The 57,671-nt window shown below is 34.6% G+C and carries 44 protein-coding genes and 1 tRNA gene (2 of these 45 running past the window's edge); 7 read left to right on the top strand and 38 right to left on the bottom strand.

What is annotated here, in order from left to right; genetic code table 11:
* From FNW52_RS00955 to FNW52_RS00945, 3 genes are all read left to right on the top strand, one after another.
* On the top strand, positions 1–767 hold the 3' portion of the coding sequence (locus FNW52_RS00955; RefSeq protein WP_143375535.1) for a NifU family protein. 127 nt of this gene lie to the left of the window's left edge; the window shows 767 of its 894 coding nt (coding positions 128–894); its start codon lies beyond the left edge, outside the window; it ends in the stop codon at positions 765–767.
* Positions 768–994: 227 nt separating this feature from the next.
* Positions 995–1,492: a YtxH domain-containing protein gene (locus tag FNW52_RS00950; protein WP_143375534.1), complete on the top strand. Its 498-nt coding sequence runs from the start codon at positions 995–997 to the stop codon at positions 1,490–1,492.
* Positions 1,493–1,606: 114 nt separating this feature from the next.
* A complete protein-coding gene (locus FNW52_RS00945; protein ID WP_143375533.1) occupies positions 1,607–2,434 on the top strand; it encodes a mechanosensitive ion channel family protein in 828 nt (275 codons plus the stop codon).
* Positions 2,435–2,520: 86 nt separating this feature from the next.
* Here FNW52_RS00945 and tsaB read toward each other — a convergent pair whose 3' ends face one another.
* From tsaB to FNW52_RS00910, 7 genes are all read right to left on the bottom strand, one after another.
* Complete coding sequence (tsaB, locus tag FNW52_RS00940) at positions 2,521–3,192, bottom strand: tRNA (adenosine(37)-N6)-threonylcarbamoyltransferase complex dimerization subunit type 1 TsaB (RefSeq protein ID WP_143375532.1); 672 nt, start codon at positions 3,190–3,192, stop codon at positions 2,521–2,523.
* Positions 3,193–3,649: 457 nt separating this feature from the next.
* A complete protein-coding gene (locus FNW52_RS00935) occupies positions 3,650–4,942 on the bottom strand; it encodes an efflux RND transporter periplasmic adaptor subunit (protein ID WP_143375531.1) in 1,293 nt (430 codons plus the stop codon).
* Between the two features lie 6 nt (positions 4,943–4,948).
* Positions 4,949–6,385 (bottom strand): TolC family protein, encoded by a 1,437-nt coding sequence (locus FNW52_RS00930; RefSeq protein ID WP_143375530.1) that lies wholly within the window; start codon positions 6,383–6,385, stop codon positions 4,949–4,951.
* Positions 6,386–6,719: 334 nt separating this feature from the next.
* On the bottom strand, positions 6,720–7,838 hold the full coding sequence (locus FNW52_RS00925) for an efflux RND transporter periplasmic adaptor subunit (protein ID WP_143375529.1): 1,119 nt from the start codon (positions 7,836–7,838) through the stop codon (positions 6,720–6,722).
* 46 nt (positions 7,839–7,884) lie between these two features.
* Positions 7,885–9,150, bottom strand: coding sequence for an ABC transporter permease (locus tag FNW52_RS00920; protein WP_143375528.1), 1,266 nt, complete (start codon positions 9,148–9,150; stop codon positions 7,885–7,887).
* A 2-nt stretch (positions 9,151–9,152) separates the two neighbouring features.
* Positions 9,153–10,397 (bottom strand): ABC transporter permease, encoded by a 1,245-nt coding sequence (locus FNW52_RS00915; protein WP_143375527.1) that lies wholly within the window; start codon positions 10,395–10,397, stop codon positions 9,153–9,155.
* On the bottom strand, positions 10,390–11,148 hold the full coding sequence (locus tag FNW52_RS00910) for an ABC transporter ATP-binding protein (RefSeq protein WP_221933377.1): 759 nt from the start codon (positions 11,146–11,148) through the stop codon (positions 10,390–10,392). The genes FNW52_RS00915 and FNW52_RS00910 overlap by 8 nt, the downstream gene beginning before the upstream one ends.
* Before the next feature lie 175 nt (positions 11,149–11,323).
* On the opposite strand from FNW52_RS00910, the gene FNW52_RS00905 reads away from it, so the two are divergent.
* On the top strand, positions 11,324–12,736 hold the full coding sequence (locus tag FNW52_RS00905; protein ID WP_143375526.1) for a DUF4403 family protein: 1,413 nt from the start codon (positions 11,324–11,326) through the stop codon (positions 12,734–12,736).
* A gap of 148 nt (positions 12,737–12,884) precedes the next feature.
* On the opposite strand, the gene FNW52_RS00900 is transcribed toward FNW52_RS00905, so the two are convergent.
* From FNW52_RS00900 to FNW52_RS00775, 26 genes are all read right to left on the bottom strand, one after another.
* Positions 12,885–13,148, bottom strand: coding sequence for a hypothetical protein (locus FNW52_RS00900; protein ID WP_143375525.1), 264 nt, complete (start codon positions 13,146–13,148; stop codon positions 12,885–12,887).
* Complete coding sequence (locus FNW52_RS00895) at positions 13,141–13,680, bottom strand: DUF420 domain-containing protein (protein WP_143375524.1); 540 nt, start codon at positions 13,678–13,680, stop codon at positions 13,141–13,143. The genes FNW52_RS00900 and FNW52_RS00895 overlap by 8 nt, the downstream gene beginning before the upstream one ends.
* A 49-nt stretch (positions 13,681–13,729) precedes the next feature.
* On the bottom strand, positions 13,730–14,416 hold the full coding sequence (locus tag FNW52_RS00890; protein ID WP_143375523.1) for an SCO family protein: 687 nt from the start codon (positions 14,414–14,416) through the stop codon (positions 13,730–13,732).
* A 4-nt stretch (positions 14,417–14,420) separates the two neighbouring features.
* Entirely contained in the window at positions 14,421–15,062 is a 642-nt protein-coding gene (locus tag FNW52_RS00885; protein WP_143375522.1) for a hypothetical protein, read from the bottom strand.
* A gap of 78 nt (positions 15,063–15,140) precedes the next feature.
* The gene (locus FNW52_RS00880; RefSeq protein ID WP_143375521.1) at positions 15,141–15,491 is read right to left on the bottom strand and encodes a cytochrome C oxidase subunit IV family protein; all 351 of its coding nucleotides are present in this window, start codon (positions 15,489–15,491) and stop codon (positions 15,141–15,143) included.
* Positions 15,492–15,509: 18 nt separating this feature from the next.
* Complete coding sequence (locus tag FNW52_RS00875) at positions 15,510–16,484, bottom strand: cytochrome c oxidase subunit 3 (RefSeq protein ID WP_143375520.1); 975 nt, start codon at positions 16,482–16,484, stop codon at positions 15,510–15,512.
* Positions 16,485–16,526: 42 nt separating this feature from the next.
* Complete coding sequence (locus tag FNW52_RS00870; protein WP_143375519.1) at positions 16,527–17,114, bottom strand: cytochrome c oxidase subunit 3; 588 nt, start codon at positions 17,112–17,114, stop codon at positions 16,527–16,529.
* Positions 17,115–17,116: 2 nt separating this feature from the next.
* Positions 17,117–18,019 (bottom strand): heme o synthase, encoded by a 903-nt coding sequence (gene cyoE, locus FNW52_RS00865; protein WP_255515432.1) that lies wholly within the window; start codon positions 18,017–18,019, stop codon positions 17,117–17,119.
* A gap of 155 nt (positions 18,020–18,174) precedes the next feature.
* Positions 18,175–20,289, bottom strand: a complete 2,115-nt coding sequence (locus FNW52_RS00860; RefSeq protein WP_143375518.1) for a gliding motility protein RemB — start codon at positions 20,287–20,289, stop codon at positions 18,175–18,177.
* Between the two features lie 18 nt (positions 20,290–20,307).
* Positions 20,308–21,051, bottom strand: coding sequence for a deoxyribose-phosphate aldolase (gene deoC / locus FNW52_RS00855; protein ID WP_143375517.1), 744 nt, complete (start codon positions 21,049–21,051; stop codon positions 20,308–20,310).
* A 189-nt stretch (positions 21,052–21,240) separates the two neighbouring features.
* On the bottom strand, positions 21,241–21,633 hold the full coding sequence (locus FNW52_RS00850) for a VanZ family protein (RefSeq protein WP_143375516.1): 393 nt from the start codon (positions 21,631–21,633) through the stop codon (positions 21,241–21,243).
* On the bottom strand, positions 21,626–22,006 hold the full coding sequence (gene gcvH, locus FNW52_RS00845; protein ID WP_143375515.1) for a glycine cleavage system protein GcvH: 381 nt from the start codon (positions 22,004–22,006) through the stop codon (positions 21,626–21,628). Before gcvH ends, FNW52_RS00850 begins: the two co-directional genes overlap by 8 nt.
* Before the next feature lie 82 nt (positions 22,007–22,088).
* A complete protein-coding gene (gene sprA, locus FNW52_RS00840) occupies positions 22,089–29,282 on the bottom strand; it encodes a cell surface protein SprA (protein WP_143375514.1) in 7,194 nt (2,397 codons plus the stop codon).
* Positions 29,283–29,304: 22 nt separating this feature from the next.
* Positions 29,305–29,886 (bottom strand): Holliday junction branch migration protein RuvA, encoded by a 582-nt coding sequence (gene ruvA, locus FNW52_RS00835; protein WP_143375513.1) that lies wholly within the window; start codon positions 29,884–29,886, stop codon positions 29,305–29,307.
* A 326-nt stretch (positions 29,887–30,212) separates the two neighbouring features.
* Entirely contained in the window at positions 30,213–32,492 is a 2,280-nt protein-coding gene (locus FNW52_RS00830) for an NADP-dependent malic enzyme (protein WP_143375512.1), read from the bottom strand.
* A gap of 142 nt (positions 32,493–32,634) precedes the next feature.
* Complete coding sequence (locus FNW52_RS00825; protein WP_143375511.1) at positions 32,635–33,069, bottom strand: CBS domain-containing protein; 435 nt, start codon at positions 33,067–33,069, stop codon at positions 32,635–32,637.
* Positions 33,070–33,412: 343 nt separating this feature from the next.
* A complete protein-coding gene (gene queG / locus FNW52_RS00820; RefSeq protein ID WP_143375510.1) occupies positions 33,413–34,351 on the bottom strand; it encodes a tRNA epoxyqueuosine(34) reductase QueG in 939 nt (312 codons plus the stop codon).
* Positions 34,352–34,475: 124 nt separating this feature from the next.
* Positions 34,476–35,498, bottom strand: a complete 1,023-nt coding sequence (ruvB, locus tag FNW52_RS00815; RefSeq protein ID WP_143375509.1) for a Holliday junction branch migration DNA helicase RuvB — start codon at positions 35,496–35,498, stop codon at positions 34,476–34,478.
* A gap of 81 nt (positions 35,499–35,579) precedes the next feature.
* Positions 35,580–37,376 carry a cbb3-type cytochrome c oxidase subunit I gene (locus tag FNW52_RS00810; protein WP_143375508.1) on the bottom strand — a complete coding sequence of 599 codons (1,797 nt, stop codon included), beginning with the start codon at positions 37,374–37,376 and terminating at the stop codon, positions 35,580–35,582.
* 28 nt (positions 37,377–37,404) lie between these two features.
* Positions 37,405–38,562 carry a cytochrome c oxidase subunit II gene (locus tag FNW52_RS00805; RefSeq protein ID WP_143375507.1) on the bottom strand — a complete coding sequence of 386 codons (1,158 nt, stop codon included), beginning with the start codon at positions 38,560–38,562 and terminating at the stop codon, positions 37,405–37,407.
* A 19-nt stretch (positions 38,563–38,581) separates the two neighbouring features.
* A complete protein-coding gene (locus FNW52_RS00800; RefSeq protein WP_143375506.1) occupies positions 38,582–39,904 on the bottom strand; it encodes a quinol:cytochrome C oxidoreductase in 1,323 nt (440 codons plus the stop codon).
* 30 nt (positions 39,905–39,934) lie between these two features.
* On the bottom strand, positions 39,935–40,483 hold the full coding sequence (locus FNW52_RS00795; RefSeq protein ID WP_143375505.1) for a cytochrome c: 549 nt from the start codon (positions 40,481–40,483) through the stop codon (positions 39,935–39,937).
* Between the two features lie 8 nt (positions 40,484–40,491).
* A complete protein-coding gene (locus tag FNW52_RS00790; RefSeq protein WP_143375504.1) occupies positions 40,492–41,016 on the bottom strand; it encodes a DUF3341 domain-containing protein in 525 nt (174 codons plus the stop codon).
* Positions 41,009–42,412, bottom strand: coding sequence for an NrfD/PsrC family molybdoenzyme membrane anchor subunit (nrfD, locus tag FNW52_RS00785; RefSeq protein WP_116761437.1), 1,404 nt, complete (start codon positions 42,410–42,412; stop codon positions 41,009–41,011). The genes FNW52_RS00790 and nrfD overlap by 8 nt, the downstream gene beginning before the upstream one ends.
* 36 nt (positions 42,413–42,448) lie before the next feature.
* Positions 42,449–45,502: a TAT-variant-translocated molybdopterin oxidoreductase gene (locus tag FNW52_RS00780; RefSeq protein ID WP_143375503.1), complete on the bottom strand. Its 3,054-nt coding sequence runs from the start codon at positions 45,500–45,502 to the stop codon at positions 42,449–42,451.
* A gap of 109 nt (positions 45,503–45,611) precedes the next feature.
* The gene (locus tag FNW52_RS00775) at positions 45,612–46,946 is read right to left on the bottom strand and encodes a c-type cytochrome (protein ID WP_143375502.1); all 1,335 of its coding nucleotides are present in this window, start codon (positions 46,944–46,946) and stop codon (positions 45,612–45,614) included.
* A 219-nt stretch (positions 46,947–47,165) separates the two neighbouring features.
* Between FNW52_RS00775 and FNW52_RS00770 the strand changes: the two genes are divergently transcribed.
* A complete protein-coding gene (locus FNW52_RS00770; protein ID WP_143375501.1) occupies positions 47,166–47,555 on the top strand; it encodes an SPOR domain-containing protein in 390 nt (129 codons plus the stop codon).
* Between the two features lie 202 nt (positions 47,556–47,757).
* Here FNW52_RS00770 and FNW52_RS00765 read toward each other — a convergent pair whose 3' ends face one another.
* From FNW52_RS00765 to rimP, 4 genes are all read right to left on the bottom strand, one after another.
* A complete protein-coding gene (locus FNW52_RS00765; protein WP_143375500.1) occupies positions 47,758–48,516 on the bottom strand; it encodes a 5'-methylthioadenosine/adenosylhomocysteine nucleosidase in 759 nt (252 codons plus the stop codon).
* Positions 48,517–48,659: 143 nt separating this feature from the next.
* Positions 48,660–51,605 (bottom strand): translation initiation factor IF-2, encoded by a 2,946-nt coding sequence (gene infB / locus FNW52_RS00760; protein WP_143375499.1) that lies wholly within the window; start codon positions 51,603–51,605, stop codon positions 48,660–48,662.
* Between the two features lie 112 nt (positions 51,606–51,717).
* Positions 51,718–52,971, bottom strand: coding sequence for a transcription termination factor NusA (gene nusA / locus FNW52_RS00755; protein WP_116761449.1), 1,254 nt, complete (start codon positions 52,969–52,971; stop codon positions 51,718–51,720).
* A gap of 13 nt (positions 52,972–52,984) precedes the next feature.
* Complete coding sequence (gene rimP / locus FNW52_RS00750) at positions 52,985–53,449, bottom strand: ribosome assembly cofactor RimP (RefSeq protein ID WP_143375498.1); 465 nt, start codon at positions 53,447–53,449, stop codon at positions 52,985–52,987.
* Positions 53,450–53,624: 175 nt separating this feature from the next.
* On the opposite strand from rimP, the gene FNW52_RS00745 reads away from it, so the two are divergent.
* Positions 53,625–54,449 (top strand): universal stress protein, encoded by an 825-nt coding sequence (locus FNW52_RS00745; RefSeq protein WP_143375497.1) that lies wholly within the window; start codon positions 53,625–53,627, stop codon positions 54,447–54,449.
* Between the two features lie 160 nt (positions 54,450–54,609).
* Here FNW52_RS00745 and FNW52_RS00740 read toward each other — a convergent pair.
* Positions 54,610–54,680: transfer RNA gene (locus tag FNW52_RS00740), tRNA-Gln, on the bottom strand.
* A 272-nt stretch (positions 54,681–54,952) separates the two neighbouring features.
* Between FNW52_RS00740 and FNW52_RS00735 the strand changes: the two genes are divergently transcribed.
* On the top strand, positions 54,953–57,671 hold the 5' portion of the coding sequence (locus tag FNW52_RS00735) for a DUF2723 domain-containing protein (protein ID WP_143375496.1). Its footprint extends 557 nt past the window's final position; the window shows 2,719 of its 3,276 coding nt (coding positions 1–2,719); the start codon lies at positions 54,953–54,955; its stop codon lies beyond the right edge, outside the window.

The following is a 57,671-nucleotide window of genomic DNA, read 5'->3' as shown; positions in this document are numbered from 1 at the left end:
CACAACAACTATTTTATTTACCCTTTGTAAAAACTGTTTACATTTCGGGTAATTTTATTGCTATCGAAAGGTTTAGCATTGTAGAATGGGATGATGTAAAAGAAGCCGTCGCAGAACAAATTGAAGCTTTTGTCGACAAAGGCGGAATTATAATTACGGTTGATGAAAACAAAACCAAGAAACAACCTATTACGGTTTATGGGGAGTCAACACCAAATCCTGCTGCCTTAAAATTTGTGGTCAGTAGAATGTTGACAAAAAACGCCATCGAATTTAAAAATATCGATCAAACCGCTCCGTCTCCTTTGGCAAAAGAGTTGTTTAAATTCCCGTATGTGAAAGAGATTTTTATAGATGAAAATTACATTTCTGTTACCAAATATGACATTAATGAATGGCAAGACATCACCCTTGAAATAAGAAGTTTCATCAAACAATATATCGAAAACGGAGGAACAGTTTTAGACGAAAGTCTAATTGAAGCCATTGTTGCGGACGAAAAAACGAAAGACGAATCTTTTGATGCACTAGACGAAACTTCACAAAAAATCATCAACATTTTAGAAGAATACGTAAAACCCGCTGTAGCTGCAGATGGTGGTAATATCCTTTTTGACTCCTACGATGAAACATCAAAAACGGTAAAAGTAATTATGCAAGGGGCTTGTAATGGTTGCCCATCCTCTACTTTTACGTTGAAAAGCGGTATCGAAAATATGCTAAAAAGTATGCTAAATGACGAAGGCATAAAAGTAGAAGCTGTTTAAAAAAAAACAATCTGATATCTGTTTTTCTAAGAATACAATCCCAGATTGACAATCTTAAATTTCTAAAAAAGCGTTTCTACTGAAACGCTTTTTTTTTAAACCTAAAAACTAATTACAACCATTTTACAAATTCAAAAATAACTGATTTTCAATAAATTATACGTTTTTAAATTCTGAAATAATTAAAAAAAAGTTTACATTTGATATCTAAACTAAACATAAAAAACATGGGAGTATCATCATTTTTCAAGAACTTATTTGGCACAGCCAAAGAAGCAGCGCATGAAACCGTAGAACAAGCAGAAACTGTTGTAGAAGAAGCCAAAATAGCTGCCAAACCTTATGTGGACAAGGCGGAAGATTTTATTGAAGAAACCGTAACAAAAGCAAAAGAAACTGTAACTCCATACCTAGAAAAAGCAGAAGCACTTGTCGAAGAAACGGTAACAAAAGCAAAAGAAACTGCAACTCCATACCTAGAAAAAGCAGAAGCAATTGTCGAAGAAACGGTAGCAAAAGTAACCGAAACTGCAACTCCATATATAGAAAAAGCACAAACAGTTGTTGAGGAAACAATCGAAAAGGCAAAAGGAGCGGTAACACCACTTACAGAAAAGACTGAAAAGCTTATAGAAGAAACCAAAGTCTCTGAAACTGAAACAATAGACACATTAAAAGAAAAACCGAGTCCTCTTACAAAAGATCCAGAGGAAGGAAATATTTAAACAACAAATAGAATTGAAGAAGATGCTGATTAGCTTTTAAAGAAAATAAATAATTAGTATTTTTGCATTTCAAACTACAACCTTCTCCATTGGGAAGGTTTTTTTATTTAAATTATGATACTAGATTCTGAATACATTACCATTACAAGTTATGCCAGCACTTTTTTAAAAGTTCTGATAGATTATTCTCCAAAGGTAATTTCTGCCTTTATCATTTTATTTGTTGGGCTTTACGCCATCCGAATTATCAATAGAATTATTCGAAAAATAATGATCAAAAGAGAATTGGATCCAACATTGACCAAATTTCTAGCCGATATCTTATTGTGGGTATTAAGAGTATTATTATTTGTTTCTTTTATTTCAAAATTAGGAATTGAAACCTCATCATTTGTAGCCATTCTTGGAGCGATGGGACTTGCGGTTGGTTTATCATTACAGGGATCCCTATCTAATTTTGCTGGCGGAATGCTTATCATACTTTTCAAGCCCTTTAAAGTGGGAGATACTATTGAGGCGCAAGGGGTAATCGCAACCGTTAGAGAAATTCAAATTTTTGTTACCAAATTAATTACCTCCAACAATCAAACTATTTTCGTACCCAATGGTGCCTTATCTAACGGCACTATTATCAACTATTCTATGGAAGGATACAGAAGAGTCGATTTGACCATTGCCATTTCGTACGACACCGATATCAAAAAGGCCAAAGAAATCATAACAACGATCTTAAAAAACAATCCAAAAGTGTTATTAACACCTGCCGCAGAGGTTTCTGTAAAGAATCTTACCGATAATTCAATTCAGCTAGCGGTTAGACCGTGGGCAAATAACGAAGATTTTGGAGCCGTTTTCTCGGATACTTTAGAAAACTGCAAATTAGCTTTTGATGCTGCCGAAATTACTTTTCAACCTTATGTTGCGGAGTTTTCCAAGCGCTAGGAGAATTGAGTTTTCTCACGATAGGATAGATATCGGGACAGTTTTCAGTCGTGGAGTCACTGTGACTGAAAACTGAGACTGTTTTACTATTTCTTTTTCGGAGTCGTGATCAAGAAATCTTTCAAATAATAGGGTTCAAAATAGGCGACATCTACAGTGTCGCTTTTTTTGTATTTATCAAAACTCAATGCACTCATTTCATTGGCAGAAGGATACTTAATGGTATCCAAAAACACAAAATTATCTTTTGTCAAAACCGTTTTGCATTTCTCATTACAATCGCCTACAAAATATACTTTTTCAGACACCTTTTCAAAAGAATTTTCTGTGATTATCTCTGCCAGAATTTCTCTTTTTTTCTCTAAAGCTGATGAGAATATAGCGCTGTACACTTCCATTCTACGAGCATCTATCATGGGAACAATCAAACCATCCGTTACTGTTACTTGAGAAGCTAGTATCTGCAAAGTATCTACCGCAATCAACGGAATGTCTAATGCGTAACACAGCCCTTTGGCCGCCGAAACACCAATACGCAATCCCGTATAAGAACCAGGACCTTGACTTACTGCAATAGCCGCTAAGTCTTTCAATTCAATCCCCGCTTCTTTGATGATTTCTTCGATAAAAACATGCAAGCGTTCAGCATGGGAATACCCTTCTTCGGCAATTTCTTTACACACTATTGTTTTTCCTTCTTTTGCTAAAGCAACAGAACAATTTTTGGTGGCGGTTTCTATGTTGAGGATGTAGGACACTTTTTAACGATTTTAGAGTTTAGATTGTAGAATGTAGATTTTAGATTTCGGTAGCTGAGCGAAGCCGAAGCTTAGATTGCAGATTGAACAGATCTAAAAACCTTAAACAGATTGATACGACTGCAAATTTACACCGAATTTTGAAAAATCCTTTATAAAAACAAAAACACGTCAAGAAAGTTCAAGACGTGTTTTTGTTTTGGTTGGCTATATTCCAAATTAAACAGCAATTAATTTTAACCATATAAGAAAAACAAGGTCATATAAGCTGCATGAAAAAAACTTACATTTTCTTATATTACTTATATGGTTAGTCTTTTTATTTCAATCCTTACGTTTTATGAGTCGGATGTGTTTTTTTTTTAAGAAATATAAGTTAAAACGATTTATTATGAATTAAGCGTTTTGTTTTAACAAGAGAACTGAAACTAATTAAAAGCAGTTTCATAAATTAAAACTATTTCTTCTTAACATCCGATTCAATAAATACTTTGTCCCCTGAATTCAAATCTTTAGAAACCGTAGTGTAAGGCCCTGTAATTACAACATCTCCTTTTTTGAGACCAGACAATACTTCAATATTAGTATCGTCTTGAATACCCGTTTTTATAATCCTGATTTTGGCTTTATCCCCTACTTTTACAAAAACACATTCTAGTTTCTTATCGCTTTTAGGAGCTGGTTTCTTTTTGTCAGATTCTGGATCTTCAATTTTCATTGCTGACACAGCAGTAGTATCTGATTTCACCACTACAGCACTAATAGGAACGCTAACTACATTTGCTCGTGTTTTGGTAATAATATCTACCGTAGCGGTCATTCCTGGTCGAAATGGAGAGTACGAAAGTGGTTTTCCTACCATCAAATCTTTATAGGATTCCTTTAGAATTCTAACCTTCACTTTAAAATTAGTTACTTGATCTGCCGTTAATGCAGTGCTAGCCGAATTAGAAATGCTGGTAACGACACCTTTGAATTGCTTTTTCAAATAAGCATCAACCTCAACATTGGCAAGGTCACCCACTTTAATTTTTACAATATCATTTTCATTTACGTCTACCTCAACTTCCATATTATTCAAGTTGGCGACTCTCAAAATTTCGGTTCCAGCCATTTGTTGTGTCCCTAAAACTCTTTCGCCAAGTTCTACATTAAGCACAGAAATAGTACCATCTGCAGGAGCGTAAATGGTTGTTCTCCCCAAATTATCTTTGGCTTCATTTACGGTTGCTGATGCACTTTGCACATTGTAATAAGCCGACTGTTTGTTCGCTTTGGCCACTTCGAAAGAAGCTACGGATTTATCCCAATCTGATTTGGAGATAATTCCTTTTTCAAATAATGATTTATTTCTTTCGTAATTTGCTTTGGCTTCATTATAAGAAGCATCAGACTGGCTTAAACCCGCTTTGGTTCCAGACAAATTAGAAACCGAACGATTGTATCCCGATGTGTATAAATCTGGATTAATCTTAACCAATAAATCCCCTTTTTTGACTACTTGACCTTCTTTTACATTTAGTGAAATAATTTCTCCAGAAACTTCCGAAGAGATTTTTACTTCAATTTCAGGTTGAATTTTCCCTGTTGCCGAAACGGTTTCGACAATAGTTCCAGTACTGACATTGGCTATTTCGATTGCTTTTCCTTTATCTTTATTTCCTATTACTCCCGCTTTTGAAAGTCCCACTAATAATCCAATAATAACTACAGCAGAACCTATTAAAATATAAATTGCTTTTTTTGACATGATAACTTAATTTTTGATAATTGGAATTCCAAAATAAAATTCCAATATTTTTATTTTAAAGATATAATCGTATTTGGTTCTAATAACCTCCGATTGTGCATTGGTTAACAAAGTTTGCGATTGATTAAAATCAAAAGAATTCATTAGACCTACTGCGTATTTTTCTTTGGCATAATTATACGCTTCTTCTCTAGATTCTAGTGCGACAATTGAAGATTCATGTGCATTCAATGCTCCTTTGGCATCGGAAAAAGCAGTATATACATTTCTTTGTAAATCTAATTCCTGTTTTTCTACAGCAATTTTTGATTTTTCTAAAGCTACTTTAGAACGTTCTACATTGTTTCTTACTGAGAATCCGTTAAAAACAGGAATCGACAATTGTGCTCCAAAAGAATGTCCTTTGTTATCACTAAATTGATCCATAACTGGTGCCGCACTTCCCAACACTGGCGATGAATTAGGACGCAACACGTTTTGATTTGTTCCTTCTACAAAGCCAACAACAGAGGTCGGATCTGCTAGATTTGGCGTAGATCCTACCACAACATCACTATAACTTGCTCTTGTATTAAAATTATAAAACCCACTTAACGTAGGCTGGTAAGCCCCTTTGGAAATTGCTACATCTTTCTCAGCGATTTCTAAATTCGTTTGTGCAATTTTCAACTCCGTTCTACTTTCTTTTGCCTTAGCATAAATAGCAATTGGTGTATTTGACATAATATTATTCTCGTCTTTGATATTGGTATCATCAATTACATCAAAGTCCCAAAACTCTTTTAACTGTAACAATTGCGCCAAACTCAATTTAGAAATCAACAAAGTATTTTCTGCCGTAATCATATTTTGCTTGTTAGAAGCTACCGTTGCTTTGACATCCAACAAATCTCCACGAGGTATAGACCCCGCTTTGACCAATTCTTCGGAACGTTTGAATTGTTTTTCATTGATAGCCAATTGTTCTTTTTGCACTTTTAGGTTTTCTTTATTAAAAAGCACTTGCAAGAAAGCATTAGCCACATTCAAAGCAATATCCTCTTGCATTTTTAACACTTGATACTTTGAAGCAACAATAGAAAGATTGGCTTTTCGAAGTGTATTTTGATTTTGCATCCCTTTATAGATATCTACACCAACATTAGCTCCAATACCAGAGAATTGTGTGGTTTGATTCCTCAAAAGTCCAGTCGTAATGTCCTGATTCAAACCAACATTCCAAGAATGATTGGCATTCAAATTGACTGTTGGCAAAAAACTCCCAAAAGCACTTTTTCTATTAATATTAGCAGATATTGTATCCAACTCCGATTGCTTAATCGAAATATTGTTTTTTACAGCATACTTTACACATTCTTCTAATGTCCATACTTTGGTTTGTGCCTGAGACGAAAATCCTATCAAAAAGACAAAGGCAATTTTTAAATAATTTATTTTTTTCATACGAAGATAATATTTGTTTTTTAAAGGAATATGGTATCGCCATTCTTCATTCCAATTTGTGATTTAGGAATCATGGCGATTTCATTTTTTATTGAATAAAAAGCACAGCAAACCTACCGAGCCCATTTAACTTAACTTTACACTTCAATTTTTATTAACTATTCAGCCATTAGTGATTAGTAAAGAGTGATTGGCCCTAACTGTCTAAAAGATTAACAATTCAAGGAAATATGGATTGATCCTTTTTTTGTAATTACTTTAGACATTGTTTTGCGTTTAAAACACGAACACAGCTATTCACTAATGGCTATTCACTAAATACTTGCATTTTTTTCTATTCTTTCTTTTCCTCTTCGGTTTTCAAGCCTTGATTCCAAACTTTTATTTTATCAGAAGACTTGATTCCGCTTTTTATTTCAACATAAATTCCGTCACTAACACCTAGTGTTATATCTCTCCTTTGAAACTTTTGCGTACTCGTTTCAACCTCTACATACGGTTTTAGTGTTTTTTTATCAAACTGAACTAACGATTCTTTCAGTGCTTGAACTTTATCGGCTTTTTCTAATATGATTGAAGCATTGGCGCTCAAACCTGCTCTGATAAAAGTATTATCTCGATTAGTCATTGTAGCTTTGATTTCAAATTGGATCGCTCCATTCTCTGTTTTCCCTTTTGGGGCAATGTAAGTCAAAACAGCATCAAATTTTTTATTTTCGATAGCACCAATCGTAATCTCTATCGGCATATTCAATTTTATCTTCCCTACTTCAGACTCATCCACTTTACCCACAAATATCATTCTGCCAATATCAGCAACACTTGCAATAGTGGTTCCTTCGTTAAAATTATTACTTTCAATTACTTGATTCCCCACTTTTACAGGAACATCAAGCACCATACCGTTTACAGTAGAACGAATCAAAGTATTGGCATAATTTCCCAGTCCAGAAGTTGTTCCTGTTTTTACAATATCAAAACCTTGTCTCGAAGCATTGTAATTTTGTTTCGCTTGATTATAGGCCAATTGTGCTGCATCAAAATCATTGGCAGAAATCACTCCTTTGTCAAACAAAGTTTTTTGTCTTTGAAATAATTTCTCTTGATTATCCAATTCAATTTTAGTTGTTTTCACTTGATTTTGAGAATTACTCAAATTAGAAACATTGGCAACCACTTTAATTTTGGCAATCATATCGCCAGCCTTCACCGATTCTCCAGCTTTAATATAGACTGCTTCAATAATTCCCGAAATATTTGGTTTAATCAAGACTTCTTCATCTGGCACAATATTTCCTGTAGCAAGAGTACTTTTTACTATAGTTTTCACTTCTACTTTATCCGTTTGAAAAACTATGGGAGATTCCTGATTTTTGGCATACAAGTAATATAAAGCTCCGAAAAAAACTATTGCTATTAAAATCAATACGGTTATGGTTAATCCTTTTTTCATTTTTGTGAATTTTTTATTCGATTATTATTGTTTTTTGATTGAAATTTTATTCTGTTCGTAAGGCATCAACAGGTTTGACATTTATGGCGGTTTGAGCAGGAATAAATCCAGCTAACAACCCCGAGCCAACTAATATCAGTAAGGCTATAAAAACCACCACTAAGTCAACACTTGGATTAATAAACATCATCCCATCTGTAGGCATTGATGCTAAAATCATATTCAGTATGGCTATTAATCCTGTAGCTACAGCGATACCAAACATACCAGCTATTATAGTTAGAGAGATTGCTTCTAGCAATATTTGGGATCGAATGGCACCTGGTGTAGCTCCCAATGCTCTTCGGATTCCTATTTCTTTGGTTCGCTCTTTAACAACGATTAACATTATGTTCGAAATCCCAATGATACCAGACAACAATACTAATGTCCCAACAAAATAAGCAATAAACTTAAGAACCATAAACAGATCTTGTACTTTCTGAAACTCTTTAAACAAGTCAAAATTACCAACCGCTCTTTCATCATCGGGATGTATGGAATGTCTATCTCGCATAAATGCTAGAATTCCAGGTTTAAGTTCTGTAATAGACGCATCATCATTTGCGGTAAGCGCCATCCAACCAACAGTATCTCCAAAATTAAATGCTTGCTGAAAGGTCGTAAAAGGGATAAAAATATTTTTTTGAGCCGATTCGGCATTACCATTATTATTGCCCTTGGATTTATAAACCCCCACCACCATAAAATTGATTCCATTTATTTTGACATAAGTTCCTATTACTTCTTCTGCATTTTTATACAGTTCTGTAATAACACCGTTACCAATTATAGCCACTTTACGTCTTGAAAGAATGTCCTGTTGATTTACAAAACGCCCTTTAACAATATCCATTTGCTCTTGTTTGACCAATTCAGGATAATCTCCATAAATGGTATAAGCACCAGTTTTTGTTCCTCTAACAACATTACTTACCCCGTTAAAATCTCCCAATTGATTACGAGGAGATACATATAATAAGTCTGGGAATTTTTGCTTTAAAGCATCAACATCACTATTCCTAAAATCATACTTTCTGGTTTTAGGCAAACCTTTGTAGGGCTTTGATGTGGTTTGTGTCCACATAAACATAGTGTTTGTAGCAATACCGTCAAATCCTTTTTTGACACCATTCTCCAATCCATTTGAAGCAGCCAATAAAATTACCAAAATAAATATCCCCCAAAACACTCCAAAAGCCGTTAGTAGCGTTCGGAAGGTATTAGCGGTTAAAGCTTCTAAAATTTCGTTCCAATTTTCTCTATCAAACATAATTATTCGTCTCTAAGTGCTACAATGGGTCTAATTTTTGCCGCTTGATAAGCCGGAACAAATCCTGCCAAAGCTCCGGCAACTATCAAAACAATTAAGGTTGATAGGGCTACGGTAAAATCTACCTGCGGATTCACGAAGTATTCACTTTGTGCATGTGGCCCAATTAATTCTAAAAGTGCCAATCCTGTTAATAATCCAGTAAAACCAGAAATAGTGGTAATAAAGATAGACTCATGCAAAATCATCACAATAATTGAAATTGGAGATGCCCCCAGTGCTTTCCGAATACCAATCTCTTTAGTCCTCTCTTTTACAATGATCATCATAATATTACTTACTCCAACAACCCCTGCTATAATGGTACATATTCCGACCCACCAAAAAAACAATCGAATATAAAGATTCAAATCATAAAATTTCTTGGCTTCAATAGTAGAATTATGAAGTCCAATCGCGCTTTCATCATCGGGGGCAATTGTGTTTTTACTTTTCAACAACACCCCTAAATCAGCAGTAAATTTAGCCGCTTCAGCTAGAGCCTCTTCATAAGTATCTTTCTTTTTCAGGGTATAAAACATATTACTAATCTTATCTCCTACCCCATAAACCTTTTGAGTAGTAGACAAAGGCAAAAACACCCTTCCTTCTTCTCTTTCGCCTCCAGGATCTGTATAAACACCAACCACTTTAAAATTGATATTATTGACTGTAATTTGTTCTCCAATAGGATTCTTTTCCTTGAATATATCTAACTTTATTTTCTGACCAATTACAGCTACTTTTTCATTATAAATGAGATCATTCGCATTTATAAATCTACCTTGAACAACAGTGGCATTCTCGATGGCCAAATAATCTGAATTCACTCCCCGATATTGATAGTTTCCTGACTCTTTTCCATGTACTATACTAGCTCCCCAAGCATTGTAAGTAGAAACATTTTTATCGAATTGATCCCCAAATTTTTGAACTGAAACATCGTAATCACTATTCCTAAGTTGTATTTGTCTACCCGGATTCAACCCTTTGTAGGCTTTGGTGGTAGCACCAGACCATACCTCAATTATTCCAGCTGCATCCCGCTCAAATTGTTTTTCGATTCCGTTTTGCAACCCTTTTCCAACTCCAAGAAGAATAACCAAAATAAAGATACCCGAAGCCACCGAGATTCCAGTTAGGAAAGTTCTCAGTTTATTTTTGGCAATAGCCTCAAATATTTCTTGCCAACGTTCAATATTAAACATAAGATGAAGTTCTAACTTGTTCCACTAATTTATCATCGAGAATCAAATCTTTTTTATAGGAAGAGGCCCTAACTTGTTCTACCATTTTATCATCAATGATTAATCCATCTTTCAAAACCACATTCCTTTTGCACATAGCGGCAATATCTGGCTCGTGAGTCACGATCAAAATAGTCTTCCCTTCGTCGTTGATTCCTTGTATCAACTCCATTACTTCATAAGAGGTCAAGGTGTCTAATGCTCCTGTTGGCTCATCGGCCAATAACACTTTTGGGTTCGAAGCCAAAGCTCTAGCAATAGCCACACGCTGTTTTTGTCCTCCAGAAAGTTCATTGGGCAAATGGTGTGAGTGCGAAGCCAAACCTACTTTCTCTAAATACTTCATTGCAATTTCATTTCGCTCTTTTCTCTTTAATCCTTGATAATACAAAGGCAAAGCCACATTGTCTAATGCGCTTTTGTAATTAATTAAGTTGAAAGATTGAAAAACAAAACCAAGAAATTGGTTTCGGTATTTTGAAGCGATTGTTTCGTTCAGTTTTTTGATGGGCACATTGTCCAAAGTATAAAGTCCCGAATCTGCTTCGTCAAGTATCCCTAGAATATTAAGCAACGTAGATTTTCCAGATCCTGACGAACCCATGATGGCCACCAATTCTCCTTCTTTTATATTGAAATTAATTCCTTTTAGCACATGCAACTCGGAATGTCCCATTTTGTATGATTTATGTAAGTCTTTAATTTCAATCATGATCTCGTTTGTTTTAAACAATAATATTAATTTTATAAAAACAATAACACTAAGAAAAAGTTAATCTCTCAGTGCTAATTTTATTCATAAGACTTATTTCTGTCAAAATTGTTACAGTTTTATCTTAAAATAAATTTGTTTTATTACTTTTGTTTTTATCAATCAAAAAACACAGATGCTAAAAACTATTTCAATTCTAATTGTCTCTCTATTTGCCCTTTTTACAGTCAGTTGTGCTTCGACCTCACAAAAAATAGCTGCTTTAAAACCCGAACCAGACGATGCCGTTCCGTTAACCTACAGTAGCACTCCGTCATACATTAACTTACCCGTTAGCATAAAATTGAAAGATATAGAAAACCAGACCAATACTTTACTAAATGGTTTAATCTACGAAGACAACAAAATTGAAGACGACAATATTGAAATAAAAGTATGGAAACAAGCCCCCATTACCATTACAAATGATCACGGAAAAGAAGGCGAAAAAATAAAAACGGTTTTACCCTTAAAAGTTTGGGTTAGATACAGAATTGGCACCAAAACATTAGGCGTAGACTTATACAAAACACAAGAATTCAACTTAAATGGAGTCGTCACTTTATTGAGTAGCGTGAGTTTAAACAATTGGAGGTTGAGTTCTAAAACAACATTAAAATCATTGGATTGGGTCGAAAGTCCTACAATGACCGTTTTTGGAAAGAATATGCCTGTGACCTATCTCATTAATCCCGCAGTGAGTCTTTTTAAATCAAAAATCGAAAAAAGTATTGACACGGCTATCGAAGACTCAATGGATTTCAAACCCAATGTTATGGAGGCGCTATCCAAAATATGCACTCCAATTGAGATGAGTGAAGCCTATAAAAGCTGGTTAAGAATTGCCCCTATCGAAGTGTATTCTACCAATCCTAAACTAAAAAACGATTCGTTCTTACTCAACATGGGTATGAAATGCAATATGGAAACTTTAATAGGCTATAAACCTGAATCGAAATTTGAGACTAACAAAATTGTTTTAAAATCTGTAGAGAAAATTCCAGAGCAAATTTCGGCTAACATAGCAGCTGTTTCAACCTACCAAGACGCATCAAAATTGATAACTGCCAATTTTGTCGGACAAGAATTTGGATCAGGAAGCAAGAAAGTAAAAGTACAAAATGTAGCTGTTTGGCACAAAGAAGGCAAAATGGTAATTGCTTTAGATCTTTTAGGAGATATAGATGGAACAATTTATCTAAATGGGATTCCACAATATAACGAAACAACAAAAGAAATCTATTTTGACAAACTAGACTACGTACTAGACACCAAAAGCCGATTAATGCGCACCGCAAACTGGTTAGCTCAAGGAATCATTTTGAAAAAGATAGAAGAAAATTGCCGTTATTCGATCAAACAAAACTTGGATGAAGCCAAACAAAGCATGATGACATATCTAAAAAACTACTCCCCTATGCCTGGCGTTTTCATCAATGGAAAAATGGAAGATATTCAATTTCAAAAAGTGCAATTAACCAATCAAGCCATTATTGCCTTTATAAAAGTAAATGGAACTATAAACGTTGCCGTCGATGGGCTGAAGTAAAGTGGTCAGTGATTAAAAAAATAATCAGTGGTCAGTTTTTTAGCGATCAGTGTTTAAAAACAAAAAAGTCAGTTTCTGAAAACATTTCCAGAAACTGACTTTTTTATTCTAATTGCAATTGCATTTTGCAATTGACATTGTTATTGCCCTAGGATTTCTTCTTTTTCATTCGATAAATATAGTACCCCAGTGCTCCAACAAGTACATACGGAATTACCATAAGATAAACAATTCCGTCATTTACAGCAGCGGCTTTAGCTTTGTTTCCTTCGCCATTCAAGGCAGCACGACACATAGCACATTGCGCATAAGAAGATAAAGAAAAGAACATAGAACATAGAATATAGAAATATACTCTTAATCCCGCTCTTCTTTTCTCTATTCTCACTTTTCTATTTTCTATACTAAACATAATAAGGCGAAATCATTAGATATACAATTACCCCAGTCACCGCAACATACAACCAAATCGGAAAAGTAATTTTGGCAATTTTTTTATGCTTATCAAATTTACTAGCCAAAGTTCGAACATAAGTTATCAAAACTAGCGGTATGATAACAACCGACAAAACGATATGCGTAATTAAAATAAAGAAATACACATATTTCAACACTCCCTCACCGCCGTATTTTGTAGATTCAGCAGTCATGTGATAAGCAACATACATTGCCAAAAATAGTACTGAACACCCAATCGCCATCTTCATTAATAACTCGTGGCGTTTTCTATTGCCGTTTTTAATCGCCATTACAGCTGCAACCAAAAGCACGGCTGTAATTCCGTTTACAGTAGCATAAATAGGCGGCAAAAACGACAGGGGCGTCACATCAAACCCAAAATCTTTTAACTTCACTTTAAAAAGAACTGCCACCACAACTGGTATTGTAATTGATAGCAATACTATCCATTTATTATATTTTTGTTCTATGCTATTATTTTCCATTCTCTAATTAATTTATTTTCTTTATTCTATTCTCTAATTTCTATTCTCTTTATTCCTTCAACAAAGCTTGTATATCTTGCTGAATATCCCTTACACCTTTTTTATCCAATCCGTCATAATACAAGATCGGATTTCCGTAATCGTCTTTTCTACATCTGATATTACCCTTTTTATCAATTAAAGCAAAAAGTCCAGAATGTTCAAAACCACCACTAACTTTACTATTTTCGCCCACATAAATATTAAACCCTTTGTTTGACAAATTGTAGATGTAGTCTTTATCACCAGTTAAAAAATTCCAATTAGACGATTTTGCACCTAATATTTTGGCATGCTCTTTTAAAACAGCAGGAGTATCATGTACTGGATCGATAGTTATAGAAGCAATCCCAAAATTTGGATTCCCAAAAAAAGCATTTTGAATAGTTACCATATTGGCATTCATTTTGGGGCAAATAGAAGGACAAGTAGCAAAGAAAAACTCCAAAACATAAACTTTGCCATTATAACTTTCATTTGTAATCTTTACATTATCTTGATTTACGAGTTCAAATTTAGGAACGGATCCTATTTTTACTAATTTATCATTTTCTTCTGTTGAACCAGTCCCTTTATCTAAGCGATCACTTTGCACGATACTATTATTTTGCATTCTATCTACAATTTTTGGAATTGCATAAATTCCAAAAACGAGTATCACAAAAGAAATTCCTATATATGATTTATTTTTAAACATCGTACTAAAGTTGTTTTGTTGCGTTGTGATTCTTTTTTAAAGCTGCTCTGTATTCATAAAGAATGACTTTAAAATCATCCAACATTTCATTACTCAATTCGGCAGGATGAAAAGTACTGTATCCTTCTTTATAAGCCGCCTTTTCTTTTCTTCCTCGAAGGTTTCTTTCTTTATCTATAATATAGACGTTAGCCGTACCCAAATCACCTCCTAAATTTGACTTAAGATTTAATTGCTTGTAATACGATTTTATTTCCTCCGGAGTGGTAAAAACAAAATGCCACTGACTTACATCTGTAAAAGCACCCAAAGACTCCAATACTCGCTTAACCTCTTTTTCGGTACCCAAAGGAGAGATTACCACGAACTGCAAATCTTTGAAGTCATGATACCTTTGATAAATTTTTTCATTTAGATTAAAATAATTCCCTCTATTTTTTAAAATTTCAGTACCTGAAAAACCAAGAATAGTAATCTTATTATTTAAAGTTACTTTTTCACCATTTAAACCTTTCCAATTCCCAAGGTCAGAAACTTTTGGAGTGATAACAGGCAATTTGGTAAAACTATTTATACCCGAAGCAAAAAAAAGATAAGCGACAATTGGCAAAATAAAAAGGACAAAAAGGACGATATTTTTTTTCATTATAAAAACTATAGAATTAAAGTGCAAAAATAAAAAAAGGCACGCAATGCGTACCTTTTTTTTTGAATTAATATCATGTTAAAAATTCCATTTAATCGTAGAATTCTTAAAAACCCCAAAAACATAGTCTCCTTCTGTTAATAAAATAAAAAGTAAATAACAAACTAAAAATAGCAAAGGATAAACAACGGCATTTCTCAACGCCTTTTTCTCCCCTTCCATGTGCATGAAAGCCCATACAATATAATATGCTTTTACAAGTGTTAATATAATAAACAACCAGTTCAATAAACTCATACTTACAAAAGTATTCATATATAGAGCGTCTGGTCTGACAATACCAAAACCAACTTCAACTGTTGTGATTAAAGACAATAGACCGAAAACAGTCCAAATTCTTTTTGTATTAGAAACATGTTCGTGTGACATAATGATAAATCTAAAAAATTAAACTAAATAGAAGAATGTGAAAACAAATACCCAAACTAAATCTACAAAGTGCCAGTACAACGCCACTTTTTCGACCATTTCGTAGCTTCTTCTTTTCTCATAGGTACCCATTAAAACATTAAAAAAGATGATAATGTTTATTACTATACCTGAGAAAACGTGGAATCCGTGGAATCCTGTTATAAAGAAAAAGAAATCAGCAAAAAGCTTACTTCCATATTCATTATGTGTTAGATTAGCACCTTCGATAACCAAACTAGCTTGATTCAATCTCAACAGAGATTCCTCTCTAGATAAAATTGTTTTCTTTTTCTCTTTTGTTAAAGTTTCAGTTCTAATCAAGATATCCGGATGAGATTTAAATCCAGCTTGAACTTCCGCAACCGTATAAGTAGGTATTGCAGACTCACTCATGAACCATTTTCCTTTATCTCTAGACAATTGCTCTCTTTCTACAGGCAATTTTGCCGCAAAATCAGCCAAAGCCACACGATGCCCTTCTTTATCAACAAACTGTAGCAAGCTACCTCCTGTTGTTTCAACAGCACCATACTCTCCTTTGATAAAATTCTTCCATTCCCATGCTTGAGAACCCACGAAGATTAAACCTCCAATAATTGTAAGAAACATATAAAGTGCGACTTTATCTTTCTTCATTTGATGTCCTGCATCAACGGCCAAAACCATTGTCACAGACGAGAAAATCAAAATAAAAGTCATCAATGCCACATAATACATCGGAGCAGAAACACCGTGTAAAAATGGAAAGTGAGTAAACACTTCATCGGCCAATGGCCATGTTTCAATAAATTTAAATCTAGAAAAACCGTAGGCTGCTAAAAATCCAGAGAACGTTAAGGCATCTGACACGATAAAAAACCACATCATTAATTTACCATAACTTGCTCCCATTGGCTCATTGCCGCCTCCCCAAGTTTTTTCACTATTTGCAGTAGTAACTGTCGCTTCCATAAAAGTTATTCGTTAAAAAGTTCCCAAATTTACGTTTTTTTCTTATTTAAAGAAATATAAAAATAAAAATAAATAAACCCACAAGAAATCAAGAAAGTGCCAGTACATTGCACCTAGTTCAATTCCAAGAGTTTGAGTTGAATTATATTTTTGTTTAAAATGATTATAAATAATAATTAACAGCGAAATCAACCCACCAGCAAGATGAATCAAGTGCACAACGACCACGACATACAAAAAAGTTGTCGTGATAGAACTCGCACTTCCGGTAAAAAAATACCCCTCCGCAACGATCTGTCCAAAGCCCACAAATTGCAAAACCACGAACGAAATCCCTAATGCTAATGTAGCTAAAAGAAAAGAAGTAGTTGCACTACGCTTATCTTTTTGAATCGCTTTTTTAGCTAGATGAAATGTAATACTACATCCCAAAATAGCTATTGTACTAAAATAAAAAGCAGAAGGCAATTCGAAATTTTTTGCCCAATCCGCCCTAGATTGACTCACAACGTATGCACTCGTTAGCCCTGCAAACATCATGGTCATACTCACCATCGCAAACAACAATATCAACTTATAGGATCTTGCCGTTCTAGATTTATACTCTTCTGTAGTCATTGTCATTTCCATAATTATCTTAAAAATTTATCAAATATGTATATTAATTGCAACAAGGTAATATAAGACACACTTACAAGCATCAACGTTCTTGCTGCCTTTGCGGTTCTTATTTTATACAATCTCACGGCATAGAAAAGCATCCAAATACCGAGCAAAAACACTAAAACAGCTGCTACAGGAGTAATAAACAAACGTCCTGTATAACCCAAAGCCGGCAATAATGAAGCTATAATTAACCACACGGTGTATAATATGATTTGCAAGGCAGTCCCTTTATCTTTCTTACCAGTTGGTAACATGAAGAAACCTGCTTTTTCGTAATCTTCAAATAAAAACCAACCAATAGCCCAAAAATGAGGAAATTGCCAGAAAAACTGAATCAAGAATAAGGTTCCAGCTTCAATGCCAAATTCACCTGTTGCCGCTACCCAACCCAACATAAAAGGGATAGCACCAGGAAAAGCCCCAACAAAAACCGACAGAGATGTCATTGTTTTAAGAGGAGTGTAAATACTGGTGTATAAAAAGATTGAAATCGCACCAAACATAGCCGACTTAGGGTTAATCGTATAAAGCAAAACAACTCCAAATATCGTTAGAAGACTTGCTACAATCAAAGCCAGATTAGAAGACATTCTACCCGCCGGCACAGGACGATCTTTAGTTCGATCCATCAGCGCATCTAAATCTTTCTCAATAACTTGATTAAAAGCATTAGACGCTCCTACCATACAATACCCACCGATTGCGAGTTTCAACAAAACGACCCAACTGAAAGGATGATCATTATCAAAACCAAGAACATAACCAGCAATAGAAGAAAAAACAACACTTATAGCCAAACCTGCTTTTGTAATTGCTTTAAAATCAATATAAATAGACTTAAATGAAAAGGGAATTTGTGTTGTACTCAATGCGGATAAAATTTGTATGTTTTTTGAAATCTGGTGCAAAGATACAAATTAGATTCAAAAATGATCCATGAAATAAGAGAATGAAAATATCACAGCTTATTAATCCGTTTTTACAGAACAATTAAATCGCAAAAAAACCAATAAATTTAAAAAAACTAATAATCAAAATACCAATTAAACACATCCGATCTAAAACCAACAGAGAACCAAGTCGTTTCTGTTGCAAAATTTACAGCAGTATTGGTCGTTGGATTAAAATTTCGGTATAAAAAATTACCGAAAAACTTTAAATTGGTTGCAGGATTTATCAAATACCCCACTTGCACCTCTGAAATAAAAATACTGGTTTTATTCCCCTGCCCCACAACAACTCCAGTATTATAAGGTCTATCTACATCATAGTCCTTATAAATGTCTTGACCGTAATTGAATTTATCTGTAGTCGTATTAAAATCAAACCCGCGAGTACCAAAGGTTATTTTTGCATTAGCATAAAATCGATCCTTATGGTAATAGCCTAAAATCAGCAACTCTTGAGAATTACCCCCCCATTGGTGCCCCATACTCTGATTGTTATGTCCATAATTAGTAATAGGATCACTATGCGAATACACATACGGGCGCACATGATTGAATTCTAATTGCAAGACCAAATTATCTACATGAAATGCATTGAAATATTTGGCGCCTAATTGGTATCCTAATTTATTTTTCCAACTATTTTCTCCACCTACAATGTCTCCTGTAGAAAACTCATCTACAAGTAATTGCCCATAAAGATTAACCTGATTATTCCACTTGTATTTATAAGTCAAGCCCAAAAGAGCATTTCCACTTTTAGAAGAAGAAGAGAACTCTACTGCTCGATAAAAAACAATCGGATTCACAAAATTCATATCAAAACCTCTACCATTAGTATTTGTCCAGACCACAGATTCAAAAAAACCTAGATTCAATCGATTCGAAACATTCCAGCTCAAATAATGATTTACCATATATTTAGAAGCATACGTTTTTTCTGCCGTTACTTCTGGACGCACATCCTTAAGCCACATATAATTGACCGTATATTTAATTTTCCAAAAATTAGCATCAATTTTAAAATAGGGATACGGACTAGCACCATCACTCAGCAACAAAGAACGGTATCCGTCACCAATAAAACTTTTTCCATAACCCAATTGCACATCCAGAAACTTAGCGGCATTATACGTTAAATTGGCATCAGCCATAGGGAAATCAAAAGCATCCGTTTTGAACTCTTTTGCAATTCCCATTCCGGGCACAATGGCAGGATTCCCCCCCGAAGGTTTAATAGAACGTGCATACTCATTGTAATAATCCGCAAAACGACCTTGACTTTCATAAAAAGTGGTAGTAAAATTCAATTGAGACCCAAGTCCACCTTTAAAATTAAGCGCTCTAGTATTTACAAAAGTATTAGATGAAGTACTAGGGTTTGAAACCCCACCCTGAACATCGAACATAAAATTCAAAGCAAACCAATAGCCTTCCCCTTGAATTTCGGTTAGATTTTCATTCCATAATTTCCTTCCCCACCAGTTTGCCTTTTTCTTCATCAGACTAGCATTAACCTTTTGAAAATTATAATATTTTTCAACTTCCGCATACGTGTAAGGCTTTGAAGCGGTGTGATTATTACTCCCAACTTGATTCATAGCACCATCAAATTGAGCATAATAACTATGTGAAAAAGAAATACTCAAATGACTTTGAAATTGTGGATTATCAAATCTTTTATAAACAATGCTATCCAATTCGGTCAGCCCTTCATTTATATTGATGTTTTCTTTTTTTGCCAATACTTTTGCTGCAATTTCTTCTGGCGATAATAAAGGAATAGCTATACTTATATTAAACTTAGAGTAGGTTGGATTTCCATTATACGTAGGCGGGTCAATTTTTGGAAAATCCCCAAAAACCCTTTTAGTTTCGGCAATTAACTCTTCATTATTTGAATTAACGAATAGTATTTTGAATTTCCCTGTAGCATCTACTTCAAAAAGCACTTTGACAATCCCAGTATATTGGCTTTCCTTTACCTTTTCAGACACTTGAAAATTATGATACACCAATTGTTGCACTTCGTTATAGAAACAATTTTCTAAATCTTGAGCATGCAGGTTTTTACAATTTGAAAAAACGGGGAAACGTTCATCGGAATTCTCAGCCAGTACAGCATTCGGGATTTGTGCATTTATCAAAAATGTGCAAAGAAAAAGCAAAAAAGTTAATAGATTTTTATTCATTTTAATTTTAATATCTGATCAATATTGAGAAGACGGTTCTTGTCCGCTAGCAATAGCTTTGGCTCCAGAAGTACCAATACGTTTTACACCAAGTCGAATCATTTCAATTGCTTCCTGATACGTTCGGACACCTCCAGCCGCTTTTACCAGAAGTGGCGATGCATTCTCGAGCATTATTTTAATGGAAGAAACTGTAGCTCCATTAGGCAAATTATTTTCTGTTTTATAAAAACCCGTTGATGATTTTACAAAAACCGATTCGAAGTTCTCTTCTTTAAAATTAGCAACAACAACATCCTTAATCAATGCTGAAAATGCTGCAATTTGCAAATCATTCAAAGCTGCCACCTCAATAATCCATTTTACTATTTTATGGTGTTCTAAACCCAGTTGCGTTCCTTTTAGGATTTCTTCTTTTATTAATACTTCATTACCATTTTTGAAGGCTGTATAATTACACACAAAATCCAATTCATCAGCACCGTTTTGAATGCATTGAAGTGCTTCCTCCAACTTATCAGCTATAGAAGATTTACCCTCAGGAAAATCTATTACAGTTCCCACTTGAACTTTAGAATTGGCATTGAAAATCATTTTTTTCGCCAATTCAACTCTATTGGGACGTATCATGATCAGTTTAAAATCCTCATCGATTGCTTCTTGTACAAAGCCTTCAGCTATGATTTCGTTTTCACTTTCGCTTAACCCAGCTTGTTCAGCAGTTTTCAAATACGTTGAATCTAAATAACTTTTAACATTCATACTACCCAATTTAGAACTTCAATTAAACAAAATTACATTATTATACAATTACTCTTTATAATTTATCCAAATGGTTTTAACATACCGCCGTTTTTTTTGATCAACAAGATAGTTTGAATACAATTTGTAGAACATTGGCAAAAAATAAAAAAAGAAGTTCTTCTAAAAAAAAATTCCACCGAAGTGGAATTATTTTTTTAAAATTGAGTTTAATACATTAAATCTATTGCATAACACAACCGTAAAAAGAGCCAATATCGCCCCAATTGCATTGGCAATAAAATCCAAAAAGTCTCCCAACCTTGTTGTTGTACACAACTGTTGCATAATTTCAATCCCTATTCCAAAGAACAAAGAAAGTAAAAAAGAATATAACAACGGCTTTATAACATCATTGTGTTGCAATTGCTTTCTCAAAAACAAAAACCAAACTAAAGTAAATACAAAATGAAAAAAAGTATGAATACATTTATCCACATTAGGAATCTGAATAGTTGGAAGTTTGTTAGACTCTACTAAGCAAAAGTAAGCTACAACTCCTGTCCAAAATAAAGCTATTATAAACAATAGATATTTAGGCACCAATAAGCTCTTTGTAAGCTTCACTTGAAAGCAAATCTTCAACTTCAGCTAAGTTTGATATCTTTATTTTAATCATCCATCCAGCTCCATAAGGATCTGCGTTTACACTTTCAGGATTAGATTCTAAAGCATCATTAAAAGCGATAATTTCGCCTGACAATGGAAGAAACAAGTCTGAAACTGTCTTTACAGCTTCAACAGTACCAAAAACTTCATCTTTTTCTAAAGTTTGGTCTAATGTTTCTACTTCAACATATACAATATCTCCTAATTCTTTTTGTGCAAAATGCGTGATTCCCACCGTAGCGACATCACCTTCTATACTAACCCATTCATGATCTTTTGTGTACTTTAAATTTGCTGGTATGCTCATAAAATAATAATTGAATAATTAATAATTGTTTTTTTTTACAAATGTAGCAATCTTATAATCAAATCTTGTTTAGATTTTCTAATTAATTTCCAAAACTATAACGCAATGTAAATCCAGAACGAACATTGGTAAGCGGAAACGAAGTTGAAATAACTGGTTTAGAAAAAGAATGATTATAATAGAATATAATTGTTAGATTTTTACTTAACGAATAATCTGCCGTGAGGTTCAGCGTCCAAATATTTTGGCCTGCTGCCAATTGATTGTTGACATAATCTAAATAACGAACAATCGTTTGATTGTTTCTTAAGGTCAAATCTGCTTTTATATTAATATCACTTTTGATAACTCCAGTAGGATTATCGGCAAATCTCGAAGAAAAAACAACATCTTTTATTCGATATCCTAAACCTACCACATACTCCAATCCATGAACCTCGGTCAATAAGTTATTGTCAAAACTCATAGACAGCGCTCGGTCTTTATTAACTTGTGTCAACAATTTAAACGAATTTTTAAACTCAAAATCAATTTTTAAAAGTGGATTGAATTGCTCTACTAATGTAACATTCGACATTATTGTAGCATTAAAATAATTGCCACTGTCGTCTTTGCCCTCAGGATTCTTGGTGTAATTAAAATTAGATCTAAAAGAATTTACCGTATAAGAAGCTCTATAATTTTGTTGTAAAGAAAAACGTTTGAATGTTTTTTTGAAAAAAGAATAACGCATTAGTCCATTGTATTTAATGGCCCAGTTGGGAATTGGAAAACTCCTGAAAATCCCAAGCGAAACACCCTCAGCATTACTTCCGGTATAGGCCGCTAAAAAGGATGGCAATAATACCGCCTGATTAGAACCGCCGAACCCTTTTGGATAACCATCAGTACCAATATTTGCAGGGTTATTTAAATCGATTCCTTTTTGAACAGCCAGACGATTCGCAATGGTTAGCCTATTACTCTTGAAATCATCAAAAGCACTTGATCTATTTTCATCGCTGGTCGAAAAAGAGGTTTTAATTAGCACTGTTGAGATCGAAAAAATACCAAAACTATATGGTGATCTTGGATTGTAAACACCATCCTTAACATCATATTGTTCCGAAAAATTTTCGGAATAAGCACGATCCGCCAAGAAATCAATTTTAAAATCTGGAGTAATTTCTACATTCGCAGAACCTTTAAAAATTTGATTTTTTACTTGAGTGAAATTTTGATTAAATTGGTCGTAATTGGTCAGCCAACCGTTTTTTGCGGCTTCATATCTCACGTCATTCTGACTTCCGAACACAAATCCCAAGGTTGGTTTTTGCGAACCAAAAAAACCAACACCCGGAAGAAAACCGGGCAAAACAGTTCCTCTGTTTTCAGTAAAACTAAGTTGCACATTTTTTACACTGGTCAGAACTCCATAAAGTCCATCTAAAAACAAATTCCTATTTATATTTTTTGACACATCTGTTTTTACTACTTTTTCACCCGGTTTAGGAGGAGCCGTTTTTATAGTAACATTTGCTTTTTTTGAATCCTTAGATATGCCTATATATTTATAGAAAGTCTCCATATTAAAAGTCCCATTCAAATTCGTTGATTGAGCATTTTGCACTGTGTTTCCTAAATTATAATGCAGATCTCCAATTTTAACATCGCTCAATGCAGTAGAGGCTTGTTGCCAACTATAATCTCCTGTATAAGACAAACTGGCTTTTACAAAACCAAGAGCTGGAATTTTATACAATGGAATATCATAATTCAACACAAACTGTTGCATGTGATTATTTGTTGTTCCTGTATCTAAATACCTATCCCAAATAGTAAAATTATCTAAAGGCACATCATTCTCATCCAAGTAGCTTTTTACAATATTTCGTGATGAAGCGGTATAATTTACTTTTAACGATTTCGTCAAGTTATAATTAAACCCATATTGATAATTAAACCCAAAATTCCTTCTATATAAGGGGTCGAAACCAATTCCAATATCTTCAACTTGTCTGAATTGTTGCAAATTATTTTGCCTCACAATATTGGTATTGAATGTAATACTGGAAGGTAAATAATTAAAATTGATATCACTTAAAAACTTCCAGTAGGAACTTTTTTTCATAAACTTAGTTTTCTGAAAAGGCACAACCTCTTTTGGCTGAAAAGTAAAAGCATAATCTACCGCAGTTCTAGTCTGTTGATCTAAGTTTTTTTCAACTTCAAAATCATGACGCTCTACTTCGTTATAATATTGCGAAAAAGTAAAGTTTTCCGGATCATAAACCCTTGGCTTTTGTTCCAAACCTCTTTCTTTTCGTACACCAATCAAGTTGATACTTTTACGTTTGGTATAATCTATCGCTTGGGTTAATATTTTTTTCTTTTCGGCATCGCTACTAGCTTCTTCTAAGACTTGATCCAATTTTACATCTTCGTAAAAAGGGTCATATTCTGGGGTAATTACAGATTCCCCAATAGAATAATTAAAAGGCAAATTAAGCCCCCATTTTTTTGGCAAAAGTTTACCTAAATTTATATTGGTAACGACATTATACTGTTGTAAATCCTCTCTACTTCTTTCGTTAGGTCCTTGTTCTAAACTTCCAAAACCATAATTTTTCATGTTTCCAGTAAAAGACAGTGTTCCTAAATCTGCAAAATTGGTGTCAACATTCAGTAAAGCTGCCATACCGCCTTTATTATCCATATCGGCCAAACGAAGTTCGTCAAACCACACCTCTCCTTTAATATCTTGATGAGATTCATTACTTTTCAAACCCATCATAATAGTTCGAACCATTCCCATGTTTGGGTTTCCTTTTATACCCAATCGCAGCATATTTCCTTTACCGGCCAAATCAGGATTCAATTCTCCTTCAGTTTGATAATAAATCCCATCAGGAGGCAAAGTACTTTGGTTAATCTTCAAAGCTTGAAGTTTTAATTTCGTCAACAAGCTTAGCGAAAGATCAATTTCATTATCACTCGGCCAAACCAATTCCGGGCTTAAAGGAGAACAAACTGACCCAACTTTCCCAGCAGGCAGCGTCACTTTTAAAGGAATTTCTATTTGATAAAAATCATCTGCATAATCACTTCCAAAACGAATAAAAGCAACCATCTGATTGTCCTGCAAATCTACCTCTCCCGGCAAAGATTCCGCATGGAGAAACATTTTTATATTTTTATACTGACGCATGTCCACATTAAAACTCTTGTATGCACCTCTGCCATGTAAAGGTTCAAGTCCTTTTCCCGAAACCTTCATTGACAAGGACTGTTCGTCCTGTTTGATTATGGTATTGTTATTATACAATTGCTCTCTAACCACGCTAGGCGGACTCACATAATTTATCGGACAACGATTCGAGTTCTCTTCAATATTTACAGCAGCTGTCCCAAAAGTTGTCAATGGATTTGGCTCTATTACCCCACTAGATCCTAACTCTTTATCATATAATCTCCATTCTCCTCTTATTAAATCTAAAGCTCCAAAACGCAACGTAACCTGATCTGTAAAATTAGTCAAGAACATTCGCATAAAGCGGATTGAATTAAAATCAGAAATACTCCCTATTTTATTTTCATATTGTTTAATCGGAATTTTAAATTGTATCCATCTTGCTTCTGTTGAATTACCATTTACCAATGTCACTTGTGTATTCCTAATATCCGAAATATAGTTTTCTCCCACAGACATACCCGGTTTCATATCAATACTATACTCATAATATGCATTGATCGTATTCATGGTATTATCCCTATTGATATCCTCAACATCTGGAACTGTAGAAGAACCTCTGTTAGGAGAATTTATATTAACCGCTGAATTTCCATCTACACCATTGTAATTTTTATAGCGATCAATAACACTTCCGGTCGTATTTAAATAATAAGTATAATCATCACCCGCTGGGTCTGGTTCAGAAGCATAATTAGTATAAACTCCGCCTTCACTAGCTGTAGGAAGACCATCTAAACCAACATCTTGAGCGGTTCTATTCCCTTCATTGTTATCAAATGCATAAATTAAAGATTGAGAAGCTGGGGCATTACCCCAAACTGGTGCAGGATTTACCAAAACTTGATTAGCGCCCAGTCCGTTTTCATATAGTTTTCTACCATCTTTCAGAACATCTTCAGAAATTTCTCCAAGATTAAAATAGATTTTCCCTGAATTTGTTTTAGGCACACTCCCTTCTCCAATATAAGGATCCATTACCCAAAACTGAATGTATTCTACGTTACTTTGTTCAAAATTGGTAGCACTTAACGACCGCATAATACCCGCAAAATTATCTTTTGGTGCAGTCCCTACATTAGCTCCATTATTATAAGAACCTCTATCAGAAGGATAATAGCTTAAATCCAAAGTATTAACCACCAAGGATTGCCCTTGTACAATATCTGTCAAAGGATATAATTCTTCACTATATACTCTTCTTGTCGTATTCAATGACAAATCATCATTTGATATTCCAGATGGTTTTGATGTATAAAAAACGGGGTCAATAGAATACCAAGATAATTTTGACCTTTTAAATCCATAATCCAACCCTTCTAAATTTCCATTAAAGTTGTATTTGCTTTTGGGGTTATTTTCTGGCGTAGAAGCCAAACTCCAGGCATACGGAGAGCGCAAATCTATTGACGACTGAGAACTTTCAAAATCATCTACATATATAGTAGATTGCCCTTCAAACTGATCTCCTTTAGATGCATTAGGCAACAAATAAGCAACCTCTCCACTTACTGAAATATTCGAAGGCACATCAGTGTCCATGTTAGGGAGTTTGTTAACCAATCGTGTAAAAAAGGGAACAGGAGATGAATAATGTCCATGTAATCCAAAAATACTATTATTAACCGACTCCTGACCGTAACTTGTTTTTTGGGTAAAGGGTTTTTCACTCATATTTAAAAAAGTCCCTCCAACCATAAAATTCTCATTTATTAGGTGGTCTACATTTACACCAACAAATCTTCTTGTTTGCTGACCAAAAGTAGAATTGTTTTCTAAAGAAATTTCTATTGGCGTATTAGAAGCTTGAAGAGATGGATCCAGAATCTGAACCCTTCCCAATTGATAATTAACACTATAATCTATACCTTCTACCAATACTCTTCCTGCGGCAGTAACTTTTACAGATCCTAGAGGCACATTATAAGCCCCAATTGGAATTCCATCTCCTCCTGTTGATTTGTATTTCCCTCTTAATAAAAATTTATTCAACTCCGGATTTTGTGAAGCTACGGCTTGTGTATTTCTATACATATTAGGATTCACATATTTCTTTTGATTGGGATTATAAGTGGTCACATCCTTATAATCTTCAAACGAATTTGGAGTTTTTAATTTAGAAAACATTAATTCTCCAAAGGGTTCTTTAGTAGTAAATATCAATCTACCATTTTGTGTATCTACGGTTAGCCCAGGGACAAAATCAAAAAAACCATCACCACCCACTTGTGGATCATTATTAAAGTTCAATCTATCTACGTTTAACACTTTTAATAAAGTGGTATTTTCTACCGTATTTTCAGGAGTAGGATTTGACGGAAATGAACTCCCTTCTACAGGAGTAATATAATTTAGGGGAGATGGATTTTTATATAAAATATTAAACCTAAAATCATCTTGCACTAATTGGTACGCCCCTTGAATTTGATAAATATTTTTCATCATCAAATTCCAAACTGGGTTCGAAACGTTTGTCAAACTGCTTTTTAGCATCTTCAAGATCAAAGTTTGAGTCACAATCGTTTGATTAGAGGGCTGAGTACCCGTAACTACAGTAGGATCTACACCATCATTACCAAATTCACCCACTTGATACACCTGATCTCCAATTGAATATTGATAGGCAACCGCCAAAATTTCATCATTACCCAAACGTTGTTGCAATGATATGTACCCTAATTGTGCATTAAACGTATATTCATTGGGCAATAATTTTCGTGCGTTTTCTAATTTTGAATAATCTTGTCCTTCAATAACATTGATAGCAGTAGAAAACCCATCCTTTGCAGTTACAATTTCACGGATTTTATCATTCAAAAATCCTGTACCAGTCTTGATTAAATTTGGGTCATACTGATTGTTTTTATTATCAGAGGGGTATGACTTTATTAATGGAGCTGGCTGGTCAATAAAAAAGTTTGACGGAATAGGCTTTATAACTACCACATCATTTTGTTTACCAGCTATTGGAATACCATTTGAGTCCGCAAGTTCCCCTTCTCCCAAATCCTGAAGCGCAATTATATTCCTTAAATTATTACTAGTTGCATTGACACGATTTTGTTTATTGGTTACCCAAACCTCTATTCTCGAAATTTGAACCCTACTATCAATAAAAGGGTAACTTTTCAACGAACTATCGTACTTATCCCTAAAATATTGAGACAAAAAGTAGTGCCTGTCGTTATCATAATCCGCACCATACATTTCAAATTCTTGAATGGTTCCTCCTCCTTGAGCCACTACCTTTTTAGCTTGAGATTTCTGTTCTGAAAAAACACCTGTAACAGTTGTTTTCCCAAATTGCAACTCGGTTTTTACACCAAATAAACTTTGAGCACCAACAATCAAAGTACTGTTTAAAGGCATACTCACGTTACCTACCTCAATTTTCCGAACTATATCGTCATCTGCGGGAGTATAAGCTAACTTGAATAAGTTTTGAAACGCAAAAGTAGATTGGGTATCGAAATTAGCATTGACCTGAAGTCGGGTCCCAACTTTTCCCATCAAACTCATACTAATCCTTTGATTAAAATCGAAAGAAGTATTAGATCTATTTCTAGGAGAAAATGCAGGATTGTCTTGTTTGGTATACAATACCCCTAAATCAATTTCTACCGATCCAGTAGGCTTAACATCGATGGTATTGCTTCCAAAAATAGATTCAAAAAGTCCTGATTTAATATAATATCGAGGCAATAAATCTTTCTTTGCTGCTTCACTACCTTCTTTTTTACCATCTATTGCATCTACTTTTTTCTTAAAATAATCACTCATGGATTCTTTCAAGACTAATTTTTCATACTCTGCCGGAGATAAAACTATAGGATAATTGATATTGAATCCATCAACAGAATTGGTATAGACATAGGTATCTGTAACAGGATCGTAAGTGTAGGCAGAAAGAATGCTTTGGGGGTCTTTAATTTGAATTTTCCCTACATCATACCCTTTTTTAACGGTATCCTGAACAATTTGTTGCACTTGAGCCTGCGATGCAAAACCGCAAAATAAGACCAGCAAAAAAACATAAATTTTATGCATATCAATTAGGCTTCTTATGACTTTATAAGTTTTTTAAAGCTTTTTTAATTATAGATTCAACAGTAGCTTCGGGATCTTCTTTAACAATTTTTTCAATTATTTTCTCAGAAGTTTTCCTAACAAATCCCAAAACTTCTAGAGCAGATAACGCTTCATCTTTGTTTGTATTGCTTTGTGATAGCGTAACATCATCTAAATCGTATAATTTTAACACTTTCTCTTTCAAATCGAGTATTACTCTTTGTGCTGTTTTACTCCCAATCCCTTTTATAGTCTGAATGGTTACAACATCTCCGGATGCAATTGCATTAATAATTTGCTTTGGATCTAAAGAAGAAAGCATCGTACGTGCAATACTGGCCCCAATACCAGAAACAGAAAGTAACATCTTAAAAATTTCTCTTTCGGATTTCTCTACAAAACCGAACAAAGTATGAGCATCTTCCTTTATTTGAAGATAGGTGTACAATTTTACGAAGTCTACATTGGGAATTAACGAATACGTATGTAAAGATATATTTACATGATAACCAACTCCACCGCAGTCAATTATAACTTCCGTAGGCGATTTCTCTACTAATTTTCCTTGCAAATGTGCTATCATAAATAAAATATCTGTTCAAATATAATAAAATTTGAGATTAAAAGACAAATTGTACTACGTTTATGGCATTCACTTTTAAGTAAAAACCAACACTTTACATTTTAACCTTAAAATCTCAAACAGTATTATTCGAAACTATTTTAGTTTTCGGTTTTCAGTCGCAGTTTTCAGAGTTGCCTATAAGCATTAAGGTCACAGTTTTCAGAGTTGTCTGTAAACATTGAAATTTGCATTCTTAACACTATTAAAAAAAAAGTAAGCTGTATTATACTCCTTTTTAAACTGTAAACTGAGACTGTAAACTGAGACTGTAAACTGAAAACTGATTATTTCACTTTATTACTTTTTTCTTGTGCATCAATAACCGCTACAGCAGCCATATTTACCATTTCTTCAACACTTGCTCCCAATTGAAATATATGAACTGGACTTTTCATTCCCATCATAATAGGCCCTATAGAACCTACTTTATTCAATTCTTTCAAAAGTTTATAGGTAATATTTGCTGCTTCCAAATTTGGAAAAATTAAAGTATTTACTTTTTTTCCTGCTAATTTAGAGAACGGAAACTTTGCCGTTAACATTTCTGGATTTAAAGCAAAATCGGCCTGAACTTCACCATCAACGACAATATCTGGATGATTTTTATGTAAATAAGCGACTGCTTCTTTTACTTTTGAAGCACTTTCATTTACAGACGAACCAAAATTTGAATATGAAATCATTGCAATAACAGGATCTACTCCAAACATTTTGGCAGTTTTCGCAGTCATTACGGCAATTTTAGCCAAGTCCTCTGCGGTTGGATTCACGTTTATAGCGGTATCCGACAAAAACATAGGGCCACGACCAGTCATCATTATATTGGTAGTCGCCACTAAAGAAGCATTGGCAGCTTTCCCTACCAGTTGCAGCATCGGCTTCACAACAGATGGATAACTTCTAGAGTGTCCGGAAACCAAAGCATCTGCTTCTCCACAATTGACCATCATGGCAGCAAAATAGTTTCTTTCTCTCATGAACTTTTGAGCATCAAACAAGGAAACCCCGTTACGTTTTCTAGACTCCCATAATGTATTGGCAAATCGATCCCTTCTTTCTTGTTCTTCATCTAATTTTGGATCAATAATAGGAACATCAGCATAGAAACCAAGCTCTTCTTTTAATTCCAAAATAATTTCTTTATTTCCTAATAAAATCGGAAAACCAATACCTTCTTCCTCAACAATTTGAGCAGCTTTTAGAACGTCAAGTTGATCTGCCTCCGCAAAAACAATTCTTTTAGGATCAGTTTTGGCTCTATTGGTTATTAAACGAACCATTTTATTGTCATTCCCCAAACGATTTAAAAGCTCTTCCTCATATTTATTCCAATCTGTAATTGGGTTAAGGGCAACTCCAGAATCCATTGCGGCTTTGGCAACAGCAGGCGCAACAATGGTTATCAATCTAGGGTCAAATGGAGAAGGAATAATATATTCTCTTCCAAAAACCAATTTAGTCGCTCCATAAGCAATATTAACTTGTTCTGGAACCGATTCTTTTGCCAAAGCGGCCAATGCTCTTACTGCAGCCATTTTCATAGCTTCGTTTATTTTGGTCGCACGAACATCTAATGCCCCTCTAAAAATATAAGGAAATCCAAGAACATTATTCACTTGATTTGGAAAATCAGAACGTCCCGTTGCCATAATTACATCTTTACGAGTAGCAATAGCTAGATTATAATCAATTTCTGGTTCAGGATTTGCCATTGCAAAAACAATTGGATTATCGGCCATTCCCAGCAACATTTTTGGAGTCATGATATTCCCAGAAGACAATCCTAGAAAAAGATCTGCTCCCATTAAAGCTTGTTCAAGACTTATTGGCTCAATGTCTCTGGCATACTTTTGTTGCAATTCAGATAAGGAAGAATTGTCTTTTGTTAGGAGTCCTTTACTATTAAACATCAAAATATTTTCAATTTTCACCCCCAACAGAACGTATAAATTGGCACAGGCCAAAGCAGCAGATCCAGCTCCAGACACAACCATTTTTACGTCTTCGGCTTTTTTACCTGCTAATTCTAATGCATTTATTAAAGCCGCCGAAGAAATAATTGCTGTTCCATGTTGATCATCATGCATCACTGGAATATTAAGCTCTTCTACCAATCTTCGCTCAATTTCAAAAGATTCCGGTGCTTTTATGTCTTCTAGATTGATTCCACCAAATGTCGGTGCAATATTCTTAACCGTTTGAATAAACTCTTCTATATCTTTAGTCCCAATTTCAATATCGAATACATCAATATCGGCAAAAATTTTAAACAATAATCCTTTCCCCTCCATTACTGGTTTTGAAGCTTCTGGACCAATATCTCCAAGTCCTAAAACGGCAGTACCATTTGTAATTACAGCAACTAAATTCCCTTTGGCAGTATATTTATAAACATTATTTACATCTTTTGCGATTTCCAGACAAGGCTCAGCAACACCTGGAGAATAGGCCAAAGACAAATCTCTTTGAGTAGCATATTTTTTCGTAGGAACCACCTGAATCTTTCCCGGAGTAGGCTTAGCATGATACAACAGTGCCTCTCTTCTTTTATTATTTTTATCCATTATTTTAATTTTTTTTTCAATCTACAAAGATAACAGACTTCATTTAATCGTAAGCTTTTATCGTATTATTTTATTTTGAGGTAATTCTTAAAAAAAATAGCCACATAAAATGCAGCTATCTTTTTTTAATTTTATTTTTATTTTATGCCTTGCTTCCGCTAATATAGGAATCCAAATATTGAATGGTACTTTTTTGAAGTTCTATTATTGCTTTTACAACATCCCCTATAGAAATAATCCCAATAACGATATTATCCTCCGAAACTGGCAAATGTCGTATTCTTTTCCCTGTCATTAATTCCATGCAATATTCTAAATCATCGGTTGGCTTTACAGTCACAACTTCTGTCTCCATAATATCACTTACCATTGTTTTCTTTGAAGATTTATCCTTTAAAATAATTTTTCTAGCGTAATCCCTCTCCGATAAAATTCCTTTTAAAACAGTCTCTTCAATGACTAGAACTGCTCCAATATTTTTTTCTCCCATTATTCTCAATGCTTCGAATACGGTTATTGAAGAAGGTATAGAATAAACTTCCCTTCCTTTTACGCTTAGTATCTGATTTACAGTCATAATAATTTATTTTACAGAAGCTAAAGTTAAAAAAAAATAACACATAAACAGTAAAAATATAAAATAATTTATACAGCAAAAGAGAGTCCTCTAGTGCGGTTAGTTTTACTTTAACTTTGTTTTTCTTTCAAAAAAATAAAAAAAATGATTGAATCAAGAACACATTATTTCTCATACAATTAAACCACAAAATTCTCATCTTTCAAACCTACTCTAATTGCTAACCAACACTTAGAACCAAAAAATCATTCTATCTCTATACAATCCTCAAAAGTTTTATCTAGAAATTTATACAGAATAATTTTTATCTAAAAAAAAGGATCCGATACAAATCAATCTCTTATTATTTTAAAAAAGTAATGTTTCTGTTTAAACCCGAAAACTTAGCTCTCTTGAGAGGAGAGTTTTTAAATACTACATTAAAAGTTTCTTGGGTAATCTCTTCCCAATCATTTTTAGACATAGAAAGCAATTCTGTCCCGATAGCTATCGGGATGGGATCAAACAAGGGTTCATTGTGTGATTTCGAAAACCGATTCCAAGGACAAACATCCTGACAAATATCACATCCAAAAGCCCAATCTTCAAACTTCCCTTTCATCTCTATAGGAATGTTTTCTTTGAGCTCGATAGTAAAATACGAAATACATTTACTTCCGTCAACTACATAAGGAGCGACAATTGCTTCTGTCGGACAGGCATCAATGCAAGCCCTACACGTACCACAATGATCAGTAACAGCCGTATCATATTCTAAATCTAAATCAATAATAAGTTCGGCTATAAAATAAAAGGAACCTACTTTTTGAGTGAGTAGATTACCACTTTTACCAATCCACCCCAAACCACTTTTGGTGGCCCAAGCTCTATCAAGAACCGGTGCCGAATCCACAAAAGCCCTGCCAGAAACATCACCTATCTCGGCTTGAATAGAAAAAAGCAATTCTTTCAGTTTATCTTTGATTACAAAATGATAGTCTTGTCCGTAAGCATATTTTGAAATTTTATAGGAATCCGGATTCTGTGTCTCCGAAGGATAATAATTCAACAAAAGCGAAACCACACTTTTGGCATCATCTACCAATAAAGTTGGATCTAATCGTTTATCAAAATGATTCTCCATATAGGTCATTTGACCATTATAGTTTCGGTTTAACCAGTTTTCTAAGCGTGGAGCTTCTTGTTCAAGAAAACCAGCTTTAGATATACCACAAGATAAAAACCCGAGGCGCTTGGCTTCGGATTTGATAAATTGGGTGTATTTGAACTTATTATTTATCACTTCTAATTTAAAGAAATTAATCTTGGTCTCTGCAAATACAATAGCCCTGATAGGAACGATATCCTTTTCCTGCTTCCTTTAAGCAGGAAAAGATATAGTGAATAGCAGGAATAGCTCCTTACAATTAGAACAAGCCTCCTTGAATATTCGTTTTAATTTTTCCTAAATGCTTATAGGCTTTATCCGTTACTTCACGTCCTCTAGGTGTACGCATAATGAAACCCTCTTGAATCAAGAAAGGCTCATACACTTCTTCGATAGTTTCGCTGCTTTCAGACACGGCTGTCGCCAATGTAGAAAGACCAACGGGACCTCCTTTGAATTTATCAATAATAGTATTCAAAATTTTATTATCCATCTCATCGAGTCCATGAGCATCTACATTAAGCGCCTTTAAGGCATAGCGAGCAATTTCAATGTCAATTGTACCATTCCCTTTTATTTGGGCAAAATCACGAACACGACGCAGTAAAGCATTGGCTATACGAGGAGTCCCTCTGCTCCTACCCGCAATTTCAATAGCCGCTTCCATAGAAATAGGCATTTTAAAAATAGAAGCACTACGCTCAACAATCGATGTCAAAAGTTCCGTAGTATAATATTGCAATCGAGATGAAATACCAAAACGAGCCCGCATAGGAGCTGTTAAAAGTCCCGAACGTGTGGTAGCGCCAATAAGTGTAAAAGGGTTGAGATTAATTTGAACCGTTCTGGCATTAGGCCCAGATTCGATCATAATATCAATCTTAAAATCTTCCATTGCCGAATATAAATATTCTTCCACTATAGGGCTTAAACGATGAATTTCATCTATAAACAACACATCCCTTTCTTCCAGATTAGTTAGTAATCCAGCAAGATCTCCCGGTTTATCCAAAACGGGGCCTGAAGTTATTTTTATACCAACTTGCAATTCATTGGCAAGAATATTAGCCAAAGTAGTTTTACCTAATCCTGGAGGCCCATGAAAAAGGGTATGGTCTAAAGCTTCATTGCGCTGATTGGCAGCGGCTACAAAAACTTTAAGATTCTCTAAAACCTGATCTTGACCCGCAAAATCATCAAAAGACAAGGGTCTTAATCTTTTTTCGATATCAAGTTCCTCAGAGCTGAAGTTATTATTGGTTGGATCTAAGTTTTCATTCATTGGATAAAGGTAAAAAAAGTAATCATTGTATATAAAAAAATGCCTCTCAAGATTGAAAGGCATTTATATAATTTTGAAATATTAGTGATGTAAAACTACTTCCCCTTCTTTCATTGGAACCGTTTGAGGTACAAAATCCTCTTCGTGAGCAGGATTACTGTAGTCATAAGGCCAACGGTGTACGTGAGGAATTTCTCCTGGCCAGTTACCGTGTAGGTGTTCTACAGGTGTAGTCCACTCCAAAGTATTCGATTTCCATGGGTTTTGAACTGCTTTCTTACCGTAGAAAATACTACTAAAGAAGTTATACAAAAATACTAATTGAAAAGCTCCACCAATTAAAGCGAAAGTTGTAATCAATACGTTTACATTTTGCAAATCATCAAACAATGGAAAGTTTGTATTGGTATAATAACGTCTTGGTAAACCTGCTAATCCAATAAAGTGCATTGGGAAGAATACTCCATAAGCACAAATTGCAGTTACCCAAAAGTGTACATATCCTAAGTTCTTATTCAACATTCTACCGAACATTTTAGGAAACCAGTGATACACTCCAGCAAACATTCCATAAAGAGCAGAAATACCCATTACTAAGTGAAAGTGAGCTACAACGAAATAAGTATCATGAACATTAATATCCAAAGTACTATCTCCTAAAATAATCCCTGTTAAACCTCCCGTGATGAAAGTAGAAACTAAACCTATTGAAAACAACATAGCTGGATTCAATTGAAGATTTCCTTTCCAAAGCGTTGTGATATAATTAAATGCTTTTACAGCAGATGGAATCGCAATTAACAATGTAGTAAAGGTAAATACAGATCCTAAGAAAGGATTCATACCTGAAATAAACATATGGTGTCCCCATACAATTGTAGATAAAAATGCAATTGCAATAATTGACATGATCATCGCTCTGTATCCAAAAATAGGCTTACGAGAGTTCGTTGCAATAATTTCAGAAGTAATCCCCAGTGCAGGTAAGATTACAATATATACTTCAGGGTGTCCTAAAAACCAAAATAAATGCTCGAACAATACAGGCGAACCACCTTGGTAATGCAATACTTCACCAGCTATATAAATATCAGATAAGAAGAAAGAAGTACCAAAACTTCTATCAAAAATCAATAATAATGCCGCTGATAATAAAACTGGGAAAGAAACAATACCAATAATAGCAGTAACAAAGAAAGCCCAAATTGTAAGAGGCAATCTTGTCATAGACATTCCTTTTGTTCTAAGATTGATTACCGTAACTACGTAATTCAATGATCCCATTAAAGAAGACGCAATAAATATAGCCATAGAAACCAACCATAAAGTCATTCCTAATCCAGAACCAGAAATGGCTTGCGGCAAAGCACTCAAGGGAGGGTAAATTGTCCAACCAGCATTAGCAGGTCCTGACTCAACAAACAAAGAACAAATCATGATTACACTTGACAAGAAGAACAACCAATAAGAGATCATATTCATAAAACCCGAAGCCATATCTCGAGCCCCAATTTGAAGTGGTATTAATAAATTACTAAAGGTTCCACTTAATCCTGCGGTTAGCACAAAGAATACCATTATGGTACCATGTATAGTAACTAAAGACAAGTAAATATCATTAGTCATTACCCCGTTTGGAGCCCATTTATCTCCAAGTAATATATTGAAAATCTTGAAAGATTCTTCTGGCCAAGCCAATTGCATTCTAAAAAGCAAAGACATAGTTACACCAATTACTCCCATAATAATACCTGTAATAAGGTATTGTTTGGCAATCATTTTATGATCAATACTAAAAATATATTTAGTAATGAAAGTGTCTTTATGGTGGTGTTCGTGTTCGTGATCCTGTCCGTGATCGTGACCTTCTGCTGACATATATTTATACTTTAAATTTTCTTAATAATTATTTCATCGCTATTTTAGCAACAGCTGCAGTATCTTTCGATTGAGTTGAATCAGATTTAACCCCTCCTTCAACTGGTTCTGGAGTAGCATTAGCCGCTTTTACTTCGCTAACCAAAGTTGCTTTGTCACTTAACCATTTTTTATACTCTTCTGGTGTATCAACAACAACTTTCATTTGCATGTTATAATGAGAAGCTCCACAAATTTTATTACACAATAGTAAATAATCGAAAGTGTAAGGATCTAAAGCAGTTTCTCCCTTAGCAACAAGTTCTAAACTTTTCTTTGCTCTTAATGCATTTATATTAGCTACTTTCTCTATCATATAAGGCAAAGCTTGATACTCAGCAGTAGTATAAATTGGAGTGAAGGCAAACTCAGTAACCATCCCTGGAACACAATTCATTTGTGCTCTAAAGTAAGGAAAATAAGCCGAGTGCAAAACATCCTGAGAACGCATTTTGAAATGTACTTTTTTTCCTTTAGGAATATGCAGTTCTGAAACTACAATATCATCTTGAGCATAAGGATCTGACAAATCAACACCCAAAGTATTAACCCCTTCAATCAACCTCACATTCGCTTTACCTAAAACATTATCTGCACCAGCATATCTAGCTGTCCATTTAAATTGTTGCGCATATAATTCAACTACAATGGTATCTTCATCTTCATCAACAAACATAATATTTGTCCAAGCATAAAGTCCGTACAGAATCAAACCAGCCAAAACTACAGCAGGAATAACACTCCAAATTGCTTCTAACTTATTATTGTCAGCAAAATATAATGCTTTTTGATCTTTTTTACCTCTATATTTAAAAGCAAAATAATGCAACAAAACTTGAGTTATAGCCTGAACTATAAAAATCAATACCCAAGTGATATTCATTAAACTATCAATAAGCGCACCATGCTCAGAAGCAGGTGTATGAAGAACCAAAGGCCCCCAAGTAAATACACCATAAATTGTAAAAATGTAAATGAAGGCTAAAAAACCAAACATCAAATACCCTTGTACATTATTATCTTCATCGGTTGCAATTTGGGAATTGTCCGAAGTCGAACCTACTTGCGTTAGGTCGAAAATTTTCGTCAATTGCCATAAAGCAACAGCCAATAAAACTAAAACTATAATTACCAACAAACTTGTCATCTGTTTATCTCTTTAAATATTAATAATGAAAATGTTTACTCTCTTCTATATATGGATTTCTTTTTGGTAACAAAGGAACTTTAGTTAATGCTGAGAAGACAACAAAAATAAATAATCCAAGAAAGAATGAAACTGAAGCAATTTCAGAAATACCGATAAACCAACTTCCACCAACAGTACCAGGCATGATCATGTTAAAGAAATCAACATAATGACCTAACAATATTACGATACCAGCCATCACTAAAATCCAAGTGATTCGTTTGAAATCAGTATTAATCAAAATTAAAACTGGGAATAAGAAATTCATAACAACAGCACCAAAGAATGGTAAATTATAAACTTGAATTCTAGTAACAAAATATGTAATCTCCTCTGGAATATTAGCGTACCATATTAACATGAATTGAGAGAACCATAAGTAAGTCCAAAACACACTAATACCGAACATAAACTTAGCTAAATCATGAATATGACTTGTATTTACATTTTCTAAATACCCTCTAGATTTCAAATACACAGTAACCATTGCAATCATGGTAATACCACTTACAAAGAAACTAGCAAAAACGTACCATCCGAAAAGAGTACTAGACCAATGTGGGTCGATAGACATAATCCAATCCCAAGACATAATAGATTCAGTAACAATAAAGAAAACTAAAAACATAGCAGATATGTTAAAATTCTTTTTGTAAAAACTATTGTCATCTGACTCGTCTTGAGCTAAACAATTTTTTCTAGAGAAATAACGATATGCATTCCATCCTAACAAAAATATAGCAGCTCTTACAATCCAGAAAGGAAAGTTTAAATATCCAGCTTTATTAGCAATTATTTTATCATGTGCAACTACTTCAGGATCCAACCATATAAAAAGATGATTGAAATGTAATCCACAAAGAACTAAAAATACAAAGAAAATTACAGATCCTACTGGCAAGTAAGCCGTGATCCCTTGCATTACTCTAAAAAGAACCGGAGACCATCCAGCTTGAGCTACTTGTTGAATAGCATAAAAAACTAGGGTACCCATAGAAAGAAGCATAAAGAAAATACAAGCCACATATAATGCTGACCAAGGTTTATTTTCTAATTGATGCAAAACATGAGTTAAGTGCTCCGTATGTTCTGCTTTAACTTTTGCTTCAGCAGAAACTGCATGTGCTCCTTCAGATTCACTGCTAGCTTCATGATGACTACCATGAGCATCAGCAGCGAGTATTTTTTCAACATCTTGAATGTCTTTAGGTGCAGTTAAAAAACCATATCCAATTCCTAAAAGACCAACAGCCATTAAGACGAAAGAAAAAGTTTTTAATTTACTTGAAAATGTATACATATCTATTACGATCAGTTAGTTCAACAATTATTATTGTGCTTTTAGTTTAAGAACATAGTCAGCAACTAACCAACGTTCGTGAGCACTCATTTGATTAGCATGTGAACCCATAGCATTTAAACCATAAGTTTCTACATAAAAAATACTTCCTTCAGTAATTTCTCTGTCTTTATAATTAGGAACACCAAGAAATTTTTCTCTTTCAACTAATTTTCCTTTACCATCACCAGTTGCACCGTGACAACTAATACAATAAATATCAAAAAGCTCTTTTCCTTTGTCAGAAATTCTTTCTTCAACTGTTAAAGGAGATTTTAAATTAGCCTTAGCTAATGCATAACCTTCAGGCGTATTTGCATAGTCAAAAGGTTCAAAACCTCTATTTATTGATCCAGGAGCAGGAAGTTGACCTTCTTTACCATTTTTAAATACATCAACTGGAGCAGTCGCATACGTTTCAGCACTCACGGCTTCGTACATATTTGGAAAATATTGATAATTTGGGTTGGCATCATTATGACATGAAGCAACTAAAATCATTAAACCAAATATAAGTGTTATTTTATATAAACTTTTCATATCTACAATTAATGCTTATCGATTACTTTAACTTCTACTGCACCTGTACCCTCGAAAAAAGAAATCAATTCTTCTTCGTTGTTATTAACAGCTACTTCCATCAAGAAATGGTCATCTGTTGTTCTCACATCAGGATTTTCTGCTTCTTTAAAAGGCCATAATCTACTTCTCATATAAAAAGTAATTACCATTAAGTGAGCCGCAAAAAATACTGTTTCTTCAAACATAATAGGCACGAAAGCCGGCATGTTATCAATATAGCTAAAACTCGGTTTACCACCAATATCTTGAGGCCAATCCTGAATCATAATAAAATTCATCATCCAAGTTCCAAAAGACAAACCGCACAAACCATATATAAAAGCGCAAATCGCTAATCGTGTTGGTGCAAGTCCCATTGCTTTATCCAATCCGTGAACTGGAAAAGGGGTGAAAACTTCTTCAATATGATGATGAGCTGCACGTGTTTTTTTTACGGCATCCATCAATATATCATCGTCATTATAAATGGCGTATATAACTCTATTACTCATGATGTGAATTTTTATTAGCTTCTCTTTCTTTAATATAACGTTCTCCAGTAGCTTTCAATATTGTTTTTACCTCGGCTTGTGCAATAACAGGGAATGTTCTAGCATACAATAAGAAAAGTACAAAGAAGAAACCTATTGTTCCGATAAAAATTCCAATATCAACAAATGTAGGAGAGAACATTGTCCATGAAGATGGTAAATAATCTCTATGCAAAGAAGTTACGATAATTACAAATCTTTCAAACCACATTCCAATGTTTACAACAATTGAAATGATAAAAGAAAACATAATACTAGTTCTTAATTTTTTGAACCACATGAATTGCGGAGAAAATACATTACAAGACATCATTGCCCAATAAGCCCACCAGTAAGGTCCAGTAGCTCTATTCAAAAATGCATATTGTTCGTACTCAACTCCTGAATACCAAGCGATAAATAACTCAGTAATATAAGCAACACCTACAATAGAACCCGTAATCATAATTACGATGTTCATCAATTCGATATGTTGAACAGTTATATAAGCTTCAAGATTAGAAACTTTTCTCATAATGATAAGCAAAGTATTTACCATTGCAAATCCAGAGAATACCGCTCCAGCAACGAAGTACGGAGGGAAAATCGTAGTATGCCATCCCGGAATAACAGAGGTAGCAAAGTCCATCGATACAATCGTATGTACAGAAAGTACAAGAGGTGTTGCAAGTCCAGCAAGAACTAATGAAACTTCCTCAAAACGTTGCCAATCTTTAGCTCTACCGCTCCATCCGAAACTTAATATAGAATAGACTCTTTTGTTGAAAGGAGTAATAGCTCTATCACGCAACATAGCAAAATCAGGCAATAAACCAGTCCACCAGAAAACCAATGAAACCGAAAGATACGTTGATATCGCAAACACGTCCCAAAGTAAAGGGGAGTTAAAGTTTACCCATAATGATCCAAATTGATTTGGAATTGGCAATACCCAATAAGCCAACCATGGACGACCCATGTGTATAATTGGAAATAAACCTGCTTGAATTACAGAGAAAATTGTCATTGCCTCCGCTGAACGGTTAATGGCCATTCTCCATCGTTGACGGAATAATAATAGCACTGCAGAGATAAGTGTTCCTGCGTGACCAATACCAACCCACCAAACGAAGTTAGTAATATCCCAAGCCCAACCAACTGTTTTATTTAATCCCCAAGTTCCAATACCGGTAGATACAGTGTAAATAATACACCCCATTCCCCAAAGGAAAGCGGTTAATGCGATTGAAAATACAATCCACCATTGTTTATTTGCTTTACCTTCAATAGGTGCGGCTACGTCTACAGTTATATCGTGATATGATTTATCACCTATAACTAAGGGTTTTCTAATGGCTGCTTCGTAGTGAGACGACATAATCCTTTATTTGATTCTTAATTAATAATTTTTGTACTAGGTATTTCTAACTTTAACGTGGTATACAACATTTGGTTTTGTCCCAACATGCTCCAATAAATGATAACTTCTTTCATCTTCTGCAAGTTTTGCAACCACAGCTGCTGCATCATTTACATCTCCAAATACCATCGCTCCAGTAGAACAAGCATTTGAACAAGCGGTTTGGAATTCTCCATCAGCAATAACTCTTCCTTCGTTTTTAGCTTTCAAAATTGTTGCTTGTGTCATTTGAATACACATAGAACATTTTTCCATTACTCCACGAGAACGAACGTTTACATCTGGATTTAAAACCATACGACCTAAATCATCATTCATATGATAATCGAATTCGCTGTTTTTGTTGTACAAGAACCAGTTAAAACGACGTACTTTATAAGGACAGTTGTTAGCACAGTAACGAGTACCAACACATCTGTTATAAGCCATTTGATTTTGTCCTTGACGACCGTGTGATGTTGCAGCAACTGGACAAACAGTCTCACAAGGAGCATGATTACAGTGTTGACACATTACCGGTTGGAAAGAAACTTGTGGATTATCTCCCGCTTTTTCCATTTCATTAAATGTAGATAATGAACTAGATAAACCTGCGATATTCTCTTTTCTTTCATTGTCGCCTTCAAAAGTACTTTCAGAAGAATAATATCTGTCAATACGCAACCAGTGCATATCTCTACTTCTTCTTACTTCATCTTTACCAACAACTGGTACATTATTTTCAGCGTGACATGCAATTACACACGCACCACATCCTGTACAAGCATTCAAATCGATAGAAAGGTTAAAATGATGTCCTGTAGAACGATCGAATGAACCCCATAAATCTACTGAAGTAGCTTCAACTTCTTTATGATCCAATGAAACCATTGGTTTTTCATTCCAAATTTCTGCATCTTTGGTATTGAATATCTCTAAAGAAGTCTCTTTAATAATATCCCCTCTACCCATCAATGTTTTTTGACCTTGAACACAAGCAAATTCGTGTGCTCCATCTGCTTTTACTAATGTAATAGATTGTACATTATTAAAACCTGTATATAAGGCGTAAGCATTTATACCTACTTGCATTTCTTCTTTTAAAGCCGCTTTACGACCGTAACCAAGAGCCATACCAACAGTTCCAACAGCTTGACCTGGCTGAACAATAACTGGCACTTTATCAAAGGTAACACCATCAGCAGTAAGCGTAGCATAACTACCATTCAAACCACCATTAGCAACGATCTCGTTAGAAAGACCTAATCTTTTAGCATCAGCATTAGAAACCGTAACATAGTTATCCCAAGATACTCTTGTTAATGGATCTGGAAACTCTTGCAACCATGGGTTATTCGCTTGTTGACCATCTCCCATTCCTGTTTTAGTATACAATACTAATTCAAGACCAGCAGCAGGTTTTGCTTGCGCCAACGCATTAGCGGCAGCGCTATAATCTGCAGTACCCGCAGTAGCTGTAGGTATAGCACCAACATAAACCCCATCATGCAAAACTTTATTCCATGATGAACCAGCAATCACAGAAGCCGAATACCCTTTCAAGTAATCATAGTAAGCTCCAGGAATACCGTTTATAGATAATAAAATATCTTGAAATTGTTTTGTATTGAATAACGGGCGAATAGTCGGTTGTGTAATACTATAAGTTCCTTTTGTCAAAGCTAAATCTCCCCAAGCCTCTAAATAATGAGGAACTGGAGCAGCAATTGTAGTTAACGATGCGGTTTCATCTTCTTTTAAAGATAATGAAACTGAAGTTTTAACCTTTTTCAAACCTTCAACAAATGACTTGCTGTCTGCCAAAGTATAAACCGGATTAACACCACTCATAATTAAAGTATGAACACTTCCTGCATTCATATCTTTTACTAACTGAGCTACTTTTTCGTTTGATCCTTTACGGATTTGTCTAGTTCCTGAAGTATTAAATACTTCACTAGCCAATACTTGATTAATAGCCAAAACTAATAATTGAGCATTTTTATCTTGAATACCAGACACAAGAACTCCTTTTGAACCAGCTGCTTTTAATTGCTGAGCTGCCTTAGTAACTTCTGCTTTATAAGCTGCATCTAAATTAGTTGCAACTGAAGATCCAGTAATACTATTATAAATAACAACTAATGCTTGTTTTTGATTCGCAGTTGACATTGCAACACGCTTATCGGCAGCAGCACCAGATAAAGTCATATTTGCTTCTAATTGGAAATGACGAGACATTTTTCCGTTTTTCGGAATTCTACCTTGTGCATACCCTGTATCGTATGATCCACCTTGCCAATCCCCTAGGAAGTCAGCACCAACAGAAACGATTAAAGACGCTTTTGAGAAATCATAATCAACTAAAGCTCTTTCTCCGTAAACAGTTTCAAAAGCATCTAAAGCCTCTGAAGAAGAAACAGCATCATATATTACATGTTTAGCATTAGGATTTTTAGCAATAAAATCAGCAATCAACTTTTCAGTAGATGGACTTGCCAATGTGTTTGTCAAGAATACTACTTGACCTCCTTTTGCTTTAGCATCAACAATACTAGATTTAATTTTTGAATCAACCGCTGACCAAGTAGCATCTTTAGCATCTACTTTAGGCTCTTTCAAACGCATACTATCATATAATGACAATATAGACCCATGAATTCTAGCATTCGCAGTAAATTTTGCTCCAGCGATTTTATTATTATCTATTTTGATTGGACGACCTTCACGAGTTTTTACCAAAAGGTTAGCAAAATCAAAACCATCAAAAACTGAAGTCGCATAATAATCTGCTACTCCAGGAATAATTTGTTCCGGTTGCAGCACGTAAGGAATCGACAAATGCACGGGACCTTCACAAGCAGCAAGAGATGCCGCCGCTGTACTAAAACCAACGTACTTTAAAAAGTCACGACGCGTAGTTGAAGAAGAAGACAAAGCTGCTTCATTTCCTAAAAATTCATCAGTAGGAATTTCTTCAACAAATTCGTTATTTCTAAGCGCCTCAACAATAGAACTATTTCCGTCTAGCTCTTCAACACTTTTCCAGTATTTTTTGTTTGATGACATATTATATATAAATATTAATCTTAATAATTTTTTTTTGTTTCAAGTTTTCTTTGTTTCAAGTTTCCAGTTATAACAAAGACAACTTGAAACTTGATACTTTAAACTCTTTTTAGTAATGGCATTTACCACATTCTAAACCTCCCATTTGAGCGGCAGTCAATTTATCTACACCATACTTTTTAGAAAGTTCAGCATGAATCTTAGTATAGTATTCATTTCCTTCCATTTTAACATCGGTTTTTCTATGGCAATTAACACACCATCCCATTGTTAAAGGAGAGAACTGCTTCATAATTTCAAATTCTTGAACAGGACCGTGACAAGTTTGACATTCAATACCAGCAACAGTAACGTGCTGAGAGTGATTAAAGTAAACAAAATCAGGAAGATTATGAATTCGAACCCATTTTACAGGCTCTGTTTTCCCTGTGTACGACTGAGATGTAGCATCCCAACCCACAGCTTTATATAATTTTTGGATTTGCGCATCGTAAAATGCTTTGCTGTATTCCGGTGTAGCAGTAGCTTCTGCAACTTCAGAAATACTTTTATGACAGTTCATACAAACATTCAAAGAAGGAATACCTGCAGTTTTACTTACACGAGAAGCAGAGTGACAATATTTACAATTGATTTCATTATCTCCAGCGTGAATCTTATGAGAATAATGTATTGGCTGAATTGGCTGATAGTTTTGATCTACCCCTACTTGCATAAAGAAACCGTAAACAAAGTACGCACCAGACAACAATAAGAATATTGCAGTCACCAAAACCAAGAATTGATTTTTAACAAAAGCTTTCCAAATTGGCATTGTAGGCTCTTTAGCAACCACTTCAATACCGTTTGCCGCAGCAACTTTTCGCAATACGTTATTAACTAAAACTAACATCACGATAAGTATCACCATCACCAATGACAAAGCCCCTAAAATAACATTGTTCGAAATTCCAGTACCTTGATCTTCAGCTCCAGCAACTGACGCAGCTCCAGGAACAGCAGCAGGTGCCGCAGCCTTTTGCTCCGAAGTGTAAGCTATAATATTATCAATATCTCCTTCTGACATCTGAGGAAAAGAAGTCATTGGAATCTTATTGTTTGCCTCAAAAACTTTTACAGCGGCAGCATCTCCAGACTTAATTAAATCCGAACTGTTGTGAACCCATTTGTAGATCCAAGAAATATCATGTCTTGAAGCCACATCTCTTAGAGCAGGACCCGTTGATTTAGCATCTAACTTGTGACAAGCCGCACAATTTGCATTAAAAAGCTCTTTACCCTTTGCCGCATCGCCACCAGTAGCAGCTGCAGGAGCTGCTGAAGCTGTAGCATCCGCAGCAGGAGCTGCATCTTGCGCAAATGAAGTTAAGGAAATACTTAGCATTAGCGCTAAGCTTAAAATTAATTTCCTTGAAATCGAATTATGGTTACCCACCTTTTCCATATAGTATAATGATTATCTACTAAAACTCACTCCGCTGTTTTACAAAAATGTTAAACAACAAACGAATCTTTAATTTAAAAATTTCGACAAAAATACGACTTAAGAACTATTCTCAAAAACTTAAAATAATCTTAATTATAATTTATATTAAGTCTAAATAATGATTTTAATTTTCATTAACCCATTTAATACTATTTTTGCATTTTAAACAATCACATTATGAGAATTTTAAGATCCTTAAAATCAGTATTACTTTATACAATCCTATTAAATTGCTACCACACGGCAAAAGCACAAAGTCAGAATTCATCCCTAACTCAAGACCCGAAATTTGAGCAACTACTGAATGAAAAAAGAAAAATAAACGCCAATTTACCTTACACTGACCGCTACAAAATTCAAATATTTAACGGTCCAAGTGAAACTGCAAAAAAGACCTTAATTGAGTTCAAACAAGAGTTTAAAAACCTGGATGGAACCATTATTTTCAACACACCAAACTACAAAGTTTGGGTGGGTAACTTTAGAACTCGAATGGAAGCGGAACGCTATCTTCCAGAAATCAAAAAAAATTACAAAACTGTATTTTTAATTAAACCTAGCAAATAAATACATCTAATTATACCATTGGTCAATATATTTTAGTCCATTACAACTAACCTCACCCCAGCCCCTCCCAAAGGAGCGGGGTGCGAGATTGGGTGAATATATACTCTCCAATGGTCTTACCCCATTCTGACAGGCATCTATTAAAGAAACAACATTGAACTAAGAATCAAATATCTCTACGATTTTTAACACAATAATTCCGTTACTTTATTAAAGCCTGAATAATAGCAACGCCAAATTTAGAAGCAACTTGATTCACAAATTCGTTAAAATCAATAGGCGAAGCTTCATCCGCAGCATCCGAAATCGTACGAATAATTACAAAAGGAATATTATACTCAAAACATACTTGAGCTACTGCAGCACCTTCCATTTCAACACACAATACATCGGGAAGTACTTTTAGAAGACTTTCTTTTTCGTTGTTATTAGCGAAAAATTTATCTCCACTTGCAATCTTACCCAAAAAGACTTTTGGGTTTGAAATAGAAAAAATTTTCTGCTGTTCCGTTGAAACCAACTCCAACAACACTTTACTACTTTCTAACTTCTTTATTGCGAAAAATGATTTTTCTAATAACTCTTTTGGTGGATACAATTCTGTTTTACCTAATAAAGGAATTTCAAACTGTTTCATTATAGGACGAGCATCCATATCATGTTGCACCAAACTACTCGCAACAACAATATCCCCAATAGCCAAATCTAGGCTAACAGAACCTGCAACGCCTGTGAAATATAATTCAGTAATTCCAAATTCAACAATTAAATGCGTAACAGTAGTTGCAGAAGCTACTTTGCCCCAACGCGAAAAAACAACCACTACTTCGATTCCATTTAATGTACCTAAATAATAGGTGCGCATTCCCTTTACTATCTCTAGCTTGCCTTTAAGCAACGAAACTACACCGTTTATTTCTTCTGGCATAGCCCCAAGAATACCAATTCTCTTTATCATCATTTGATATACTTTTTTGAATATTAATTCACATTCCTTCTTTCTAATAAAACTTTAAACGCAGCCACACCCGCAATTCCAAATTAGGCTAAAATAAAAAAAATCCCAACGAATTGGGATTTTTAGGTTTTAAGTATATCGAAATTTTATTTCAATTTCTTTTTGATAGCTACTTCATGGTATGATTCAATAATATCTCTTTCTTCTATATCATTATATCCTTTCACTTGAATACCACAATCGTATCCTTTAGCAACTTCTCTTACATCGTCTTTAAATCGTTTCAAAGCTAACAACTCTCCAGTGAAGACAACAACACCATCTCTGATGATTCTCATTTTGGCGTTTTTAACAATTTTACCATCCATAACCATACTTCCTGCAATAGAACCAACTTTAGAAATTTTGAATATCTCTCTAATTTCAGCTGTACCCAGTACTTCTTCTTTCATTTCTGGCGCTAACATTCCTTCCATAGCATCTTTCAAGTCATCGATCGCTGCGTAGATAATAGAATAGTAACGGATGTCAATTTCTTCTTTATCTGCTAATTGTCTCGCATTTCCAGCAGGACGAACATTAAATCCGATAATGATTGCATCAGAAGCAGAAGCCAACATAACATCAGTTTCCGTTATAGCTCCAACTCCTTTATGAATAATATTAATTTGAATTTCATCAGTAGACAATTTAGAGAACGAATCAGACAAGGCTTCAACAGAACCATCCACATCTCCCTTAAGGATAATATTCAATTCTTTAAACTGACCTAATGCAATTCTACGTCCAATTTCATCTAATGTAATATGTCTTTGTGTACGTACAGATTGTTCACGCATTAATTGAGAACGTTTAGCGGCAATTTGTTTAGCCTCTTTCTCGTCTTCAAAGATATTGAACTTATCACCCGCAGTTGCTGCACCGTCAAGACCTAAAACAGATACTGGAGTTGAAGGACCTGCAACAGTAACTATATTTCCTCTCTCATCATGCATGGCCTTAATTTTACCATGATGCTTTCCAGCCAACATATAATCTCCTACTTTAAGAGTTCCATGTTGTACTAATATGGTAGAAACGTATCCTTTTCCTTTATCCAAGAAAGCTTCAACAACCGTACCTTGAGCAGCTTTGTTAGGATTTGATTTCAAATCTAACAATTCCGCCTCTAATAATACTTTCTCCAACAACTCTTTAACACCAGTTCCTACTTTTGCAGAAATATCATGGGATTGGATTTTTCCACCCCAATCTTCCACAAGAAGGTTCATTCCTGCCAATCTTTCTTTTACTTTTTCAGGGTTTGCATTTGGCTTATCTATTTTATTGATAGCAAATATGATAGGAACCCCTGCTGCTTGAGCGTGAGAAATTGCTTCTTTGGTTTGTGGCATGATGTCATCATCTGCCGCAATTACAATAATAGCAATATCGGTTACTTGAGCTCCACGTGCACGCATCGCGGTAAACGCCTCGTGACCTGGTGTATCTAAAAATGCAATTTTTTGACCGTTATCTAAAGTTACTCCGTAAGCTCCAATATGTTGTGTAATTCCACCCGACTCACCCGCAATTACATTTTCTTTACGAATATAATCCAGTAAAGATGTTTTACCGTGATCGACGTGACCCATTACAGTAACAATAGGTGCTCTGAATACTAAATCTTCTTCTCTATCTTCAACAACTTGAATTGCTTCTTCAATATCTACCGTAATAAATTCAACTTCATAGCCAAATTCATCCGCAACAATAGTTAATGTTTCTGCATCAAGTCTCTGGTTCATCGTTACCATGATACCAAGTGACATACACGTTCCAATCACTTTAGTAATTGGCACATCCATCATGATTGCAATTTCACCTACAGTAACAAATTCAGTAACTTTTATCGTTTTACTTCCTTCGTCAATTGCTCTTTGCTCATCATCCGATTTCTGACGGTGCGTATCTCTTTTATCTCTTCTGTATTTTGCCGCTTTAGATTTACCACCTTTACCTTGAAGTTTTTCAAGAGTTTCACGGATTTGGTTTTTAACTTCCTCCTCTGTTGGCTCTACTTTTGCTACAATAGCAGGTCTGTTTCCTTTAACGAATCCAGGTCTGGCACTTCTGTTAGCATTAAAACCTCCACCACCTGTATTTGGAGTGATTTTATTAGGATTTGGTGCTCCTGGAACTGCAGGCGGCCTTGGCGCACCCGGTTTTGGAGCAATTCTTTTGCGTTTATTTTTGTTAGCATTATTAGCTCCCGCAGCACCTGGCGCACCTGGTTTGTTAGGAGTAATTTTAGGCTCTTCTTTTTTCTTCTTAGGCTTATTGAATTGAGACAAATCGATAACTTGTCCTGTCAAAGTAGCACCCGAAAGTTTTTGATACTGAGTTGTAATAGACTCCTCTACTGGAGCTTCTCCAACAACAGCCTCTGCTTTTTTCTCAGCAACAACCTCTGGCTTATCTACTTTTTTAACCTCTTTAATACCAGGAATATGCTTAACCTCTTTCGTTTCCTCAACTGGTTTTTCAACTTTCTCAACAACTGGCTTATCTAGAGAAGGTTCTTTTTGGATTGGCTTTTCAACAGAAACCTCTTTTTGAACGGCTTCTTTTTGAACAACTTCCTTCTGAACAACTTCTTTTGGAACAGGCTTTTCTTCTTGAATTACGTCTTTAGGAGCAATCGCTTTCTCAGCAATAACGGGAGCAGGAGCTACAGCAGGTTTTTTAGGATTAAGATCAATTTTTCCTACTTGAACAGGCCCCGACAAAACAGCTCTTGCTTTAATAACTTCTTGTTGTTTCAATCGGTCTTCCTCAAGTTTGCGTTTGTCTTCAACTTCTTTTTCTCGCTCAACACGTAACGCCTCTTTCTCTTTCCTTTTCTCTTCCCCTACTTCTTTTGAAGCTTCTTTATTCCCCTTGTCGCCTGCAAACTGACTTTGTAGGATATTAAATTCCTGATCAGAAATTTTAGCGTTTGGATTTGCCTCAATAGCAATTCCCTTATCTTTTAGATAATCCACAGCTCTTTCTAACGAAATATTTAATTCCCTTAAAACCTTGTTTATTCTAATAATTCTCTCTTCAGACATAAAACCTTTTTATTATTACCTTTTTTGTTATTCCTCACTTTACTCCCGACTCGATACCTACCGAGCAAGAATTAATTGTAAAGTGGCACGTTTATCGTTGAAGATCTATTGACTAACTGTCAAATTCTTCTTTCAATATTCTCATTACATCTAGAATCGTTTCCTCTTCTAGGTCTGTTCTTCTAACCAAATCTTCTACGTCTTGTTTTAAGATACTTTTTGCAGTATCCAAACCAATTTTTGCAAATTCTTCGATTACCCAATCTTCAATCTCGTCTGAAAACTCTGTTAACTCAACATCGTCATCATCTGATGTAGAACCAGCAACATCACCTTCACGAATTACATCCAATTCATAACCGGTTAATTGCCCTGCCAATCTAATATTATGCCCACCTCTACCAATTGCTTTTGAAACTTCTTCTAGTTTCAAAAACACTTCGGCTCTTTTAGTTTCTTCATTAATTTTAATAGAAGAAACTTTAGCTGGACTTAATGCTCTTGTAATATATAATTGAATATTGCTGGTGTAATTAATTACGTCAATATTCTCATTTCCTAATTCACGAACAATTCCATGAATACGAGAACCTTTCATACCCACACAAGCTCCAACTGGATCAATACGATCATCATAAGAATCTACGGCTACTTTTGCTTTTTCGCCAGGAATTCTTACTACGTTTTTAACCATAATTAAACCGTCAAAAACCTCTGGAATTTCTTGTTCAAATAATTTTTCTAAGAACTTTTCAGAAGTTCTAGACATAATAATTTGAGGCTTATTCCCTTTCAATTCAACACTTTCAATTATACCTCTAACATTATCTCCTTTACGGAAGAAATCAGAAGGTATTTGTTTTTCTTTTGGCAATATGATTTCGTTTCCTTCATCATCAACCAAAATAACTACCCTAGGACGCACATGATGCACTTCGGCAGTGTAAATATCGCCAATAATATCTTTAAATTGTTTGTAAAGATTAGTATTGTCGTGTTCGTGTATTTTAGATATTAAGTTTTGGCGCAAAGCTAAAATGGCTCTTCTTCCCAAATCTATTAATTTCACTTCTTCGGAAACTTCTTCCCCAATTTCAAAATCAGATTCAATTTTTCTTGCTTCAGTAAGAGTTATCTCTTCATTTTCAAAATCCAAATCCTCGTCAGCAACGATTACTCTCCTTCTCCAAATCTCCATATCCCCTTTATCAGGATTGATAATGATATCGAAATTATCATCTGAACCGTATTTTTTCTTCAATGCATTTCTAAATACATCTTCCAAAATTGCCATAAGCGTTACACGATCAATAAGTTTATCGTCTTTAAACTCTGAAAATGAATCGATTAATGCTAAATTTTCCATGCGAATTCTTTAATTAAAATGTTACTGTAACAATTGCTTCTTTAATATCTGAGTAAGGAATTTGCAATTCTTTTTGAACTGTTTCTTTTCCTTTACCTAATTTTTTGGGTTCTCTAGCTTTCCAAGACAAAATTATAAAAAGATCAGTAGCTTCAACTAATTCTGCTTCAATATTTTCTGTAGCAGTTTTAACGATTAACGTTCTCCCTATGTTTTTTTTGTATTGTCTGACCAATTTTAATGGCGACCCTACTCCTACTGACGCTACTTCTAAAGAAAAATCTTGCTCTTCCCTATCTAAGTTATTTTCTACTGCACGGCTAATATCAATGCAGTCTTGCAAAACCACTCCATTATCCCCATCAATACCTATAATAACTTTAAAAGCATCTGTTATGGTAAGGTCAATTAAAAAAACCGATGGCTTTTCTAAAAGAGCTTCATCTAATACTGCTATTACTTTTTCTTTGAATGTCATATCTTTATAAAAAGAGGGGACATTAGTCCCCTCATTATTTAAGTTTTAATAAATAACGGTGCAAATATAGTGTTTTTTTACAAATCAAAAAAAATTGATTACTATTTAAAAATTTTATACCTTTAAAGTACCAACAAAAAACCCATTTTTCTAACAAAAACAAAACCAACCTATCATGAAAAGAATACTAATTCCTACCGATTTTTCAAAATACGCCGATCTAGCGATTGAAGCTGGAGCTCAAATTGCAAAAAAAAACAATGCCGAAATCGTTTTGATTCACATGCTCGAGTTACCCGGACAAACCAACGACGCCATAACTGGCGGAACAAGTATTCCTGCCATCATGTTATTCAAAAACAAAGCGGATGAAATCCTAAAAGACATCAAAAACCGTCCATATCTAAGCGGAATCCACATAAAAGAAGTCGTACTCCTAGACAATGTCTACAAAGGAATAACTACTTATTCTAATCAAAACGATATTGATTTAATTGTCATGGGATCACACGGAAGCTCAGGTTTTGAAGAAATATTCGTTGGTACCAATACTGAAAAAGTGGTAAGACTTTCAAAAATTCCCGTTTTAGTCATTAAAAACAAAATAGACGAACTAGACATTAAGAAAATAGTTTTTGCCTCTGATTTTTCTAAAGAAATAAAAAAACCATTTCTTGAATTATTAAAATTTGCTAAATTTTTTGATGCAAAGTTAAAACTAGTCATGATTTGCACCCCAAATAATTTTAAAAGCACATCGGCAGCCCAGAAAACAATGAAAGATTTTGTTGCCGAATTCGACATGCCCGACTATTCAATGGAAATTTACAACGAAACCAATGTAGAAAAAGGAATAACGAACTACGCTGACACAAAAAACGCCGACATAATAGCTTTATGCACTCACGGGAGAACTGCTTTGATTCATTTCTTTAACGGTAGCATATCAGAAGATTTGGTAAATCACACCACAAGACCTGTGATTACATTTAAGATTTAAACCTTTTTCATAAATCCCAGAAAAGCCTTTTCGATTCGGAGAGGTTTTTATTATTTCACAAAATCAGAAACTAAAAACATTAGAAATATAGAATTCAAAAGTAATCCATATCAAAATTGTAGGCATAAAAAAAAGCCTCTCAAAATTGAGAGGCTTTCTGTTGGTCTACAAGGACTCGAACCTTGAACGACTGCACCAAAAACAGTTGTGTTACCATTACACCATAGACCATTCTGTTTCGCTTAGCTACTGTTGTTTTGCTTAGCGAGTGCAAATTTAGAACAAATTCTTAGTTACACAAACTTTTTTTGCATTTTTATTCAAATAAAAATAAAAATAATTCCTTTTTCAAAAACCAAAACCATCTAAAATACTAATAAACATAAAGTTATCAAAATCGAATTCTTTTGCATAAAATTATAATAATGGGGACAAACATTAAAAAAAAAAACATTTTCTTTGTAACACAAAAAATAAATATAAAAAACACAGAAAACTACTATATGACATCTTTCAATTTCAATAAATGGAATACGATTACAGGCTGGGTTGCATTTTCAATCGCATTAATAACCTACACTCTTACGGTTGAACCTACCATGAGCTTTTGGGATTGCGGCGAATATATTGCCACAGCAGCAAAACTAGAAGTTGGCCACCCACCCGGAGCGCCATTATTTCAAATGATTGGAGCCTTTTTCGCGATGTTTGCCATAGACAAAGAACATATTGCCTTAATGGTTAATATGACCTCGGTATTTTCAAGTGCCTTTACCATACTATTCATGTTTTGGTCTTCATCCATGCTTTTGAAGAAAATAATTTCGCAATATTCAGATATTAACAAAGAGAATTCTATTGTCATTCTTGGAAGTTCTTTAGTCGGAGCTTTAGCCTATACTTTTTCAGATAGCTTTTGGTTTAATGCCGTAGAAGCCGAAGTTTATGCTATGGCCTCTTTATTAATATCATTACTTTTTTGGTTAGGATTACGCTGGGAACAAGAAATGAACACTCCAAGAGGGAATCGATGGTTGTTATTAATCTCATTAGTAGTTGGACTATCGTTTGGGGTTCACTTTATGGCTTTATTGACTATTCCTGCCATTGGGTTTCTTTATTTCTTTAAAAATTACAAAGTAGTCACCGTCAAAAACTTTCTTATTGCTAATGTGGTAGTAATTTCGGTCTTGCTTTTTATCTTTAAATTATTACTCCCTTTAACAATGGCATTCTTTGGTAAAACCGAAGTTTTCATGGTTAATTCAATGGGACTACCTTTTAACTCGGGAACTATTTTTGTAACATTACTTCTTATTGCATTCTTCTTTTTTGGATTGAAATATACCCGCAAAAAAAATCTAGTACATTACAACACTCTTATTTTATGCGTTCTTTTTATTCTAATTGGATTCTCAACTTGGTTAATGCTACCGATACGTGCCAATGCAAATACAGTAATTAACGAAAACAAACCATCAGATGCTGCCGAAGTACTAGCGTATTACAACAGGGAACAATATGGCGTAAACCCATTATTTTATGGCCCTCAGTACACCGAAGCTTTTGCTGGATTAGACGCTAACAATCCCTACCGTGACAAAGCACCTAACTACGAAAGAGATTACAAAACAGGCAAATACGTTATTGTAAACAATTATAAAAATGCGGAACAAAATAGCGACGACAATCAGAAAACTGTTTTGCCAAGAATGTGGAGTACCGATCACGTAGAAAACTACATGAATTTCACAAATCCTCCGGCATTTAGAATGAATCCCAACTATCCTTATGAGGATGATTTAGCAAAATATGGCTTAGATCCTAATCAATTAAGCGAAGAAGATTACAACAAAGCCATTGCACAATTAAAAAACGAAACCGAAAAAACCATTGCCGAGTTCAGACAAGCGTATGCTCAAAAACAAATCGACAATGAAGGCTATGTTTCTTTCCTGAAACATTACGGCGATTACTTAATCATCGAAAAACCAACTACTGCAGACAATTTTAGCTTCATGTTCGAATACCAATTTGGCTATATGTACTGGAGGTACCTTATGTGGAATTTTGTTGGAAGACAAAACGACGAACAAGGAAGATACGATTATCTGGACGGAAACTGGATAAGCGGAATTCCATTTATTGACACATTACACGTTGGATCTCAAGACAATTTACCTGCGGACGTTTTAAACAACAAAGGACGCAATGTTTATTTCTTTTTGCCTTTTATATTAGGACTTATCGGGATCATGTATCATGCAAGCAAAGACAGAAAAAGCTTTTATGTTTTACTAGTTCTATTCTTATTTTTAGGAATTGCATTAAAAATATACCTGAACGAAAGACCTTTTGAACCTCGTGAAAGAGATTACGCCTTAGTAGGTTCATTCTATGTTTTTGCTATTTGGATTGGCTTTGGAGTATATTCATTATACGAAAGTGTACGCAGCTACTTAGCTCCAAAAATTGCAGGTCCAATACTTATTGGCGGATGCTTATTGGCGGTTCCTGCACTCATGGCATTCCAAAACTGGGATGATCACGATCGTTCCGAAAAATACACTGCCACAGCAATGGCAAAAGCGTATTTACAATCATGTGATCCCAATGCCATTTTATTTACCATAGGAGACAACGACACCTTCCCATTATGGTATGCCCAAGAAATAGAAGGCATTCGTACCGACATAAAAATTGTAAACACCAGTCTTTTCATGACGGATTGGTATATTGATCAAATGAAAAGAAAAGCATACGAATCGAACCCGTTACCTATTTCATTTACCCATGATCAATACGTAGGTGATAAGCTAGATTATGTTGCGCATATCCCTAAAACAGAAAATCGTTGGGAAATAAAAGATTTTATTGCATTCATAAAAAACCCAAAATCGACTGTTGAAATGCAGAACGGACAAACTATTCATTTCTACCCAACAAATAAAATTAAATTCCCCGTTGATAAAGCTGCTATCATTAAGAATAAAGTGGTAGATCCAAAACTGATTGACTCTATTGTTCCTAGCATTGATATTGACATAAAAGGAAGCGCGATATATAAGAACAGATTGATGATGCTGGATCTCATAGCCAATAACAACTGGAAACGACCTGTTTATTTTAGCGGCGGAGCATTTGATGCCGAAGATTACTTATGGATGAAAGAATATCTTCAACTTGAAGGTATGGTTTATAAATTAGTCCCAATAAAAACAG

The sequence above is a fragment of the Flavobacterium sp. ZT3R18 genome (assembly GCF_007097385.1).
In the GTDB taxonomy this organism is placed as follows: Bacteria; Bacteroidota; Bacteroidia; order Flavobacteriales; family Flavobacteriaceae; genus Flavobacterium.
This window is presented reverse-complemented; position numbering and strand designations above follow the sequence as displayed.

What these genes read in the sequence shown, in the direction of transcription:
- FNW52_RS00950 (WP_143375534.1), top strand. Translation starts at nt 995, where the DNA reads ATGGGAGTATCATCATTTTTCAAGAACTTATTTGGCACAGCCAAAGAA.
- FNW52_RS00945 (WP_143375533.1), top strand. Translation starts at nt 1,607, where the DNA reads ATGATACTAGATTCTGAATACATTACCATTACAAGTTATGCCAGCACT.
- FNW52_RS00935 (WP_143375531.1), bottom strand. Translation starts at nt 4,942, where the DNA reads ATGTCAAAAAAAGCAATTTATATTTTAATAGGTTCTGCTGTAGTTATT.
- FNW52_RS00930 (WP_143375530.1), bottom strand. Translation starts at nt 6,385, where the DNA reads ATGAAAAAAATAAATTATTTAAAAATTGCCTTTGTCTTTTTGATAGGA.
- FNW52_RS00925 (WP_143375529.1), bottom strand. Translation starts at nt 7,838, where the DNA reads ATGAAAAAAGGATTAACCATAACCGTATTGATTTTAATAGCAATAGTT.
- FNW52_RS00920 (WP_143375528.1), bottom strand. Translation starts at nt 9,150, where the DNA reads ATGTTTGATAGAGAAAATTGGAACGAAATTTTAGAAGCTTTAACCGCT.
- FNW52_RS00915 (WP_143375527.1), bottom strand. Translation starts at nt 10,397, where the DNA reads ATGTTTAATATTGAACGTTGGCAAGAAATATTTGAGGCTATTGCCAAA.
- FNW52_RS00910 (WP_221933377.1), bottom strand. Translation starts at nt 11,148, where the DNA reads ATGATTGAAATTAAAGACTTACATAAATCATACAAAATGGGACATTCC.
- FNW52_RS00905 (WP_143375526.1), top strand. Translation starts at nt 11,324, where the DNA reads ATGCTAAAAACTATTTCAATTCTAATTGTCTCTCTATTTGCCCTTTTT.
- FNW52_RS00900 (WP_143375525.1), bottom strand. Translation starts at nt 13,148, where the DNA reads ATGTTTAGTATAGAAAATAGAAAAGTGAGAATAGAGAAAAGAAGAGCG.
- FNW52_RS00895 (WP_143375524.1), bottom strand. Translation starts at nt 13,680, where the DNA reads ATGGAAAATAATAGCATAGAACAAAAATATAATAAATGGATAGTATTG.
- FNW52_RS00890 (WP_143375523.1), bottom strand. Translation starts at nt 14,416, where the DNA reads ATGTTTAAAAATAAATCATATATAGGAATTTCTTTTGTGATACTCGTT.
- FNW52_RS00885 (WP_143375522.1), bottom strand. Translation starts at nt 15,062, where the DNA reads ATGAAAAAAAATATCGTCCTTTTTGTCCTTTTTATTTTGCCAATTGTC.
- FNW52_RS00880 (WP_143375521.1), bottom strand. Translation starts at nt 15,491, where the DNA reads ATGTCACACGAACATGTTTCTAATACAAAAAGAATTTGGACTGTTTTC.
- FNW52_RS00875 (WP_143375520.1), bottom strand. Translation starts at nt 16,484, where the DNA reads ATGGAAGCGACAGTTACTACTGCAAATAGTGAAAAAACTTGGGGAGGC.
- FNW52_RS00870 (WP_143375519.1), bottom strand. Translation starts at nt 17,114, where the DNA reads ATGGAAATGACAATGACTACAGAAGAGTATAAATCTAGAACGGCAAGA.
- FNW52_RS00860 (WP_143375518.1), bottom strand. Translation starts at nt 20,289, where the DNA reads ATGAATAAAAATCTATTAACTTTTTTGCTTTTTCTTTGCACATTTTTG.
- deoC (WP_143375517.1), bottom strand. Translation starts at nt 21,051, where the DNA reads ATGAATGTTAAAAGTTATTTAGATTCAACGTATTTGAAAACTGCTGAA.
- gcvH (WP_143375515.1), bottom strand. Translation starts at nt 22,006, where the DNA reads ATGAGCATACCAGCAAATTTAAAGTACACAAAAGATCATGAATGGGTT.
- sprA (WP_143375514.1), bottom strand. Translation starts at nt 29,282, where the DNA reads ATGCATAAAATTTATGTTTTTTTGCTGGTCTTATTTTGCGGTTTTGCA.
- ruvA (WP_143375513.1), bottom strand. Translation starts at nt 29,886, where the DNA reads ATGATAGCACATTTGCAAGGAAAATTAGTAGAGAAATCGCCTACGGAA.
- FNW52_RS00830 (WP_143375512.1), bottom strand. Translation starts at nt 32,492, where the DNA reads ATGGATAAAAATAATAAAAGAAGAGAGGCACTGTTGTATCATGCTAAG.
- FNW52_RS00825 (WP_143375511.1), bottom strand. Translation starts at nt 33,069, where the DNA reads ATGACTGTAAATCAGATACTAAGCGTAAAAGGAAGGGAAGTTTATTCT.
- ruvB (WP_143375509.1), bottom strand. Translation starts at nt 35,498, where the DNA reads ATGAATGAAAACTTAGATCCAACCAATAATAACTTCAGCTCTGAGGAA.
- FNW52_RS00810 (WP_143375508.1), bottom strand. Translation starts at nt 37,376, where the DNA reads ATGTCAGCAGAAGGTCACGATCACGGACAGGATCACGAACACGAACAC.
- FNW52_RS00805 (WP_143375507.1), bottom strand. Translation starts at nt 38,562, where the DNA reads ATGACAAGTTTGTTGGTAATTATAGTTTTAGTTTTATTGGCTGTTGCT.
- FNW52_RS00800 (WP_143375506.1), bottom strand. Translation starts at nt 39,904, where the DNA reads ATGTATACATTTTCAAGTAAATTAAAAACTTTTTCTTTCGTCTTAATG.
- FNW52_RS00795 (WP_143375505.1), bottom strand. Translation starts at nt 40,483, where the DNA reads ATGAAAAGTTTATATAAAATAACACTTATATTTGGTTTAATGATTTTA.
- FNW52_RS00790 (WP_143375504.1), bottom strand. Translation starts at nt 41,016, where the DNA reads ATGAGTAATAGAGTTATATACGCCATTTATAATGACGATGATATATTG.
- nrfD (WP_116761437.1), bottom strand. Translation starts at nt 42,412, where the DNA reads ATGTCGTCTCACTACGAAGCAGCCATTAGAAAACCCTTAGTTATAGGT.
- FNW52_RS00780 (WP_143375503.1), bottom strand. Translation starts at nt 45,502, where the DNA reads ATGTCATCAAACAAAAAATACTGGAAAAGTGTTGAAGAGCTAGACGGA.
- FNW52_RS00775 (WP_143375502.1), bottom strand. Translation starts at nt 46,946, where the DNA reads ATGGAAAAGGTGGGTAACCATAATTCGATTTCAAGGAAATTAATTTTA.
- FNW52_RS00770 (WP_143375501.1), top strand. Translation starts at nt 47,166, where the DNA reads ATGAGAATTTTAAGATCCTTAAAATCAGTATTACTTTATACAATCCTA.
- FNW52_RS00765 (WP_143375500.1), bottom strand. Translation starts at nt 48,516, where the DNA reads ATGATGATAAAGAGAATTGGTATTCTTGGGGCTATGCCAGAAGAAATA.
- infB (WP_143375499.1), bottom strand. Translation starts at nt 51,605, where the DNA reads ATGTCTGAAGAGAGAATTATTAGAATAAACAAGGTTTTAAGGGAATTA.
- nusA (WP_116761449.1), bottom strand. Translation starts at nt 52,971, where the DNA reads ATGGAAAATTTAGCATTAATCGATTCATTTTCAGAGTTTAAAGACGAT.
- rimP (WP_143375498.1), bottom strand. Translation starts at nt 53,449, where the DNA reads ATGACATTCAAAGAAAAAGTAATAGCAGTATTAGATGAAGCTCTTTTA.
- FNW52_RS00745 (WP_143375497.1), top strand. Translation starts at nt 53,625, where the DNA reads ATGAAAAGAATACTAATTCCTACCGATTTTTCAAAATACGCCGATCTA.